Below are 57,671 nucleotides of genomic sequence, written 5' to 3' on the forward strand. Positions count from 1 at the left end.
TTGGACTGTATTTGTCTAAGAGGTAATTTATAGTATTAGAATTTTTATAACGCTCAGGAATGTTTCTTGAATCAAACTCATACAATGGTATTAAAAATTTAAGATTTCCATTTTCAAACAGTTCTACAGTAGTTGATTTATAAATTAGATTATTTTCTTTTAAAGGTCTTATAATTAAAGAACCTTCTGAACTATAGATACTATTAAAACCAAGATTTAATGGAATTACACTGTCTGCATTATCAATATTTAGATTAATATCTACATTTTGATAAAACCTAGTCGCAACATTTTTAAAGAAATCTGAGGAGTAGAATTTTTTAAATGTAAAATTATCAAATGGTGTTGGAAATAGATATAATTCTAAATATGTTTGATTCCAATCAGATTGCCCTTTTGTTTCTGGGAGATTGAAGTTAGAAAACCTTTCAATTGCTTCGTAATAGTCATTGGTTTTTTCATTTAATTTTTCAATGATGTACCTATCTTTAATTGGCTTACTTTCATTATTCTCTCTTTGGTAGATAACTCCTTGGCTTGTAATATATGGAGGAGTTGGACTTTCATCTACTTTTATTACTAGTATTATATTACCGTTTTCTAAATCTATTTTTTTAAAATGATAATATGGTTTTGGACTTATATTGGCATTAATTATCTGTGAAATCTGGTCTTCAAAATTTCTGTGTTCTGATATGTCAAAACCATTTAAAGATGTAGGTTTATTTTTATCATCACTATCAATCCCCCAAAATACCCAGCCACCTTTTGTATTTGCAAAAGATGATATTGATTTTGCAATTTTTATATTATCAAGTTTTTTTGATTTTAATTTGGGAACATCTCTTTTATATTCAATATACCATCCTTCACCTATCTCATTTTCTAAAAGGCTTTTTAAGTCTTCAATATTTAGTTCTGAAATATCCTTTTTATCAAATGGGTTGTAATTCATAGGCTTGTTTTCAAATGGTAGCTAACGGTAAATATAACAAACGTTGTTGTCCCAAAGGGCAACTATGTTTTGTTATATAGTGTTAGCACCTTTTATTTATCGTTAATATTTACAAATTTATCAACTGCAATTCCTTCCCCAAAATTTTCAAAACTCCCAATTAGAGGAAGCTCATTAAATAACTTCGAAATCTTATTGGCATTTTCAGGGTGAATTACCTTATAGTCTTTTTCGTCAACAAAAAACTGACCAAGTTTAGAAACTAATTCAGAGTATTTTATCAGTCCATCTTCCTTTTTAGTCCTGAATAATTTTTTGATTTTTTTCTGAACCAGAATATAATCTACTTTCGGTAAAGTATATGGAATGTGCTCTGGCCAAACGGCTAATGTATTAACAATATTACTATCTTTCTTTTTGACGTAATAAATACCAGGTACAAAGTAACTGTCTCCAAGTGAATTCTGTAATGAGTTTCTATTTTTACTGAATTCCCAAGAATAATTTGATTTATTTAGTTCAAGGTAACTCAATCCCCATTCTTCAAAATTAGATTTAGCAAATTTTAAATTGGATTCTCCCCATTCTTTTTCAAGCATCCCTTTTTCATATTTTTTTGGCTCAGCATCGCCTTGAGGGTTTAATATGTATAGGTTTAACTCTTTTACTAAATTGTCAACTAAGGGAAAACACTCTTTTCCAAAAAACTGAGGTCTTATAAAATTGATATTGAATGCAAATTTCGTGTCTTCAAAACCGTTGAAGTGTTCTTCCTCGACATCTTCGTCTTCCTCATCCAATTCGTAATATTCGAAAGTGCAATATGCACCTGTTTCTTTATTTTGATAAAACCATTGAGTTCCACTTTCATTTATCACATTAGGTAATCGGTTTAAATATCCTTCAATATCAGACTTTGAAATAGAATCAGTTGTTTTTTTATAAAAATTTAAGTCGTAACTCATATTTTTTCTCTAATTGGTGCTAACGGTTAATATATGTGTCGTAGCAGAGCAAATGTTACCCAATTTTTCGATTTTTCTGCGCATTGGTTGCTAACTTTTACTTTCTGCAAGCATTGCGCCTTACCAAAAATACAACAACCATTCGATTGATCACCTAGTTGCTATGAGCACATATATATTGTTGTAGCTAGTTATATCTTTACCCGTTTTATTTGATCTTCTTGTTGTATTTCTATGTTATCCATTCCATTTTGGTCTAGATTGTTGAAAATTGAAAAGAAGTTTTTTTCATCCGATTCATTCTCCTTTTCAAATACGAATTCAATTCCAGTAAGCATATTACCAGTTTCATGTCTTTTTCCACTTTCTACCAACTCACTAACAAAGTTGTACTCCAAAATATTTATTCCGATTATCGGCTTATTAAGGTTTTTAGTCAATTCGGATTTGCCGTTTTCTTTCCAGATTAAAGGCATTTCACTTCCCATTCCATACCAGTCCAACTTATCGGTCAATTCAAAAGAATTTATTGTCAAGCTAAACTCATCCAATTGATGAGCGGTAAATTCAAATCTTTTTCCGTCAATTTGGAGAACAACTGGTCCGTCCGTTAACCATTCATTTTCTTTTGTATTCCACATTATCCAAAATCGTTCAATTCTTTTTCCAATAAGTTGAGATAGAGTTTTGTTAAATTCATTATTAAAACTTTCCGCAGTAATGTGAAATTTTGGTTCGTATTTTGGAATTCCTAGCATTTATTTCTGATTAGCTACAACGGACTTGTGTATGAAACGTAGCGTGTAAAAAGACACTAACTTTTCGGATTAACACAGAGCCGAATTTTTATATTTTGTTTTTAACTTTTTCTCTATTTAAAAGCCAAATTAAAAATTTGGCGGACTTTCTAAATATACACCAACCTTTCGGTTTAGTACTTATTAGCTATGTTTTATACACCGTGTTAGGTGCAGTATTTTATTCTACCAAAATTTCCAAAACGGTTTTTTATTCCCTTTTTTCACTTCAGGTTTTTCAATCGTATTATACTTTTCCATTATCTCAAAAACTCGATTATAGTTGTAATCAACATTGTCAACTGCTTTTTTCCAGTTAATATTTAAAATCTTAATTCTAGTTTCCAATGAACCATTCCAATTGACATTAAATCCGTTCTTTTTTAGAATTTCGACTATTTTTTCAGCGACTTCTTTTGCGAGTTCATCTTCACGATTATAACTGTCAAATCCGATATATAGCATTTTTTCATCTCCAATAGCTCTTTCTAAATCTTGAGTATGATAGAAACAATATCCTTTTGCCGTTATTCCGATTGTCTTTAATTCGTCTATAATTTCAGAACAATCACTTTCGCCATCTTGCCTTGTATATCCAGCTCTGTGAAGTGATACAATTTTTTCTTTATTCAATTCGTCAAATGATTTTACTAACTTCTCGAAATCAGTTGGTTTTTCCCAATTAAGACTTTCAGCTTGGTGTTTTTTTAACCTTATTTCAATTTCGTTTTTCAGCCAATTTTCATCGAAGTCATCTTCATCATAAAACATTTCACTTATACTTTCAAGTAAATCGTCTCCATTCTCAAATCCAAAAAGAATATCTTTTTCGAGTTGTTCAATTGCTTCGTCTTTGATTTCTTGAGTCATATTTTATTAGCAGTTTATCGGTTCCGTGATATTGCACCTAACGTTTAATATATGTGTCGTAGCAGAGCAAAATGTTACCCTATTTTCGACTTTTCTTGCGCATTGGTTGCTAATTTTCACTTTTTGCAAGCATTGCGCCTTACCAAATATACAAGAACCTTTCGATTCATCACTTGGCTGCTATGATCACATATATGGTGTTGTGTGTAGTTTATTTTTTATCAATAATAATTTCTTCAACTTCTTCAATTTCGTATCGATCAAAATCTCTTTCGTCCCAATACTTATTTTTTTCAAACAATTCAGCAACGCGAATTACTTTTGGTGTTTTACTATAATCTCTAATAACAAAATCAAAATAGAAAAAACAATGACAAGAAGTCATTGGGTAATCTCCACTATCAGAATGAGGCCTGTCCAGCTCAACAATCAGAGTGTCATTTTGTTCAGTAATGTTTTTTAAGTAACCATTTTTCCAAGAACAGTTTACTATATAACCTAGCGTAATATTTAAACCGTCATTTTTATTTTTACTTGTCCGAACACCAATTAAGTCAATTCCACAGTCTGTTTTGCATTCAGAAACTTGGAATTTCTCAATTCTTTGATTTAATGCTAATTTTTCTTGTTTGGGACATCCAAATATTGAACATATAAATAATATTATAAATAGTTTTTTCATTCAAATATTCGTCATTTAAGCAAATTACACACAACGTTAAATATATGGCGCGTTTTAATGCGCTATATACATTGTTACCACATGTTTTTTATTTCAGTTTCTTTTAATTTCTTTTTCGTTCGAGTAATTCCAATTGTTTCATTGACTTTTGCTTTAAAGCCGTCAAGATTATTTAAATCAAATTTAAGTTGTTCTACTTTTTCTTTAAGTTCTTTCTGCCAATTGTATTCAAAATCGTTTTTTAATATCTCATTAAAATACTCGTCTGATTTTTTCGGTTCGTTGTTCAGTCCGCAGATAATTGCTCGATGATAATTTCCCCAAAGACTATCGCTTGAGAAATCGTGATTTATAATTGTTTTTTCAGATGTTATTAAATCCGATAATTTTTCTCGCAGTTCTAATGTTCTTTTCAAAGCTAATTCCACAAGAGAGTTCATTTCAGATTCAAATTGTTCCTCATTCGCAAAGTCAACGAATTCAGATTCCCTATTACCAATATCAAATGAGAAATATTCTTTTTCATACCAATGGAAATTCACACCAACATTTAAGCAAGTTCCTTGTCTATCTTTAAAAGGCTGAAATTCGATTATTGTTGTAAACCAATATTGGTCGTCAAGCCAAGTTCGAGACTGTCCTTTTCGCACAATTCCGTGTTCTTTTAAAACTTTCCGAGCAACCTTATTTATTATTTTACTGTGAATTGGTGTTGGCATTTCTCAAATGTTTGGTAACGTTTCTTGTATGTTGCGTTTGCATCCCGCAGGGTGCATATGCAATATGCAAATTGTTGTAGGTAGTTTATTTACAATGATTATTTAATAATTCCATTCCTCTTTTTTGCCCTAGTTGAGATAATGAAATCCAATCTTTACATGCCAATTCAGTTTTTCCCATTTCATAATAAACTGCAGCTCTATTGTATAATGCATCTATGTTTTTCGAATCTAATTCATAACTTTTTGAAAAACAAAATATTGAATTTTCGTATTCTTTGTTTTGGAATGCTTTAATAGCTTTCGCAAAGTATTCACCTGCTTTTTGATTTGTTTTTAAATCACCTCCGTGGACAGTGTCGAGATAATAAAAGGATGTTGTAAAAAATTTCATTGATATCCCCCATACAGTTTTAGTCTTTTTATCCTTTAAAACAAAAGGTAATGTTATGGTTTCAATTCCATCGAACCTTTCCAAATTCCACAATTTATAAGACTTTCCTATTATCTTTCTAACTCTTTTTATTTTTGAAGAATCAATTGTGTTAGAATATGTAATTTTTGTTTGCACCTTTTTATTAACTAAGTCTATTATAACTTTACCTTTTAGTTTAAAATTACTGTGTTTTTTCTTAAACGCTTTGTTCAGTTCAAGCATCAAACTTGACTTTAAAACTGGGGTATAAAATTCATTAGCAATTTGTTTTTTAATGCCTCCTTTTTGCTTTTTAATTTCATTAAATATCTTTTGCTCTCTAATGAAGTATAACCTCTTCAACTTATCATCTTCCATTCCGTTTATCCTTTCACTGAGGATTAGGGTATCGTTTTTTATTCTATCTATTGTGTATCCTGAGGTTGAAGATGTTTTAATGAAATCTTTTTTTATTGAAAATGGAAAGCAAGATTCATTCACTCGATGTGTTGGATTTCCGTTAGTACACATTCGATAATTTGTAAATCGATAGTTAACATATGAAGAGTCGGTCAAAAAACGATCAATTAATTTACTTCCATCTTTCATTTCAATTTTAAATTTAATCCAATCACCATTTAATTTGGAAATATAATTTTCTTGACAATATGATTTGATTGAAAAGAGTAGAAATATTAATAGTGTTTTTTTTATCATTTTTTTAATTACCTACAACGTTAAATATAACAAACGTTGCTGACCTAAAGGGCAGCTATGTTTTGTTATATCGTGTTGTGTACAGTTTTTCTTTTTATTATTTCGAATATTCCCAACATCAAAATTGCAATTATTACTCCTTGTAGAAGCAACATTCCAATTCCGAATGCAAAGGGATTTATAAATTCCGTATTTCCGTTATCGGTTGTTAAATAATCTCGATGATAACTGGTTACGATTATTACAAAACGCTCAAAATAAACTCCAATTTTCATGCAAAATGCGACTAACAGAACGTACCAAAATTTTGCAGCTAATTTTTTATTAATCAGCGTAAATGGTAAAATCAAAGCTGATAAAAACATAATCCAATATGTAATTGCGTAAGGTCCAACTGCACGATTGACAAATGCGGATTCCTCAGGATTAAGTATAATTCCAATTAAAGTTATTATCCAAGTAATAAATGAATAGACAATAATTACCCAACGTACTAAATTCAGTGCTTTTTTGATTTCAAATCGGTTTTTAAAGAAAACTTTGACTAGAAACAAAGTCAGAATTATTGGAATAAGGCATTGAATCAGATTTACATCTACTATTTTTATGATTCGATCGTATAATTCCATTTTCTGATTTTAGTATCTTCTTTCCTCTGTTATAACAGGGTTGTCGTTTTTGTCAGCGTGTATTTCTCCTGCATAAACTTCTCCACAGTTTAATTGTTCTTTAATTTTATAAGCTATTTCTGACTCGTCTAATTCCGTCCCATTATTCGATTCAACTTCTATCATAATAGGTTTGTCATATTCTCCTTTTTTCCAATCGTGAGGTCGACTAATATTTAGGTAGAGATTTGATTTTCGGTCACTTGATTCAATCCATTCCCAAACATTTTCATAATCTCTGTATAAATTGTCAACTTCAAAAATCTTTTCAAAGTCAGATTGCAAATCAGTTAACTCTTTTTTTATATAAATCCAAAATTTCATTTTCTTAAATTGTACACAACGTTTTATGTATGGTGCGTTTGCATCCCGTAGGGTGCATATGCAATATACATGTTGTTATATGCTTTATTTTCTTTTTTCTCTTAACATTCTGAATTTTTCAAGTCTTGGGTCGGTAAGTTTATATTTTTCCGAGAGTTCGATTGGGATTTGTTTGTAATGGTCTTCTGGCATTCTTCTTTTATCTAAGTCAACAATTCCAATTTTTGAAGACTCAATTCTCCTTCGATACTTTTCAATTAAACTTTCCTGAGTTTGGTCTATTATTAGTCTGCTGTGTGTTGAATAATTAGGAGTTCTATTACAAAGTTCTAAGATGTCTAGTTGCTTAAATTTCAATTCTTCATTTGCAAAAACGTGGAGTTCGGCAAGGTTTTTCATTAGGTTTAAGTCAAAATCAATTTCTTTCAGATTGTTATATGACAAATTTAGCTTCGTTAACTCCACAAGAGAATTCAATTCCGCTGGTAGAATTTTCAATGCGTTATCGAACAGGGAAAGTATTTTCAATTTTGTCAACTTGCCAATGGTTTTAGAAACCTTCTTAATTTCATTAAATCCAAGCTCTAAATATTCAAGTTTAGTTAATCGACTTAAATCGAAATCAAGGTTTTGTATTTGGTTGTTGAAAAAGTTTAAATGTGTTAGTTTTTCCAAATCCCCTACCTCTTTAGGTAAATTTACAATGCTGTTACCATGACCAAATAAGTGTTCAAGATTTAACAAATCACCTATTGATTCAGGTAATTCGGTCAAGTCATTCTTAGAAATGTGTAAACGTTTTAAGTTTCTGCAACTACCAATATTATTTGGTAGGAATTTCAAATTGTTCTTGTCAATGTTTAGTATTTCAAGATTTTCAAGTTCAAAAATCTCGGTTGGCAGCTCTTTGATATTGTTCCCGTCCAAATAAAGAACTTTGAGTTTTTTAAGTCTTGAAATTTCACTTGGAATACTCTGTATGTTATTATCTCTCAAATTGAGATTTGTCAAATGTTCCAACTCAAAAACTTCACTCGGTATATTGGTTAAATCTTCCTTTGTTAGACTTAGTAAAGCCGATTTTTCAGAATTCGCCCGTTCTATTTTAGAAATTATCTGGTTCATTTGCTCTTATTGCATATAACAACAGAATATAGGACATATGTCCTATATATTCTATATATTATATCCCCACTTTGGGGATATTTATGTTTTTTGATTTATAATCTACAAAAATAAAGCCTTTATTCCCTGTTTTGGTACTATCGCTATAAAATGTGATGAAATCAATTGTTTTTGTGACGGTTTTGTAGGATATATTTTTACTCATCTAATGGATTTTTGATGGCTTTAAATTTGTTTATAGCTACTTGAGTATAAATTTCTGTAGTTCTTGTGCTACTATGTCCTAATAAAGTTTGGATATATCTTAGATCGGTTCCACTTTCTAATAGATGGGTGGCAAACGAATGTCTGAGGATATGTGGGGTGACCTTTCTTTTGATAGATGCTTTTGTTGCTGCTCTGACTACAATGGCCCCTACACTTTTTCCTGAATATTTCATCCCATTTGGGGATTCAAATAAGTAGGCTTTGGGTTTCCATTGTCTATAATAGATTCTTAAATCTTTTACTACCTTTTCTGATAGTAAGGAATATCGATCTTTATTGTTTTTTGCATTCCTAATGTGAACCAGCATTCGTTTGCTATCTATATCAGTTAGTTTTAGATCTAATAATTCGCTTCTGCGTAATCCAGAAGAATATAATAGACTTACTATGCAACGATGTTTTATGTTATTGGTATTGGCAATTATAGAACGTATTTCTTCTTTTGATAACACTTGTGGGAGTTTCTGCTCTTTTCTGGGCCTTTCGATACTATAAAACCGATTCGGCATTCCCATGACCACCTCATAATAGAACTTAATACTATTAATGGCCTGGTTGATATAACTATTAGATTTGTTTTGCCTGATAAGGTGTTGCAAATACCCTCTTATTTCTTGTTCAGATAGTGTGATAATATCTTTATCGGGATAATGGTTAATAAACTTTTCGAATTGTGAAATATAGGTTTTACAGGTATTTAAAGCATATCGCTTTAGTTCTAATTTCACTAGATATGTTTCAGGAACATACCTGTAAGAAGTTGTTTTGCTACGGTTACGGTACCAGTTAATATCTACAGGTTCATTATCACGTATTACCTTTTCTTTAAAAAAAGAATTTCCATTTACCCAGGCTATCCCTCTAAACTTATTGAAAACAATATCGAGATTTTCTTTAGTATTTATAATATACACCATTGAAAACGCTGCGCTCCACTTAGGGTTTGGAAGTTCTTTTATTAATGCTTGTATCACCTTATCTGGATGAAATTGTAACCCGATCATTTTTTGTTTATCAATCAACAAATGTTTGAGGGTGATATGTTTATTGAGTTTCATCATACAAAGATGTGGTATTTATAAACTATAGTAGTATTTTAGTCGAATACTATTCGAATAGAGTTCGATTAACATTCAGTTAAACAAAAAATAATGAACACTTGTCTGTATTGCAAAGCAAAAATTACTGGAAGATCCGATAAGAAATACTGCTCTATCCATTGTAAATCTGCTCATCAATATCAAAAGCGCAAATCAGAAGAAGCATTATATTATGCTATTGATAAAAAATTGAAGACCAATCGAAAACTTTTAAAAGCCTATAACAAATCTGGTATGTCTACTATACGCAAAGAAAAACTGATTTCTGAAGGGTTTGATCCTAATTATTTTACGCATTACTGGAAAAACAAAAAAGGACAGGTCTATTTGTTTTGTTATGAGTATGGATTTCTGGATTTAAAAGAAAACCAAAAAGAAAAGTACCTTTTGGTGATCTGGCAGGATTATATGAACAGTTAGACTCTTTGATTTTAAAATACCTCCCAATGATTTGGCAACAACTCATATTATCGATTTGCTTTATACTCCTATATATTCTTTAATACCTGTTTAATTTTAAAATATTAATGTGAATAGATAGATAAGAATTTTTCATCAGTTTGAGTTTCTAATCTCTTATTTGGTGTATCGAAAACAAGAAAATTTATAGGCAAAAAGTACTTCTCGATACTAAATTCTTACAGAATTTCACTTGATGTGAAAAGAGGTTTTACATACTACCCCATATTGATACTACCTATGTTCAGATAATTATTTTACCTGTATTTATCATGTAACCCTATACCATCGAGTATCATTGGGCTTATTTTTTCTAATCTTGTTATACGGGTAGCTTCTCGTTTTGCTGTAGCTATATATTCTGAATATTCTCTTTGTTTAAAAGGAGTGAGTTGCTCAAAAGATCTTTTTAAATTATCATTAGCGTCGAGTGCCATTAATAATTCAGAAGGAATTTCAATTGTTTTTGATCTTTCTGGTTTGATTTCTTTGCCTTCTTTTTGGTTTTGGATAGCTTCCTTTACATAGTGAAGCACCAAATCTTTATCAATATCTTCTACGGCATTAAATCTCCATTGTCGTAAGCCTTTGGTTTTTCCTTCTTGAGCATTTAACAACTTCTTTGCCTTATCTTCTAAAAATACACCTTGATAAAACCAAATTCCTACATAGGATTTAAATGCTCCTATTCCTATCACATTTTTATCATTAACTGTATAAACCGGTACTCCCCATTTTATAGTTTCTTTCATTTCGGTAGTGAGTAGTATTGACCTTAAGATTTCCAGAGCTTCTTTCCACTCCTTATTCTTTGAAATAAATTCTTCGACTGATGTATTTTTTTGCATAGCTCGAGATATTAAATTTATACGTTTCAGAACACTACCAAATCATAGATATAACCCGTTGTGCATTTAGGAAGATTATTACAAAAAAGCGTCAATCCTAGTGTTTTGTCGTAATGAAATGGAGACAAAATGTATCGAAGGGCTCCTTCTCCAGCCTGTACTGAGCTATGTCGAAGTATCGAATCATTCGAATTGACAGATTATAGTTAAAAAAATATCTAAATGCACAACAAGTAGATATAGTATCCTTTTTCTTATACTCTTTCCAGTGTAAGATATGGTTTCTCTGGTAATACAATTTCGATTTCCTCACCAACAGATAGTTCTCCGCCCTCTACCACTACTCCCATAACACCTGCTTTTCTTATCAAATTTCCGTTTTCATCATAGTCTAAAACAGCTTTCATTAATCCCTCTTTTATCGAATTTAATTGATTACAGGGATTTCTTAACCCCGTTATTTTAATTTTTACTTTTTGACCAAGTTTCAAAATAGTATTCCTTGGAAGACTTAACAAATCTATCCCAACAGTAGTAATATTCTCTCCCATTTCTCCATTCTTAATATAAAATCCTTTCTCCTTTAATTCTTCAAACAATTCTGAATGAATTAAATGCACTTGCCTTAAATTGGGTTGAGTTGGGTCTTTTACTACTCTGGATCTATGTTTTACTGTTTTTCCCATATGGGCATCTCCTTTAACGCCCAATCCCTTGATAAGCGTTATATACTCGCAACTAAATTTAGTAAAAGTGTGAGATTGGCTCTTGCTTACACTTATTATTTTTGGCTTCTTCATTTAGTATATAATACACCAATATTCTTATTTTCTTTTCAACGTAGAAAAAGCTAAAACATCTTCTCCATCTATAATATAATAGCTAAAACTAATATGATTTTCATCCACTTTGGTTATAATTACCGTTCCTTCTTTTATACAGTTATTGGTGTTCTCTAAAATTAATTCATTAAAAATAGCGCGATCATCAGAATATTCGACCAATTCCCATCGGCCAGAACACTCTAAACTCGGGTATCGTATATCGAATGATTGTTGGTAGATATCAATCTCTAAATTAATAGACCAGGTATTATTGTCCTCTAAATCCAACTGACACCCCACTCCTTCCCATTGGCCATTGAGCCATATGATATCATCAGTTTTACATCCTGCTAAAATTAAGGCAATAAAAAAGAACAGTACACTCTTTGATTTCATTCTATTTCATATTAAAATTCTAAATATTTTATCAAATCTAAAGAAATTTTAATCATGATTGCCACACCAAACATCTTTGTATCTATACCTCTTTTTTGATTATATAAACCTTATAGATTTTAAGGGCTATAAGTTCTATATTTTAGAGCATTTTACAAAGAAATATTTATGTTTTTGGCTTCTTTAGAATCCCATTCAAAGCTTATTTTCAGCTTTTTACCTTCTTCATCCCAATCAAACGAAGGAGAGACACCACTTATTGTTACAGATTTTGGAGAAGCCTTAATATTATGAATTATCAACGTAATTTTTCTATCGTTAAACGCATATTTAGTTCCTTTTTCTACTGTTAGTGCTATTGATAGTTCTTTATCGCTTAGTGCACTATTAAATTTTAATATTTCGTATTTTCCTTTTTCAAAAGCATTTGGTGTTTTACCATCATCATCATATACCTTACCAGAACTATTTTTTATAGTATTATCATGATAGTAATGTAACATTATATCTTTGGTCGAATACATTTTGGTTGTTTGTACTGGCTGTACCATAGGAATAAATGCTCCTGCTTTTACAAATACAGGAATGTGATCTTCTACTATTTCAACCATTTTAAATGTTCCTCCTTCAAATTTCTGTCCCGTAAAGAAATCATACCAATTCGTTCCTTTTGGAAACGGAATATCCATAGATGCAATACCGGGTTGTATTACGGGAGATACGAGAAAATCATCACCCCACATGTAGGTAAAACTTATTTCGGATAATTCTGTATTATCTGTATTTTCAAAAAACAGAGGTCGCATTAAGGGTATACCAGTTTGATTATTATCAAAAGCAATGGTATAATTATAAGGTAATAGACTATATCTAAGTTCGATACTTTTCTTAGCTAAGGTTTTTGTTTTTGTATCGTGAAAAACGGGTTCTGGAGCAATATGCTCCTGGGCATGCGGCCTAAATATGGGTTGAAACACTCCATATTGTAACCAACGGGTATATAACTCGGGATCAAATGTCTCTCCACCAGCAAATCCTCCCAAATCAGAATGCATATATCCCAATCCCTGCATTCCCATTTGCAATGCTATTTCGGTTTGGGACTGCAATCCTCCCCAACTTCTGCTTACATCACCAGACCATGGGATCATTCCAAATCGTTGCGACCCAGAATATCCTGCTCGCATCAATATAAATGGACGTTGCTCTGGGAAGTCTTTTTGATACCCTTCCTGTACCAATCGTGCCCAATCATGACCATAAATATTATGAACCTCATCTGCACTTCCTGTAGTATGTTGCAAATCAGACGGGTGTACTTCGGGTTCGCCCAAATCACCCCACCAACCTGCTACTCCATACTCCCGGGTATATTTGGCATAAATATCCCAAAACCATTCTTTTCCTTTTGGGTTATAAATATCGATAATTCCGGTATTTCCAAAATAAAAATCGTACTTAAATGGATTTCCTTGCGTATCTTTTCCCAGGACTTCTCTCTTCACAGCTTCTTCCCACTTTTTTGAAGTCGTTAGTACAAAAGGTTCTGTAATCAATACTGTTTTGATTCCCTGATCTTTAAAATCATTGATCATCTGTTTTGGATTTGGAAATGAGTCTTTCAAAAACTCAAAGTTTCCCATATGTCCTTTGATCTCTTTTCCAAACCAATAAATATCCAGAATTACTGCATCTAATGGGATACTATCTGCTTTAAACCGGGCTATAGTTTCTTTGGTTTCTTTTTCAGAATGATACCCGAAACGGCTGGCAAAATTTCCAAACGCCCAACGCGGAGGTAATGGTTGTTTTCCTGTGAGGTTGGTATATTGATCTACCAGGTCTTTCCAATCATCTCCCGCAACCACCTGATATGTTTTTCTTCCACTAATCGTTTCATATTGCAATGTATTATCTTTTTTACTATCAATATCCAAAAATCCAATCGGAGCATTATCAAAATGAATGGCATATAGCTTGGAAGAAAGCACCAAGGGCATTGTAAAATTCATTAATTCAGAATAATTTTCATATCCATAATGCGCTCTGTTGTATAGTTGAAGCTTTTTACCTCTGCGATTCATCCCAACTACCCGGGAACCAGCCCCGTAAATCACTTCATTTTTATCCAGATTAAAATCTAAAATTTCTGTAGAGTCTGTCTTTATATATCCCTTCTTTTCAGAAATCAACTTTTTTCCTTTATAAGTATATGAAATATGAAAAGGCTCTTTGGTAATATGTACATCAATACCACTTGTATTGATAATCAACACATTATAATCGTCCTGTATCTGTACTTTTGTAGTAATAGGGTCTAAGATTACGGCATGAGACTGAGAATTAAATGTCTCTCCTGTTGGTATAAATGAGGTTTCTATAATTTTATCAGAATAGGGTTTAATTATATATTTTCCGTTATCCTTAAAAACCTCGATATGGGTATCTTTATTTTTGAAGCCTTGATATGGTCCTTCATATTTCTTTTTACAAGAAATTGTCGTGAGTATAAGGGTAACAAATACTAGAAAAAAGGTAAACTTAGAATTCATATTCAATATGTATTTTCATCAATAGATAGTACTCAAATATAACGGAATCCCCATAGAATAAAGGTATAACAGCACCTACATCAGAAGAATTATTGATTTTTTAGTAAAACTCGATTTACGCAATAAGAATCACAAAAAATCACTACAACGTTTTCGTAAAAGTTTCTGGTGCAAACCAGACGTCTAAATGAGTTCATCATAAAGTGCTTCATATGGGGTAACAAAACTTTGTTGAAGCTGATATAGAAGTAGAAATGCAAAAAGGAGGAACCGAAAATCCTAAAAAAAGAGTAGGAAAATCAAATACTCATTATTATGAAAATTAAAACCTGTAAAAATGTAAATTACTCAATTCTAATCTTGTTTATTGGAGCGTTCCTTTTCTCATCCTGTGAGAAAGAAGAAGTTGTATCTTCAGAAAAAGAAAATACAATCCTTAAAAATTCAGATAGCAAAAATCTGAAGCGAGAAACTATCGGAGTTTCTACCTGTGAATCTTATGACAGATCATCTTGTAGTGATGACCTGGTTTTGGATGTAGACGAATGTAATTTTATTTCGGGATCCGGAAGAGATATGCCCCATCAATATATCATTGATGATCTATTAAATAATTGTCGTACCGAAGAACTTCCATCTAATTGTACCTGGTGGAGAGGAAATATAACACAAACCCGTATCATAAAATTGTATTTAAACAATTGTTGTTATTCTGCAGATGTTTTTAATAGCAGATTAGACGGTTGGATGGATTTGGCTATTGCCAACAAACCAAATTCTTCATATCTGGTCACTAATTATGAGCGATTACCCGGTGGGATTATGCATAATTCACCTTTTGGTCCGTACGAAATTAGAATTAGAGTTACATATCGTAAGAAAATATGTAGTTTGACTGGGCTACCAGATGGTATTAGACAATAAGTATCAATATATAGAACAGGCCATTTACTAGCATAGGTGGCCTTGTTTACTTCTATAAAGCTCTTAACTTATTAATAGAACTAACGTGTTTAATACAGTAAATTTTATAGATAAAGGGTACATAAAATTAACAATAGATATAATCATTTATTTAAGAATCATAAACAATCAGGTAATATACATGGTGTAATTTTAGGGTGTCATTAACCAAGCTAATCTTAAATGTACAATACACTATGAAACGTCATTACCAAATCATTTCTAAAATGAAACATAATATACTTTTAGGTATATTATGTATGGGACTATTTACATTACAAGCCCAAAAATTGACTTCAAAAGATGAATCTTTAGAGACATCTAAATTCGATCTTCCTATCGATAACCATTTTAATAGAAAAACATACCTAAAAGGAACTGGTAAGTCCTTCATTAACTTTGGAGATATTTTAGTATCCAGAGCAGTTTTACCAGCTGCTAGTTTCTCCAATGGGCCCACCTCAGGACAGTACATCAACCAGGGATTAATCAATCAACAGCCAGTTCCTTTTTATAATAAACAGCCTATACAAGGGTTTTCTGCAATTTTAAATAATTACGATAGAACGTTCACCGTATTATCTGATAATGGTTTTGGAAGTATCGAAAACTCATCAGATTATAACCTTCGCCTTTATAGGATTAGACCAAATTTTAAGAGTATTATTGGTTGGGGGAATGGATTTATCGATATACTAAGTTATATCGAATTGCGAGATCCTAATGGTTTGATTCCTTTTGCCATTACAAATCATTTTAGTGATTCGAGAGTTCTTACCGGAGCAGATTTTGATATAGAATCCATACAAAGAACTTCTAATGGGGAGTATTGGATTGGTGATGAATTTGGACCTTTTCTATTACATTTTGATAAAAATGGTGTTTTATTAGACCCTCCAATCTCATTACCAGATTTTGATACTCCAGGAAAAGAACTTCGTGCACCGCAAAATCCATATAGTGAAGAATATAGTGCCCTGCGGATAATGAACGCTATGCGATCACATGCAAAGGCGTATGGAAGCAAACCTCCTGTAATGTCTCCATGGTATGTAATGCTTGATGATCAAAACACCAATACAGTGGTAGGAAGCAGAAAAAGCCCTCCTTCTACTCTTTCCAGTGCATCGAGCGAATTATTTAATGTCTCTTCTTTAAATCGTGCAGGTCATCAAGTCGTTGTATATACAGTAAATGATCTAGAGAACATCAACCAACTTTTGGATCTTGGTGTACAGGGAATCATTTCTGATCGCCCTGATGTATTATTAGAAGCTCTTCAAAACTTTGATAACAATAAAGATGGTCAACCCGATTTTATGACTTCTGAAGGATTGATTGATATCAATTTATTCGATGCGCAAGGTCATAGAGGTGCACGAAACTTACGTCCAGAGAATACATTACCTGCTATAGAAGCTGCATTAGATTTCCTGATGCCAACCATAGAAACTGATTGCGGTATTACTCTCGATGGTATTCCTGTGTTAGATCATGATCCTCATATCGAAGCTGCAAAAACACGTAAAGCAGATGGTACTCCTTATGATTATAAAGATGAAGTTCTTGTTAAAGACCTTTCTTTAGATCAAATTCAAAATACGTTTATTGCCGATAAAATCTTAGAAGGAAGGCCTTTTCAAACCAATGATTTGTCTTTATCACCTGTTGCTATAGCTTTTGCAAACCAGAACAAGTTTATCGATCCCTATATTATGCCTTCTTTACAGCAGGCATTCGATTTTGTAAAATTTTATGTTTCATATTACCAAAACGGACCTGGGGCTTCAGATCCCGAGGCAGTGAAACGTTGGAAGAATGCATCCAAGGTTCGTTTTAATATTGAAACCAAAATTAATCCAAGGACAGATGTCGATGATCGTGGAGATATCTTTGCTAACAGAACAGTAGATCCAAAAACTTTTACAACAGCAATAGCCAATGTAATTGTTGCAAATAATCTTACAGATCGGGCAGATATTCAAAGTTTTGATTTCAGAACACTTCTTATTGCTCATAAACAATATCCAGAGATAAGAACGGTATGTTTATTTGGTGATTTTCCCAAAGTTGGTAATGTGGGAGACGGAACTAATTTACAAGATCAAAATGGTCAAAATACACCATGGTTAGCAGGGCTATATTGGCCCTATAGAAATACAAAATTAGACACTCCTTTTCGAGTAAAAAGTAGTGGAGGTTTTGAAGGGATGGCACTAAGTACTAATAAAAAGACGCTATTACCTTTATTAGAAAAACCCCTTGAAGGCTCTGAAAACAATAATTTGTTGATTCACGAATTTGATTTAGAAAGTAAATCATATACAGGTAAGAAATTCGAATATCCTCTTGATAAAAAAGCCCGTGCCATAGGTGATTTTATTATGTTTAGCTCAAAAAGAGGATTAATCATAGAACGAGATAATTCTCAGGGAGATATACATGGTTATAAGGCAATTTATGAGGTTGAATTAGATAAAAACGAAACCTTGATAGAAAAACGACTAAATGTTGATCTTCTTAAAATCAATGATATTCGTAGAATATCTGAGCCGGGATTAGAAGGCGATATAGGAATAGGAAAAGATTTTGCATTTCCATTTGTAACCATAGAAAGTGTAGTTGTATTTAATCCTTTTTTAATCGGGGTCCTCAATGATAACAACTACCCTTTTAGTGTAGGTCGCCATATAGGCATGGGACTCCCCGATGATAACGAGTTTATCCTTTTATGGTTAGATCAACCATTAGGAAAACAATGGGATGAGATAAAACCCGACAAAAAAAATATAGCTGCCAATACCATAAAAGTATATCCAAATACATTTAGAAACGAGGTTACTTTTTTTAATACGCTAAAAAAAGAAAATACCGTATCTATTGATATTTATGATGTACATGGTAACCTTGTTAGAAAACTAGTCGATCAACAACAAAATGAAGAAGGCTTTACATATATCTGGAATGGTACATCAAAAAATGGGTATGAGGTTTCTAAAGGAATCTATATTGCTGTAATCGAGGTTAATGGCGAGTTTATCAAAAAGAAACTCTTAAAAAAATAATATAACATAACTAACTTCATTTCACTCAATAAATCAACTAAACAGAAAAACCACCTGTACAGGTGGTTTTTTTATAGCATAATAGCCGTAGTGCATTCTCTTATCTACATAATGAACACCTTTAGATATCCAAATATTCGCAAAACATAGTAGCTAGAGTACTCTCTATTATCACTGAAAACCGGGTAGTATATGTGAAAACAATTATAAATATTTGCATTCTAATTGGAATACTATTTGGAATTCAAACCATACCCCTATTAAAAAAGTAAGCTCATGAAAAATGTAAAGGTATTTGCTACCATAATCTTAGCTGTTATTAGTATTGCATGTACTAGTGATGACGACACTCCTGTCATAGAAACTACTATTACTGTAAAAGATTTTGAAACTACCATAGACGAAAATCCAACCATCGGACAAGAATTAGGAACTATTGATGTAACTACCAACCAGGGTACGTTAATCTATTCTTTTAAAAGTGAAGAGCCTGCCAGTGCTTTTGCAATAGATTCAAAAACTGGAAAACTCACTGTAAAAGAGAACTTTCTGTTTGATTATGAAACCAGAGTAATACTTACAGCAATAGTGCTTATAAAAAATGGAGATCTAACTAAAGAAGCGAAGGTAACCATACATCTAAACGATATAGAGGATTCGAACATTACTATAAAAGATTTTGAAACTACTATAGACGAAAACCCAACCGCAGGACAAGAACTAGGAACTATTGAAGCCACAACAGATCAGGGAGAATTAACCTATAGTTTAAAAAACGAAACTCCTGAAGGTGCTTTTGAGATAGATACCAAAACAGGAAAATTTACTGTAAAAGATGCTACCCTGTTTGATTATGAAACCAGAACAACGCTCACTACAACAGTAGTGGTAAATAACAAAGAAATTGGTAAAGAAGCTAAGGTTATCATAAACCTAAATGATATAGAAGATGCTACTATTATCGTAAAAGATTTTCAAACTACTATAGACGAAAATCCAACTGCTGGACAAGAACTTGGTACAATCGAAGCTACAACAGATCAAGGAGAATTAACCTATAGTTTAAAAAATGAATCTCCTGAAGGTGCCTTTACCATAGATTCAAAAACAGGAAAACTTACTGTAAAAGATGCAACTTTATTTAATTATGAAACTAGAAAGACACTCACTGCAATTGCAGTAGTAAATAATAAAGAAGCTGTGATAACAGTAACGTTAAACAACGTTATAGAAAATGAAATTATTACATTTACAGATCCTAACTTTAAACAAGCATTACTAGAACATACTGACCCTGTAATAGATACTAATGGTAATGGAGAAATCTCTATAGAAGAAGCTCAAGTAGTTAAAAAAATAAATGTAAATCAGAAAAACATTTCAGATCTTTCTGAAATAAAACACTTTACCTCTCTAACTCGTTTAGAATGCTCACTTCTAAATCTTAGTAATGATAGATTTAGACACCTTAATGTAAGTAAAAATACTGCTCTAGAATATCTAAACTGTAGTGGTAATGTACTAACCTCCCTAGATTTAAGTAAAAACACTGCCTTGACTACTTTAATGTGTAGTAGTAATTCCCTAACAACATTGGATATAAGTAAAAACACCAACTTAACTACACTACAAGGTCATGTCAATAAATTTACTTCAATAAACTTAAAGAATGGAAACAATAATGCTTTAGGGCAAGTATTTTTACAAAACAATCCTTCTCTCACCTGTATTGAAGTAGATGATCCCAGTGCTTCATACCTAACGAATTGGCAAAAAGATGCAACTGCCAGTTATTCTAGTGATTGTACCCCATAAAAATGATAATCAAATAATTGAATACAACACCCTCTTACATTACCGTAATGAGGGTTTTTTCTGCTCAATAATTTCGGTAAAAACAAAGCTTTAACGGTTTATATGTAAAGTGAAAATTAAATATTTGGTTATCCATGCAACCCTTTGTTTTCTCAATTGTCTATGAAATACAAAATCATTAGAACTACAATTATTTTTAAAAAAATCAGTCAAATCAAAAGTTATAAACAAGTTCAATATGCATCGACATTTTAAATTTAGAAATCTAAAGAAAAGGACGCAGCAATTAATACTATGCTGCTTAACTATATTTTTTATAAGTACCAGCGCAGTAGCCCAAGACAACTACACAATAAGTGGTACGATTAAAGATAACAATAATGGGGAAACACTTTTTGGTGCTTCTGTTTTTTTGAAAGGCACTTCTATTGGTGTAATCACCAATGAGTATGGTTTTTATTCTATTACCGCCCCAAAAGGAAACTATACTCTTGTTGCCTCCTATGTAGGATATGCAGATATTAATAAAGAAGTAATCCTCGACAAAAATCAAAAAATAGATTTTGATATTATAGAATCTTCTACAGAATTAGATGAGGTAATTATTAAAAGTGAGGAAACAGAACGTGTAAGTCTTAGAAAGCCAGAAATGAGTGTCTCTAAGCTAAACATCAAAACTGTAAAACAAATGCCGGTAGTATTAGGAGAAGTAGATATCATAAAATCTATTCAAATGCTACCAGGAGTGACTAAAAATGGTGAAGGCTCTAGTGGGTTTCATGTAAGAGGTGGTGCAGCAGATCAAAATTTGGTCTTACTTGATGAAGCAATAATATACAATACTTCTCATTTATTAGGCTTCTTTTCTGTTTTCAATGCAGATGCTATTAAAGATATTAAGCTATACAAAGGTGGGATTCCTGCTCGTTTTGGTGGTAGAACTTCTTCTGTACTAGATGTTCGTCAAAAGGATGGAAATAATAAGAAGTTTAGCCTTACCGGAGGTATTGGTGTAATTTCTAGCCGACTAGCCGCCGAGGGTCCTCTATTTAGCGATAAAGGTTCTTTTTTGGTTGCAGGTAGAGGCTCTTATGTAAATCTTATATTAAAAGCGGCTGGTGAAAAAAACACAGCAGGTTTTTATGATCTAAATCTTAAAACTAATTATACGCTTAGCAAAAAGAATAAACTCTATCTCTCTGGGTATTTTGGTAGAGACACGTTCAAATTTGGTGAGAATTTTGGCGTAGGTTATGGAAACTTATCAGGGAATTTAAGATGGAATCATATTTTTAACGATAAATTATTCTCCAACGCATCCTTCATATATAGTAAATATGATTACGACATAGATATTACTATGGAAGAATTCGAGTGGATTTCGTCTATTAATAACTATAATCTAAAATATGATCTTAAATATTATGCCAGCAATAAGTTTAAATTAGATTTTGGAGTTAGCGGTATCTACTATGATTTTGATCCTGGACAAGTACAGCCCACATCAGCAAGTTCTGCAGTAAATCCTTTATCTCTGGATCGAAAAAAAGCTTTTGAAAGTGGTATATATGTAAATGCAGAACATAAACTTACTGATAAACTAACTGTACAATATGGTGTTAGATATAGTGCTTTTAGTCGATTAGGCGGACAGGCATTGAAAAATTATGCTAATGATCAACCGGTAGTATATAATAGTACATTAGGTTTTTATGAAAGAGGTATAGAAATTGGTGAAACCGATTATAAAAAAAGTGAAACGATTAAGAGCTATGGTAATTTCGAACCCAGAGCATCCCTGGCATATCAGCTAAATGATGTTTCCTCTATTAAAATGGGATATTCAAGAGCTGCGCAATATATTCATTTATTGTCCAATACTACCTCTGTAACACCATTAGATGTATGGACACCAAGTGGAAAATATATAAAACCACAATTATCAGATCAATATGCACTAGGGTATTTTAGAAACTTTAAAGATAAAATGTACTCCTTAGAAGTAGAAGCCTACTATAAAACCACTGATAATCGAATAGATTATATCGATGGATCTGATTTAATAGGAAACAATACTATTGAAACCGAAATATTAAATGGAGAATCCAGAGCATACGGATTAGAGTTTTTGGCACGTAAAAATGAAGGGAAATTAACAGGATGGATTTCTTATACGTTATCAAAAGCAGAACAAAGAAGTCTTGGTGGTAATGCAGGAGGGCCAGGTATCAATAATGGAGATTGGTATAACACTGCATATGACAGAACGCATGATTTTTCGGTAACGGGAGCCTATAAACTAAATGATAAGTGGAGTTTTGGAGCAAATCTGGTTTTTCAGACCGGAAGACCTGTAACGTATCCTAATGGTCAATATGAATATGAAGGATTGTCTGTAGCTAGTTATGCCGCTAGAAATTCTGATAGACTACCATCGTATCACAGGCTTGATATCTCTGCAACATACAGACCTAATAGAAAACCAAACAGGAGATGGAAAGGAGAATGGATTTTCGGAATATACAATGTATATAATCAGAAAAACGCAGCTTCAATATCTTTTGGTCAAAATGTAGAGACAGGAGCAAACGAAGCTACAAGAACAGCAATTTTTGGTATAGTACCATCGGTAATCTATAACTTCAAATTTTAAAAAAATATAAACAGATGAAAACTTATTTTAAAATAATAATATTCCTTTTTACTATAATCTTTACTTCTTGTGAAGATGTAATAGACGTGGATGTGCAAACCGCTCCTGCCCGACTAACTATTGAAGCCTCATTAGATTGGGAAAAAGGTACAACCGGAAATAATCAAACTATAAAATTAAGTACCTCTACTGCATACTTTGATACAACTTCTAATACGAGTGTTACTGGTGCTTCAGTTAAAGTTACTAATAATTCTAACGGAGTCGAGTTTATTTTTACAGATCAAAATAATGGAGAATATATAACTACAGAATTTGTACCAGTACTTAATCAATCCTATACGCTAGAGGTTATTTATAATGGTGAAAATTATTCAGCTACAGAAACCCTAATGCCTGTTGTTGATATTAAAGAAGTTAACCAATCTACCGAAAATGGTTTTGATGATGAAGTTTTAGAAGTTAACCTTATATTCGATGATCCCGTAGATGAAGACAACTATTATCTTTTCAGATTTAAAGAAGAAGGAGATCTTTTATCAGAATTTGAAGATCTTGATGATGAATTTGTAAACGGAAATGAAATTAACTGGTATTATGAAAAAGAAGAAGATACCAATACCAATACTCAGGAATTTACTTCTGGAGATGTTGTAAATATTGACTTATATGGTATTTCTGAAGGGTATTATAACTACATAAGGATACTTATCGAGCAATCTGAAGGTGTCGGTCTTTTTAGCGCAACTCCGGTAGCTTTAAAAGGAAATTGTATTAATCTGGATAATGCCGATAATTATGCTCACGGCTATTTTAGATTAACACAAGTATCACGAAGAACGTATACTTTTAATTAATAGTAAATTTAATAAAGGCCAGATGATATACATCTGGCCTTTATTAAATTTAGGTATTCTTCTAGTCTTTTGGGTACAAAAATGATTTTTCTACTTCAAAATCTATAACACCATCTTCTCTTACTTCATATAGTATAAAAAGCTCTCCCCAATAAACACCATCGGTAAAATCAGCTATAATCCATTTATGGTTTAGTAATCTTACTTTATTAATACTCATATTACCCTCCATCCCAACAAACGGAATTATTGGGTTATCTTCTCCCGCCTTATTTTGCCCTATAATCTGATCACTTATCGTTAGCGCAAGTTTATTAGCATTATAGCCCATCTCTTCAAAATAACTTACTGCATCCTCATTACTTTCTAAAGTAAAATAAGTGATATCCATATTGGCATTAATAAGTGAATCAATGGTTGCTTCTTTTGTTGTTATTTTGGTCTTTAAGTTGTCTATTTTTGTATCATAGGATTCTTTTGCTTTTTTGGCATTCATAAATTGAAAAAGAATAAATAATGCTGCAAAAATGAATAGATATAAAAAGATCTTATTTTTCATATTCTAGATGGTTATTTTTAAATTATCGTAAGCTATATATACATTTTTTGGTAACAATTTCTCAACTTCGGCATGAAAACCTAGCATATGACTAATATGAGTGAGATATGCCTTTTCGGGTTGTATTTCTTTTATAAACTCGAGGGCTTCTTCTAAATTAAAATGCGAATGATGGGGTTCTATTCTTAACGCATTAACTACCAAAACCTTAACTCCTTTTAATTTTAATCTTTCCTCCTCTTCAACTGTTTTCACATCGGTTAGATATGCAAAATCTCTAAATCGAAATCCATACACCTGTAAACGATTATGAAACGTATTTATAGGAATCACATCCAGATTACCCAATTGAAAAGGTTGATTCGTAAGTTCATTTTCAATAACACTTGGCGCTCCGGGATATTTGTTTTCCGAAGAAAAAATATACTCAAACCTAGTTCTTAGTGCTTGCAAAACCCTCTTATGTGCATAGATAGGGATATCGCCTTGTCTGAAAAAAAATGGTCTTATATCATCTAATCCCATAGTATGATCTGCATGCTCATGAGTAAAGACTACCCCATCGATTCTAGATATCTGATTCGAGAGCATTTGCTGTCTAAAATCCGGACCACAATCCACAACATATTGGTAATCATCCCAAGATACAAGTATAGAAACACGAAGTCGCTTATCTCTGGAGTCATCACTTAAACAAACAGGATGGGTACTTCCTATAATCGGAATCCCTTGTGATGTACCTGTACCAAGAAAAATTACTTCCATATTTTAATAAACTAAGGCAAATGTACTTATATTTTTTTGGTCAAAAATCACATATTTCCCTTAAATAATACTTAAAATATTAGGGAACATAGAAATTTGCATTCAAACCTTTTTTAATACTCATTGTATTATTACCTTTACGGTAAACAAAAAAAGCCCTTTTTACTATGCCTATTAAGATAATGGGAGATAAAGAATTTGAATCTGTCCCTTCAATAAAGAGTAAAGCTTTGCGTATTAACCTGAACCAGAACATCTATGGTACTTTTGCCGAGATAGGTGCTGGTCAGGAGACTGTTCGAAACTTTTTTAGAGCAGGCGGAGCTTCTGGTACCATTGCAAAAGCAATGAGTGCGTATGATAAAGATTTTAGTGATGCTATTTATGGTATTGAAAATGACAAACGTTATGTTACCGAAGCAAGATTAAAAAAAATGCTTAGACATGAGGTTGGTCTTATTGAAGAAAGAATTACCAGAGAAAAACACCCTAATAAGTTGTTTTTTAGTTATGCAAATACTGTTGCAACAATTGATTTTGCTAAAAAATATAAAGGTCATGGTTGGGTTGGCATTAGATATCAGACAACACCAAATGAAGATTATAATGAAATTTTGCTTCATATTAGGTTTCATGAAAATGATGCCCGATTGCAGCAAATGACTTTAGGAATATTAGGTGTTAACCTTATTTACGGAGCATATTATAAATACGATAATCCCAAAAAATTACTCAGATATCTATATGATCACCTGGATAAGGATCAAATAGAAATTGACACGATTAATTTTTCTGGACCACGATTTACCAAAGTAGATAATCGACTAATGAGTCTACAATTGGTTAAGAATGGAATGACCGAAGCAGTAATGTTTGGTCCTGATGGGCATAATATTTTACCTGCTGCAATATTATATAAGAAAAATATATTAGCACTGCGTGGAAGTTTTAGACCTGTGACCAAGGTTAATATGGACATATACAAAAAGTCACTAAATATGTTCCTGAGTGAAAATAAAGTAAATGAAGATAAAACCGTAGTCATTTTTGAAGTAACACTATCGAACTTAAGGGCCGAAGGTGAAATTGATGAAGAAGATTTTATGGCTAGAGCCAGATTACTTTGTTCTTTAGGACAAACCGTAATGATCTCTAATTTTAAAGAGTATTATAAAGTAGTTGAGTATTTCTCTAATTATACCAAAGAACGTATGGCACTTTCTATGGGAGTTAATAATTTGGTAGATATTTTTGATGAAAAATACTATAGACATCTTAGTGGAGGTATTCTGGAAGCTTTTGGTAAATTATTCTTTAAAGATTTAAAAGTATACTTATACCCATTAAAGAATCATAAAACAGGAGAGATAACTACTAGTGATACTCTTAAAGTACACCCAAGAATGAAAGAACTATACAAGTTCTTTAAATACAATGGTAAACTGCAGGATATTACGGATTATGATCCTTCTATTATGAATATTTTCTCGAGAGAAGTCCTACAAAAAATTCAAGAAGGAGAATCTGGATGGGAAGATCAATTACCAGATCTTATACCAGAAATGATAAAAGCTAATAACTTTTTTGGATACAAATCTATAGAAGCGGTAAAATAAGTTACCTATACAAAACATATTAAAAAAGCAGTATAGTAAATAACTATACTGCTTTTTTAATTATAATAATCTTGCGCTTATAAAATTTGAGCTGCGTGATCTTTGGTCTTTACCTTTGTAATTACTTCAGAAATTATTCCTTTTTCATCAATAACAAAAGTAGTGCGATGAATCCCATCATATTCTCTACCCATAAATTTCTTTGGTCCCCACACTCCAAAAGCTTCAATTACCGTTTTATCTTCATCTGCCAATAATGGGTAAGGTAATTCAAATTTATTTTTGAAATTTTGTTGTCGTTTGGCACTATCGGCACTTACTCCAATAATTTCATACCCCTGGGCCAGAAAAGTCTGGTAATGATCTCTTAGATTACAGGCTTCTGTGGTACAACCAGGAGTACTAGCTTTAGGATAGAAAAAAACGACTAGTTTTTTTCCTTGATAGTCCCCCAAGGTAACTGTATTTCCATCCTGATCTAGTGCCGAAAAATTAGGAGCCTTATCCCCTGCTTTTAATGTTGTCATTGTATATAAATTGAATATTTTAAAGTACAGCAAGTTATGAAATTTATAAAAGATGATCACTAAAATTAGTATGATGTACACAAAATTCACTTTTTTAGGGTTTTCTTTTGCCCATCACTAAAGAGTGAAGAAAATAGCTAAAATCAATGTCATACATCATACACATATAATCATACATCTGTAACAAGTGAAATTTGTCGTGCACTCAAATCAGTAGTACTACTTGATTCGACACACAGTAGCTTTTGTAAAGAATTAAAAACAAGATATTACCATAGCGTTATCCCAAACCAGAGTTCTATATAATATTTCTCAAAGCACTATAAGCCAAATAGTAAATAGATATAAATTGATACAAAATCAAAAGCATTTCAATCCATTGTTTTAAATAAAAAAAACAATGGATTGAAGTTAAATAGTATCTTTTTTCAGGGGATTCGACTATACAAAAATACTATGCGCGCATTATATTTGCACCCATTATAAAAATCATTTTTCTTTTGAATTGTTTATTAACTTCTAAATCGAATACAGTATGAATTATTTTACTTTTAAGCCCAAAGGATTAGTCTACCTATCTCTGATAGTGGGCTTTTTGTTTATCAACCTTACTAGCTATGCACAAAAGCTTAATGGTGAGAAAACTATTGATCCTAACAAACCTGAATCATCGACAAATTTCAACTCTTTTACATCTGCAATCAATGCTTTGAATAGATATGGTATAAATGGTCCCGTAACCTTTAATGTTGCTACCGGATCTTATTCCGAACAGCTCAATATCACTAAGGTACAGGGGACATATTTCAAAAATACAATTACGTTTCAATCGGCAACAGGCCGAAACGAAGATGTGGTTTTGGAATATACTCCTACTCTTGACAAAGAATCTTATGTAGTCATGTTTGATTCTGATGTTGAGTTTTTTAATTTTAGAAATATGACTTTTGTAAACTCATCAGAACATTCTGATGGAGTTTTTCTTTTTTATCCAAATGCTCATGATATTACTCTATATGGTAATAAAATAATATCCAAAAACACCTCCTATGATGATGCCTTTTTAGAGGATTCATCTTCGTTAATCTTATGTTTAAGGAAAACTAATAATATAACTGTTTCGAATAACTATTTGGCTAATGCAAGATATGGAATAAAGACAATTAATAATTATAATAATTTTTATAGTTTTTTGATCTCTGATAATGTTATGGAGTATTTTGAGAGATATGCTATTGACATTAGTGGTGAGAGTCATATTATCGATGATAATGAGATTAGATTCTCATCTACCGGTATTAGTTGCAAGGTAGACCAAAACGACCTTAGCGGTGTTGTTAATCACATTAGAGGTAATTACATTCATGACATAACTAACTACGGTATTATTTGTGATGCTGGTAAAATAATAAATAACGTAATTGATAATCCAAGTAGTCAATATGGTACCTGCTTGTATTCAAGATATGCCAAAGCCGACATAAAGATAGAGCATAATACAATGAAATCTGTTGGTGACTATGCAAGAGTATTACATTTCGAAGCTAAATCTTCAGAAGTTCATATATCGGTAATGAATAATAATTTTTATCATGATGGAACCCATAATCCTCTAATGGAATATGGTTTTGAAAATAAATATTATATACATTCTAGTTATAACAATCTTTATACAAAAGAAAAATGTGGTAAAATTTTAAAAGGAATCGGCTCTAATGGATGGTCAGTGTATGCCTATACGCGTAAAGAGTTGCGTACTTTAGGTTTTGGACTCGGCTCTAGGCAAATAAAACCTTTGTTTTACGATGGAGTACTACATGCTGCCAATAGTTCTTTACAATTTGGTACTGATCTTAGGTTTTCTGTTCCTACAGACAGAGAAGGAAATCTACATTCAGCGACCCCCTATGTTGGAGCTAGTATACATATACCAAATCCTGATCCTGATGCATTAAGTGGTATCTTGAACGTCCCAGGGGATTACCCAACCATCGAAGAGGCAGTTACAGATCTTACAACAAAAGGAATCTCGTCATCAGTAACCATAAAAATTGCTGCAGGAACATATCCCGGTATCAAAATACCTTTTATTCCCGGAGTTTCTGATGATTATACTGTTACTTTTACTGGGCCAGAAGATACCAGAGATCAGGTTATTATTGATGGGGGTAACAAACCGGCACTAACCTTGCTACAATCAGCAAAGCATATTTCCTTTAATAACACAACAATAACCAGTACTATTAATGCTGTACATATTGTAGATAATGTCTCTAAGGTTACGCTTTCCAATAATATGATCCAATCAACCACAAACCAGGGAAATGTTATTCAGATTGATCCTTTTCATAATGATAGGATATTGATAGATAACAATACTATTTCTGGCGGAAATAATTCGATTTATAGTAATAACGAATATTGTGGTAACACATATAATGAGAATTACGGTATAACTGTTGCAAGAAATACTATTGAGAATTTTAATACTACTGGAGTTGCACTTAATGAGATAGGTAGATTTACTATCGTCGATAATGAGATTAGTTCTAATACAAATATGCCCTCTACTGGAATTAATATCACTTATAGTTTCCGTGGGAAAATTTCTGGGAACACAATACAGAATATAGAAAAAAGAGGAATTAATATTTATTACACAAGAGGAGGCATAGAAAATCTTATTGAAGTAAGTAACAACCGTGTTTTTGTAAATAATGATGTGTATACTAATACTTCTGCAAAAGGAATTACTTTAACCCTAAGCTCTCGTATCAATTTGTATAATAATGTAATTAGTGTAGAAGACCACTTGAATGAGGCTGTACATGGAGCTTCTCTTGAAAGAGTAAATCTTACTTTTATGTATCACAATAGTATTCGGGTACATTCGAATAGGGATAATGCGGCGGTAATATTTTACGACAGAAAAACAGATCGTAGTCGCTATAATGAATTTTTCAACAATATATTTTCTCAGACCGGTACAGGCGAAGGATACATTTATAATATAAAAAGATCAGAACAATCAATGGGCAAACTAAACAATAACGTATTGCACCATACAGGTACACACATTGCCTTTTTTGAAGAAAACCTGGAAACTATTACTAATTGGCGATATAAAACTGGTCAGGATGCAAACTCAGAAGCATTAAATCCTGAGTTTGTAAGTAATACAGATTTACATGCCACAAATGATGCTATATTGGGGGTGGCAAAAGAGCTTACAACACATATTATAACATCGGATATTGATGGTAAATTACGTAAAACTCCTCCAACAGTAGGTGCTTATGAAAATGGAGATGCAGGCACTCCTCCTGTTGAAGATCCAATTGTTCTTATCAATGAGGTCGATGTAGATAGTGAAGGCCAAGATGAACTTGAGTTTATAGAATTGTATGATGGCGGTGTAGGAAATACTCCCTTAGATGGTTATGTATTGGTGTTTTATAACGGGTCTTACGATAAAAGTTATAATAGTTATGACCTGGATGGATATGTTACAGATGATAATGGATACTTTGTTATTGGTAATCAAAATGTAGCTAATGTATCCTATACTTTTGCTAATAATAAATTACAAAACGGGGCAGATGCAGTAGCTTTATATAAAAGAGAAGAAGTTCTTTCTAATAGTTCTATAATCACAACAGAAGATCTTATAGATGCTGTAGTGTATGACACCAATGATGATGATGATGCCGAATTATTGGTCTTACTAAATTCTGATGAACCTCAAATAAATGAAGGTGAAAAAGGAGATAAGGATTTCCATTCTATTCAACGTTTCCCTAATGGATCAGGAGGGTTGCGAAACACCAATACGTATACTCAAGCCATTCCTACTCCAGGGGCAGCTAATACAGATGCTGTAACAGTTGATGATAACAAAGCAGAAACTATAGCTACAGGATTTTCGATATACCCTAATCCAACAGCCAGCAGTGTCAACATTAATTTACCACCAGCTACAAAAAGTGTCAAAGTAATGTTATTTGACCTAAATGGAAGATTGTTTGTAGAACGTACTATTGATAATAGTACATCAATTGATATGAGTCACCTCACAAGTGGATTATATATTATACATTTATTAGATGACAATGGTGATCATACAAAAGTAATGAAACTACAAAAATTATAATCATCAATGTGAACTACCCTATCAGCTTACTGATGATAGGGTAGTTATTCATCTATCCAGCACAGGTTTTTGTCACTTTTTTTTCAAATTTTGTAAGTTAAAGCATTACTCAAGATAAATTCTATTACTTACTTCTTAAAGTAAGGTAAGTTATAAAATTTTTAAAAGTTGTAATCAAAAACTACGAGTCTAAATCACAAACATTTCAATCAACTGTTTATGCTAAAAAATACAATGAATTAAAGTGATCATAATTCATTTTTCGGGTTATTCAAATTTTTCAAAACACTAACATTATCTAAATTTGCGGCTCGTTTACCCCCCCATATTTTGTAATGTTGACGAACATTACATTTTTTGATATTCATAATGTAAACACTTTATGCTCATAATCTAACATTTTTATTTAAATCTTTTAAATTAAACACATTTATGAATCATTACATTCTTAAACCTAAACAGTTACTATACCTATCTATGATAGTAAGCTTTTTATTTATGAACTTTACTGTTCATGCCCAACTTAGTGGTATATATACCATTGATGGTAACAAACCAGCATCACAGACAAATTTCATCTCTTTTAAAAGTGCAATCGACGCACTTAATGCACAAGGTATAGATGCAGCCGTAACTTTTGATATTGCTTCTGGATTTTATTACGAACAACTCTACATCGATGGGGTACAGGGAGCATCCGAGACCAATACAATTACGTTTCAATCGGCGACTGGCCAAAACGAAGATGTGGTTTTGGTATATCCCGCCGTTCTTGATGAAGATCCTCATGTAGTTCGTTTTCAAAATGAGGCTGCGTTTTTTGCTTTTAGAAATATGAGATTTGTAAACTCATCAGAACATTATGATTTAGTTTTTCACTTTAACAATACTCATAATGTTACTTTAGAGGGTAATAAAATAGAATCCAGAAATACCTCTAATGATACCAATAATAGCTTCTTAACATCTGCGTTAATTGGTTGTAACAATAATAATAATATTACGATTTCGAATAACTATTTGACTAATGCAAAATTTGGAATAAGGACGACATATAATAATTCCAATTTTTTGATCTCTGGTAATATTATGGAGGCTTTTGAGGAATATGCTATTTCCATTTATGGTTCTCATTATAATATCGAAAATAATAAGATTAACAATTCAGGGAATGCAATTTATAGTGACGGAGAAGATGTAACCATAGAAGGCAATTACATTCATGACATAAATCGCTATGGTATTAATTGTAATTCTGGATTAATAATAAATAACGTAATTGATGATCCAATTAGTGAACAAGGTGTTTGTATGTTTTCAAGTAATATGAAGTCCGACATGACAATAATGCATAACACAATGATTTCTACTGGCCTCTATGGAAGGGTATTATTTTTAGAATATAGATCAAGAGGTAAATTAAAAATACAGAATAATAATTTTTATTATGAGGGAACCTATTATTCTTTAATGAGTTTTGATGGTAGTGTCTATTCTGATTACAACAATCTTTTTGTAGAAAGTGAATGTGGTAAAATTTATGAAGGATATAGATTTTCGAAGACTGCATCTCGGCTTAAAGAGTGGCAAGCTTTAGAGCATGGATTACACTCTAAGCAAATAGATCCTAATTTTTTTGATGGAGTGGTGCATGCTGCCAATAGTTTTTTACAGTTTGGAGATGATCTTAGGAGTATTGTTCCTAAAGACAGGGAAGGAAATCCACATTCAGCAACCCCATATGTTGGGGCTAGTACATATATCCCACATCCGGATGCGCTAAGTGGCCCCTTAAATATTCCAGGGGATTACCCAACCATCGAAAAGGCAATCGAAGGTTTGGCAACAAAAGGAATTAAGTCCTCGGTAACTGTAAATATTGCTGCAGGAACATATCCCGGAATTAAAATACCTTTTATTCCCGGAGTTACTGATAATCGTACCGTTACTTTTACTGGGCCAGAGGGTACCACAGATCAGGTTATTTTTGATGGGGCTGATGAACCTGCACTAACCTTTCACAAATCTGCAAGTCATATTGTTTTTGAAAACACAAAACTAATAAGTACCGGAGTTGTGGTATACTATCATGATAATATATTGGATGTCACTTTGGAAAACAATACAATACAGTCAGAGACAACCCAAAACAGCCTTGTGCATATTGACCAGTATAATACTAAAGATATCTTTATAAATAACAATATTTTCGATGGCGGAAAAAATTCGATCATTAATACAAGACGATATTGTCATTCAAGTCACATCGGTAATAGAGAAGCCATCAATAGAAACATAGCCATTGCAGGAAATACTTTTAAGAATTTTAACACTACTGGAATTGTACTTAATAATCTGGAAAAATTTACTATCGTCAATAATGTGTTTAGTTCTAATACAAATAAGTTCTCTACCGGGATTAATATCTCCAACTCTAGTGGGGAAGGAAAAATTTCTGGGAACACATTACAGAAGATAGAAAAAATAGGAATTACTATTTCTAAAACAAAAGGAAACGCAGAAAATCCTATTGCAATAAGTAACAACCGTATTTTTGTAAGTAATAAAGTTTCTATTGATGCTCCTGCAAAAGGAATGACTTTAATCCAAAGCAGTTATATCAATGTGTATAATAATGTAATTAGAGTAGTAGAGAATTTTGTAGGAGGTGCACATGGAGTTTCTTTTCAAAGCGTAAGCTATACGAATACACATCACAACAGTATCTGGGTACATTCATATAGGGATAATGCGGCGGTTATAGCTTACAACAAAAAAGAAGTTGGTAAACCTTATGGAGAATTTAATGATTTTTTCAATAATATATTTTCTCAGACTGGTACAGGCGATGGATTTGTTTATGATATACAAGAACCAGAATCAATGGGTCATCTAAATAATAACGTATTACACCATACGGGTACATATCTTGGATTTTGGAAAGAAAACTGGGAAACTATTAATGATTGGCGATTTTTTACGGCAGAAGATGTAAAATCAAAAGTATTAAATCCTGAGTTTGTAAGCAATACAGATCTACATGCTACAAATGATGCTATATTGGGGGTGGCAAAAGACCTTACAGCAATTATCCCATCTGATATTGATAATAAATTACGTAAAACCTCCCCTACGGCAGGTGCTTATGAAAATGGAGATGCAGGGACTCCTCCCGTTGAAGATGTAATTGTACTCATCAACGAAGTTGATGCAGATAGCAAAGGGACAGATACACTCGAGTTTGTTGAATTGTATGATGGCGGTGTAGGGAATACTGCCTTAGACGGATATGTATTGGTATTTTATAATGGTTCTAATAATAAAAGTTATAGTAGTTATGATCTGGATGGATATGCTACAGATGCCAGTGGATATTTTGTTATTGGTAGTGAAAGTGTAGCCAATGTATCGTATACTTTTGCTAATAATAAGTTACAAAATGGCGCAGATGCAGTAGCTTTATATAAAAGAGAAGAAATTCTTGCTAATAGTTCTGTAATCACAACAGAGGGTCTTATAGATGCTGTAGTGTATGACACCAATGATGCTGATAATACCGAATTATTGGTCTTACTAAATTCTGGCGAACCTCAAATAAATGAAGGTGAAAAAGGAAATAAGGATTTCCATTCTATACAACGTTTCCCTAATGGATCAGGAGGGTTACGAAACACCAATAGTTATACACAAGCTATTCCTACACCAGGAACAGCTAATACAGATACTGTAACTGTTGATGATAATAAAGCAGGAACTATAGCTGCAGGATTTTCGATATACCCTAATCCAATAGCCAGCAGTGTCAACATTAATTTACCACCAGCTACAAAGAGTGCCAAAGTAATGTTGTTTGACCTAAATGGAAGACTACTTGTAGAACGCAATATTGATAATAGTACATCTACAATTGATATGAGTCATCTCACAAGTGGATTATATATTATACATTTAATAGATGACAATCATTCAGAAGTAATGAAATTAAAGAAATTATAAGCATCAATGAACTACCCTATCAGCTTTGCTAATAGGGTAGTTATTATCTATCATTGTCACTTATAAGGTTGATTCTTATTTTACCTTAAATCCACAACCACAATAAGCTTTTTATTTTTAGTGTAAAAAATCAATATTCAATAGTTTTTCATGCTAAACAGGATAATCGGTCTTTAAAAATATCTTGTCATGTTTGATATTATTTCTACATGATAATCAACCTTAGGGGAAGAAAAGTTAAAACAATTATCACAATTACAAGTACAGTATAAAACTAAGAGAAAAGAACAAGAAATAAAGAGTTTAGCATAACAAGCCAGTATGCATCTTGTAAAATTCTTGAAGCTCATTCGAGAAGTACTAGATAACTCAAGAAGTGAATTCATTAGTATAGATCAAGAAATTAATATATTCGATAATTACTTGAGTATTCAAAACCTAAAATGCGATCATCCTTTTACTTTTAAAATTAAAGTGAAAGATGGTATAATAACCGATTAAATTGCCATCATAACCCTTTTGTTGCGTTCAGATATTTATGTATTCTTGCATATAAATAAATTAAGGTTATTTTAGATATATGTCGTTGTCTGTGTTGCTAAATACTAATAAAAAAATACTCTTATCTGCTGTTTTTGTCTACATAAGTGTATGTAGCGCTCTTGCACAAAATCCGGTTAAAATAGATTCTCTATTACAACTACTTACTACTAAAATCACCGATAAAGAAAAAGTAGATATTTATAACAATATAGCTTTGCAATATTCTTCTACAGATTCTACTAAAACCATTGACTATGCAAATCGAGCGATTCATCTTTCTAAGCAATTAAATTATATTGAAGGTATTTCTAATGCTCACAATAGTATAAGTCAAGCTACGGTAAAATTAGCGCATTCGGATAAAGCATCTGATTTATTTCAAAAAATAAAATATGCAAAAGGCAAAGCCATAGCATCTAATGATTTAGCACTTACCTACAAAAAAAAGGGTGAGTATGCTATGGCACTAAAGCACTTCACAAAAGTTTTAAAAATAAGAGATTCTTTAGGAAACAAAAAAGATGTAGCTTTCTGTTATAGTAATATTGGACAAGTACATGTTAGATTGGGAAATTACACCCAAGCATTAGATTATAATTCTAAAGCTTTGGAGTTGTTTAAAGAATTGAATAATAAGAACGGTATCTTTTCTGGATACAACAATATAGGAATGATCAATGTGTATCAAAGTAATTATTCCTCTGCATTAGAATATTTTATAAAAGCTTCTAAAATTAATGATGAAATAGGCAGTAAAAAAAAAGCTATTGTTTCGCTTAGCAATATTGGATTTATTTATGAAACTTTAGGGGATTATGACTTAGCATTAGAATATTATTTTAAATGCTTAACGATTAGCAAAAGCACTAGAAATCAAGCAAGTATATCTGAGGATTATTTAAACATTGGAAATATTTATTTTGAACAAGAGGATGACACCAAAGCTTTAACGTATTCTTTTAAGTCTCTAAAAATTGCCAAAGAGCTCAACATTAAAGGTATCATGATATCTAACTACTGTCTAATTGGTGAAATATACCTTAATGAAAAAAATTATAAAGAAGCCCTGAAATACCTAAAAAATGGATTAGCATTAAGCCGGGAAATTGGAGAACTGTCTTCGTCTACCACTGTAATGAATACTTTAGGTGAAATTGAATTTGAATTAAAGAATTATCTGCAGGCCAAAGAATATCTCATCAAGAGCATTACTATTGGTCAGGAGATTGGTTTTCCTTCTGCTGTAAAAAGTGCTTCGTATGGCTTAGTAAAAATAGAGAAAGCATTAGGTAATCATAAAGCAGCTTTAGAATCTTATGAACGATATCATGCTATTTATGACTCAATCTTAGGTGAAGAAAAATCAAAACAATTATCGCAATTACAAGTACAATACGAAACCGAGAAAAAAGAACAGGAAATAAAGAGTTTAGCTCAACAAGCCTCGATCCAGTCTTTAGAATTAAAACAAGCTAATTTTAATAAAACTATTTTTGGTATTGCAAGTGTAGTTTTATTACTTCTGGGGTTAGTATTGTATTTGGTAAATCGACAAAAAAGGTTAGCGTTACAACAAAGAGCACAGGATATAGAACAAAATCTATTGCGTGTACAGATGAATCCGCATTTTATTTTTAATGCCATGACTTCTATACAGGATTATATGAATCAGGGAGATGCTAAACAAGCCAGTATGTATCTTGTAAAGTTCTCAAAACTGATCAGACAAGTACTAGATAACTCAAGAAGTGAGTTTATTAGCCTGGATCAGGAAATTAATATGCTCGATAATTACTTGAGCATTCAAAACTTAAAACGTGATCATCCCTTTACTTTTAAAATTGAAGTGGAAGACGGTTTAATTACTGATGAAATCGCTATCCCTCCTATGTTTGCACAACCCTTTGTAGAAAATGCCATAGAGCATGGTGTTACTACTATAAAAGAAGGAGCAACTATTTCTATTCATTTTTCAATAGAAGGAAATCATTTGGTCTTAAAAATATTAGATAATGGATCAGGGATAGAAGAAACTATGAAGGTAAAACGTAAAGATCATGTGTCTCATGCTATAAAAATAACAGAAGAACGTATCGATCTTTATCGTAAAATGCGAAAGAAAAAAATTGCATTTGATATACAAAATCTTTCTCAAGGAACACAAGTAACGTTTAATTTACCTTTTCAATATCTATAAAAAATAATTCCTATTCAAAATACTTATACAGCAAGAAGAAGTTTTATAAATTTGCCTCCAATAACATCGGAAAAGAAATAATAGCAATTAAAAAGCAATCAAATTTTATATCTAGAGATACATCTGAATTTATACTATGAAAAAAAATACCCTAACCATCTTTTCTTTTTTAATTGTTTTCAATATTATCAATGTTTTTGCACAAAATCAGATTAAAGTTGATTCGCTTTTACAGGCACTTGAAACCAATATTTCTGAGAAAGAAAAAGTTGATACCTATAATCTTTTGGCTCGGCAATATTCTGACAGCGATTCTGTTCAAACTTCATTTTATGCTAATCAGGCTATAAAAATTGCAAAAAAGATAAATTACAATAAAGGGATTATAACATCATATGATGAGATTGCCTGGATATCTATGTTATTAGGAAATTCTGAAAAAGCAATCGATTTATATCAAAAAAGTATTGCTATTGCAAAAAAGATGAAATACCTAAAAGAAGAAGCAGGAGCGTATAATGGATTAGGTACAGTAAATAACTATTTAGGAAATAGTACAAAAGCTTTAGAATACTATTTTAAGGCATTGAAAATATATGAAAGATTAAACGAAAAATTGAATATATCTAAATCTTATTATAATATTGCCCTCACCTACAGAAATCAAAGCGATCATGATAAATCCTTAGAATACCATTTAAAGGGTTTAGAAATTGATAAAAATCTTGGTGACAGTAGTCGAATATCTACAGATCACAGTGATATTGGTTTTGTATATACCGAAAAAGGTAATTATACCAAAGCAATGGAACATCAATTAATAGCATTAAAAATTCAAGAAAGAATAAAGAATGAAAAATTACTTACCTATACTTTTCACAATGTTGCTATGCTATATCACAGACAAAAAAAAAATATACAAGCACTAGAATATTCTTTTAAGTCTTTAAAAATTGCAAAAAAACTAGGCTGGAAAGGTCATGTAGGAAATCTATACAATACTATTGCAACTATATATATAGAACAAGAAAATCTTGATCAAGCTTTAGAATATAATTTCAAATCTTTAGAAATTCAAAAAGAAATAGGAGAAAAACATATTATTAATGCAAATTATGTCAATATTGGGCAGGTATATCTTCTCAAAAAAGAATATGAAAAAGCATTAGAATATCTACAAAAAGGATTATTATTTCAGCAACAAATTGAAGATCAATCTTCTCATGCTGTACTTTTAAATACAATTGGTGAGGTTCAATGGAGATTGGGTAATTTACAAAAAGCAAAGAAATACCTTACTCAAGGTGTTAATATTGCTCGAGAAATTAACTTTCCCACTGCCATTAAAGATGGTTCGAAAGTATTGTCTGAAATTCAAAAAGCATTAGGTAATCATAAAGCAGCATTAGCTTCCTATGAATTGTATCACGTTACTTATGATTCTCTGCTCGGTGAAGAAAAATCAAAACAATTATCGCAATTACAAGTACAATACGAAACCGAGAAAAAAGAACAGGAAATCAAGAGCTTAGCACAACAAGCCTCGATCCAGTCTTTAGAATTAAAACAAGCCAATTTTAATAAAACCATTTTTGGTATTGTAAGTGTAGTTTTATTACTTCTGGGGTTAGTATTGTATTTGGTAAACCGACAAAAAAGATTAGCATTACAACAAAAATCACAGGATATAGAACAAAACCTATTGCGTGTACAGATGAATCCGCACTTTATTTTTAATGCCATGACTTCTATACAGGATTATATGAATCAGGGAGATGCTAAACAAGCCAGTATGTATCTTGTAAAATTCTCTAAGCTCATTCGACAAGTGTTAGATAACTCAAGAAGTGAATTTATTAGTCTGGATCAGGAAATTAATATGCTGGATAATTATTTAAGCATTCAAAACTTAAAACGCGATCATCCTTTTACTTTTAAAATTGAAGTGGAAGACGGTTTAATTAGTGAAGAAATCGCCATCCCTCCTATGTTTGCACAACCTTTTGTAGAAAATGCCATAGAGCATGGTGTCACTGCTATAAAAGAAGGGGCAACAATTCATATCCATTTCTCGATGAAAGGAGATCATTTGGTCTTAAAAATATTAGATAATGGATCAGGAATAGAAGAAGCTATAAAGGTAAAACGCAAAGATCATGTATCTCATGCTATAAAAATAACAGAAGAACGTATCGATCTCTACCGTAAAATGCGAAAGAAAAAAATTGCATTTAACATCCAAGACCTTTCTCAAGGAACACAAGTAACGTTTAATTTACCATTTCAATACATATAAATGAAAGTAGTCCTTATAGAAGATAATCCGGCAGCAAGAAGAAATTTTTTAGAGTTACTTAATGAGTATTGTCCTAATGTAGATTTTATAGGAGAAGCGACAAATGTAGCAGAAGGAGTTGCACTAATTACAGCTAGTAAGCCAGATCTTGTATTCCTGGATATCGAGATGCCAGATGGTACCGGGTTTGATGTATTACGAAAATTACCAGAAATCAATTTCCAGGTAATATTTGCTTCTTCTCATGAGAAATATGCGCTAAGAGCAATAAAATTTAGCGCCCTGGATTATCTGCTAAAGCCTATTGACCCAGAAGAATTAGTAGAAGCTATCAAAAAAGCGAAGTCTGAGTTGGAGCATCATAAGACACCACAGAGAGTACAAACACTTATAGATAATATAAATGAACAATCAAAAGAACCTACTCGTTTGGTTCTAAAAGATAAATATGGTATCCAGATTGTATTTGTTAAAGATATCATGCATTTGGAAGCAAACGGTAGTTACACTAAGTTTTTTATCCATAAACAGGATAGCCTGTTAGTATCTAAAGGACTTAAGGAATATGAAAATATACTTTCTTCGCAACAATTTTTTAGATGCCATCAATCTCATTTAGTAAATCTGGATTATTTATTAAGATATGATAAACGAGATGGAGATTATCTTGTATTAAAAGATAAAAACAAAATTCCATTGGCTACCAGAAAAAAAGAAATATTGTTAAAGCTAATAAATGACCTCAATTAATGTTTTAGTAACTATTAAACATTAGGCTACTAATTTTATTTTAACTTTAGCTCAAATTAATTTTGTAACATGACCAAACAGGAAAAGGTAGATTTTACTATTAAGACACTTCAGGAATTATATCCCAAAATACCAATCCCATTAGATCATAAAGATCCTTATACTTTACTCATTGCAGTATTAATGAGTGCACAAAGTACAGATGTAAGGGTGAACAAAATCACTCCACTCCTATTTGACAGAGCAGATAATCCACATGCAATGATTCGGTTATCTGTAGAAGAGATTCGAGACATTATAAAACCAGTTGGGTTAAGTCCTATGAAAGCCAAAGGTATTTATGGACTATCACATATATTGATAGAAAAGCATAACGGAGAGGTCCCTCAAAGTTTTGAGGCTCTTGAAGCTTTGCCTGCTGTTGGTCATAAAACCGCTAGTGTAGTAATGTCACAAGCATTTGGTGTACCTGCATTTCCTGTAGATACACATATTCATAGATTAATGTACAGATGGGGGTTTACTAATGGTAAAAACGTTACGCAAACCGAAAAAGATGCCAAGAGGTTATTCCCAAAAGAATTATGGAACGACCTGCATCTTCAAATCATATGGTACGGTAGAGAATATTCTCCTGCTAGAGGCTGGGATCTTGACAAAGATATTATTACCAAAACTATAGGCAGAAAAACTGTTTTAGACGAGTACCAAAAAGCAAAAAGGCCTATTAAAAAATAGGCCTTTATAAGTTTAATTTAAAATCGTTTCAAACTTAAGATTGTTATACTCTACAACCTGTAACGATTTTGAATAGTTTAGAAGAAAATCTATTGTTCTTCTGCTTGGTACTAAATGTTTTTCTTCTTTTTTAGAAGACTTAAAGTAAAATTTTGCCATATTATATAATCTTAAATTTAAAGGGTTATATAAGGATAACGGCACTAATTCTGCTTTATTGTATAAAAAAGCTATTAATTTGTTAAAACAATATTATTTTTTTCTATTACTTTTCTTAAATTAATTAAAGCATATCGCATTCTACCAAGAGCAGTATTTATACTAACCCCTGTTTTATCAGATATTTCTTTAAAACTCATGTCTCTATACATACGCATTATTAAGACTTCTTTCTGGTCATCTGGTAATTCCTGAATCAAATTACGCAAATCTTCTTCTACCTGATCTTTTATTAATCTCTTTTCGGCATTTAGATTTCCATCACTAATTACAGAAAAAATACTAAACTCTCCATTATCTTCGAATTTTGGCATACGATTTCCTTTTCTAAAGTGATCAATTACCAAATTATGGGCAATACGCATTACCCAAGGAAGAAATTTCCCTTCTTCGTTATATTTTCCGTTTTTTAATGTTCGGATTACTTTAATAAAAGTATCCTGAAAAATATCTTCAGAGACATCTCTATCAAAAACTTTTGAATAAATAAAACTGTAAATACGTTGCTTATGACGTTCGATAAGGACAGAAAGAGCACATTCGTCTCCTTTGATGTAGTTATTAACCAGAACTGCGTCTGTTAGGGTGTAATTTTTCATACCTTGACTATTATTTAGTACAAACAAGCGTGGGGCTCGTGCTATGTTAAACTTTTAAAGTAAAGGTATGCTATAGGCAGTTTTGTTTAAATTTTGGTTCCTTAATTAGGGGCTAATATAATAACATTCATTGAATTTCAAACAATTTCTTGTTAATTTTTTTAACTAAACTTTCAATCTATATAGGTTATAATACTTGTTTAGTAATCCTTATCTTTGCGCTCTTACCGCATATTTACTATGATTCAAGACATTACAACCTTAGATCCAAAAGAGAATATAATTATTAAAGGAGCTAAACTTCACAACCTGAAAGATTTAGACGCCGTTATTCCTAGAAACAAACTAGTAGTCATTACAGGATTATCCGGTTCTGGTAAATCTAGTTTAGCTTTTGATACTTTATATGCCGAAGGACAACGCAGATATGTAGAAAGCCTTTCGTCCTATGCCAGACAGTTTTTAGGACGTCTTAATAAGCCAAAAGTAGATTATATAAAAGGTATAGCTCCAGCAATTGCAATAGAGCAAAAAGTAAACTCTACCAATCCAAGATCTACTGTCGGTACTACCACAGAAATATATGATTATTTGAAATTACTTTTTGCCAGAATAGGTAAAACCTATTCCCCTATCACGGGTAACCAGGTAAAAAAAGATAGCGTAACCGATGTTATCGAATACGTAAAATCTTTTGAAGATGGCGAAAAACTATTACTCCTCTCTCCTATTCATATCGAAGAAGGTCGTACACTAGAAGGAAAATTAAAAGTATTACAACAACAAGGATATGCACGTATAAAAAACAATGGTACTGTAACCAGGATAGAAGATGCTTCTATACAAGAAAAAGATGATTTTTATCTGGTTGTCGATCGTATTGTAAAAAGAGATGAAGAAGATTTTTATAATCGCTTGGCAGATGCTATTGGTTCTGCATTTTTTGAAGGTAAAGGCACTTGTTTTATCGAAACATTAAAAGAAGGTAACCTAAGACAATTTAGTAATAAATTCGAATTAGACGGACTCTCTTTCCTCGAACCTAATATACATTTATTTAGTTTTAATAACCCATATGGTGCCTGTCCAGAATGCGAAGGTTATGGTGATGTAATTGGTATCGATGAAGATCTTGTTATCCCAAATACGGCATTAAGTGTATTTGAAGGAGCTGTTTTTCCCTGGAAAGGCGATAGTATGGGGTGGTATAAAGAGCAATTGGTAAATAGTGCCTATAAATTTGATTTCCCTATTCATAAACCATATTTCGAATTATCAGATCAGGATAGAGAACTACTATGGAAAGGAAATGAATATTTCGAAGGGATCACCAGCTTCTTTAAAGAACTAGAAGTCAAAGCGTATAAAATTCAGAATCGGGTAATGCTTTCTCGCTATCGCGGAAAAACGAAATGTAACACCTGCAAAGGAAAGCGTTTACGTACAGAAGCAAACTATGTAAAAATTGATGGAGCTACAGTAACAGATTTGGTAGAGAAACCTTTAAACGAATTAGCAGATTTCTTTAAAAACATTACGCTTAATGAATATGATGCGAAAATTGCTAAGCGCCTTCTTAAAGAAATTAATAGTCGATTAGAGTTTTTACAAAATGTAGGATTAGAATACTTAACGCTTAATCGTAAATCGAATACATTATCCGGAGGAGAATCGCAACGTATTAACCTGGCAACCTCACTAGGAAGTAGCCTGGTTGGTTCTATGTATATCCTTGACGAACCTAGTATAGGGCTACATCCAAAAGATACCGAAAAGTTGATTAAAGTACTGCAATCTCTTCGTGATTTAGGAAATACCGTAATTGTCGTAGAGCACGATGAGGATATTATGAAAGCTGCAGATGAAATTATCGATATAGGCCCCGAAGCAGGTACATATGGAGGTCATGTCGTTGCAACAGGCCCTTTTGATCAAATCCTGAAAGCAGATTCTCTTACCGCAAAATACCTTAATGGAGCCCTAGAAATCGAAGTTCCCAAAACCCGAAGAACTTCAAAATACTATGTCGAAATCATAGGTGCACGTGAGAATAACTTAAAAAATATTGATGTAAAAGTTCCTCTTGGAGTCTTTACAGCTATTACAGGAGTATCTGGTAGTGGTAAGAGTACACTTGTCAAAAAAATCATTTACCCTTCTTTGCTCAAACAATTAGGAGGGTACGGAGAAAAAGCCGGGCAGTTTACAGAACTTAAAGGCAATTATAGTAATATAAAACATGTAGAGTTTGTAGATCAAAACCCAATCGGTAGATCCTCGCGCTCTAATCCTGTTACTTACATTAAAGCCTATGATGATATCCGTAATTTATTTGCTTCCCAAAAATTATCCGGCATTCGTAATTATAAAGCAAAACACTTTTCTTTTAATGTAGATGGTGGTCGATGCGAAACCTGTAAAGGAGAAGGAGAAGTTACCATAGAGATGCAGTTTATGGCTGATGTACATCTGGAATGTGAAACCTGCGCCGGAAAACGCTTCAAAAAAGATGTTCTCGAAGTAACATTTCATGATAAAAATATTCATGATATACTCTCGATGACCATAGATAATGCTATTGATTTCTTTTCTGATCATAATCAAACCAAAATACAGAGGAAACTCCAACCTCTACAAGATGTAGGCTTGGGATATGTACAATTAGGACAGAGTTCTTCTACTCTTTCTGGTGGTGAAGCTCAACGAATTAAACTTGCTTCCTTTTTGGTAAAAGGAAATACCAAAGACAAAGCATTATTTATCTTTGATGAGCCCACCACAGGGCTTCATTTTCATGATATCAAAAAATTGCTCAAATCTTTTAATGAATTGATTGCAAAAGGGCATTCTATCTTAGTGATAGAACACAATTTGGATCTTGTAAAGTGTGCCGATTATATAATTGATCTTGGGCTAGAAGGTGGTAAAAATGGAGGCAATATCGTTGCAGAAGGCACGCCCGAAGAAATTGTAAAAATCAAAGGATCGTATACAGGAGAATATTTGAAGGAGAAGTTATAATTTTAGCGATATTTTTTTATCAAAAGTAATGCCACTCTAACCTGTTGTATGTTCTAATACTTCTTGATTCGTAATTATATAGTATACAATAGGTGAATTTGTTACACATTTCACTAACCCGAAATCAATACAACCTACCAGAACATGCAAATTCAAAGTATTTTGAATACTATTTTATAAAATAGTGTTCACTTAAAAATCCAACCAAAATTTATATAAATTTTTATAACTCCAATCTCTACAACCAATCAAGATAGAATTATCAACTACCATTTCTTTACTCAAGATCATAGAGAACGAAAATACTTTTTCAAAAAATAACATCCTAAAAAACAATTAATTACAATCAACTTTCAATTTCTTTCCAATTTTTGGCACGCCATTTGAAACACTACTTATCAAATAGCGGAAGCCGAAAAGCTAATGAGTAGGCATAAACCCAAAACATGTAAGTTATGAAAAAAATGATACTTTTTATTGCAGTATTATTACTAGTAGGAACAACTGCACAAGCGACCGACCAAAAACACTCGGATCACCAGGATAGGGTTACAAAACGCTATCACCATGCACAACCCATTGTATTTGTAGAGGGCGGAGTACAATTTTTTGTCTATCCAGAAGGAGACATCGATTACAGAATCATTAAAAGAAGAGGTAGATACCATCATAGAAACTGGAACCGTAATGTATATAATACACCCGGTTCGTATGCACATCGAAGACACTATAATAACTTCATTAGGTATGATTATTATGGTAGACTAAAAAAGGTAGGACGTAATTATATTACATATGACCGATACAATAGAGTACGTAGAATAGGCTCGGTATCTATGCGATATAACAGAAGAGGATTAGTATATCAAATAGGAGGACTTCATATCTACTATAAAAAATATGGACGAATAAAGTATGTAGAAGGTAATGTTCATCATGATGGTTGTGGGTATTGTGGAATAGACGGATGTTCGATCACGCATTCCCCATACTATAACCGAAATTGGAAAAATAAACATTATAAACACAATGACGATGATGATGACCATTATTATAAAAATAGAAAAAGAAAAAAAAGATATAGTAATGACGACGATGATTAGAAAATAGAACGTATAAAGATTGGTTAGTTGTTTAAACCCCGTTGCCAGGAGTATTTGGTAGCGGGGTTTTTTATTTAGGGCGTTCGGGCGGGCTATCCATTGCAATTCCTCGCGCGCTATTACCCGCTGCGGGATTTACACTACTATCCCTAACGCAAAACCACATACAATTGACAAATCTCATTTCTGACTTAAATTTAAAGTGTTGTTAACCTTTTTTCAAGACAGTATGAATATTATATATTTATACCTTATACCAGTAGTCATTTCAATAAATATCAAATCAAAAAAATATGAATTTCTGCAAAACTTTTCTATTATTTTTTATAATCGTTAGTGCATCAATACATGCTCAAAAAATGCAATTCGAAGACTACGACCCGCCCTCTACTCTAGTCGTTCCCGAGACAGAAATTAAAAAAGCAAAATTCCCTTTTATCGATGTTCATAACCATCAATTTAGAATGCCAACCCAAAACCTGCAGGATGTTGTTACCGAAATGGATAAACTAAACATGGGGGTTATGGTAAATCTATCAGGAAGAGGTCGAGGGTCTGATGAACATCTTATCAAATCACTAGAAAATGTTAAAACTAATTTCCCAAATAGATTTATCGTATTTACAAATATTGATCTTAAAGGAATTGATGAACCTGGTTGGACAGAAAAAACAGTTGCTCAAATAGAAAAAGATGTAGCCATGGGAGCCAACGGATTAAAAATCTATAAAAGTCAAGGGATGGATAATAAGGATAGTAAAGGTAATCGCATTAAGATCGATGATCCTAGAATAGGGCCTGTATGGGAAAAATGTGGTGAGCTAGGTATCCCGGTTTTGATACATTCTGCAGATCCAAAATCATTTTGGGATGCACATGATAATAAGAATGAGCGTTGGCTAGAACTTAAACTACGATCAAGAAGAAAAAGAGATTCCAAAGTAACCGGTTCCTGGGAAACCATTATACAAGAACAACACAATATTTTTAAAAAACATAAAAACACCAAATTTATCAATGCACATTTAGGTTGGTACGGAAACAACCTGGCAAAACTTGCAAAACTTATGGATGAAATACCTAATATGTATAGCGAAATTGGAGCAGTTATAGCAGAATTAGGTAGGCAGCCTCGTAACGCAAAAGCTTTCCTTACCAAATACCAGGATAGAGTAATGTTTGGAAAAGACTCTTGGAACCCCGAAGAGTATTATACCTACTTTAGGGTTTTAGAATCAGACGATGAGTATTTTCCTTACTACAAAAGATATCATGCTTTCTGGAAAATGTATGGATTAGATCTTGATGACGAAGTATTAAAAAAGCTATATTATAAGAATGCTCTAAAGATAATTCCAAATATCGATAAGAGCCTATTTCCAAAATAGAAAATAAGCGACTTGTTAGATTTCCATATTATGAAACAATTGATATACCAAATATCGTATATACAATATTTGGTATATCAATCTAAACCATAAACCAATTATACTACTAATCTAATAATGCCAGGACATCCAAAATTTCTTGTGTTGTTTTAGGCTCAAAGGTAAATGAAAGCTCTTCTTCTTCAGAAATAACTACATTTTTAATCGCCAAATACTGTTGATTATTCTCTATAGTAATTACCACATAAGTAACTGCCAGCCCAACCGGTAAAGAATCTGTATAGCTTTGTATGATTGGAGTCCCGGCATTAAAGATTTTAACAACAGCAGGCAAGTTATTTTCTTTAAAGACTAAATACACAGCAGTTTCTGCAGCGTTAGGGCTATTCGTTAAATTAATATAATTTGTAGTTTTTGCCCCCGGATATGCATAAAACTTATCGCAATTTGACCATCCGGTATCAAATACATCATAGATATAAGAGGATGGAGCTGCATTATACATAATACCACTTGTACCATTACCAATTCCTACATCTCGTGTAGCATTCCAAACAATGGCACCATCATTTGTTGCAGTACCAGTAAAAGGAAGCATATCATCATCAGCACCTCCCGTAGATGGAACCTGAACCTGATAAAATGTACCTGGTGCCATATCCAGAGAATTTCCGTTTTGAGTAACCACAACCTCGGTCTCTCCTTCAGAAAGAAGAAAGGTATTTTCATCAGAAAAATTAACTGCATTAGTAGGTTTATTTGACAAAATCATTTGACTGGCCGTAAATATCTCTCTAATAGAAACATCTACTGTACCATTAATTAAATTTCCATCACTATCAACTAATGAATTTGGAGGAAAAATCACTTTAGTCCCATCTTCTCCGGTAATAGTACCTCCAATCGTTGCATCAACTGTAAAATCTTGTTTTTGCACACCATTTGCCTCATAAAATCCCAGGATATCTTGATAACCAAGAATTTCTTGCTGTGGTATCAGTTCATCATCATTTTTTGAACAACTGCTTATCAAAAAAGCAGTTAATAATACCATTACCATTCCGAATATATTCTTTAACGTATTCATCATCTTAATTTTTAAAGTTTTACATCTTCATATCAATACATAAAGATTATTGTTACCCCTATTATGAATATATTTTTATAATCTTTTTTCTAGATAGTGTACAATTTCGATAACAACTTTAAATATTCCAAAAAACACAAAGCACTATTTTTCAGACATTTAACTTTTTGGCACACTGCTTGATACTATAAAACTGAGAATGAAAAATTAATTTCTGTTCTCATTTTAAAACCACAGATTATGAAAAATTTTGTTTTACTTTTTACAGGCTTATTGTTAGCATCATTTACTGCTAGCGCTTCAGAAACGAATACAGAATCATCTGCCAGATATTCCAATTATGGGAAATCATTTATTTTCTCTGAAGGAGGAATCGATTTTTCGGTATATGCAGATGGTCAATTTGATTTTTATATCAATGGGCAAAGAAGCGGTGTAAGTATTGGAGTTAATGCGCCGGGAGTAAATATAAGTTTTAATTCTGGGTATGACTATGACGCTTATGTACAATATGATGATTATGGAGCTGTAGTGCAAGTAGAAGATGTACCTATCTTTTATGACTATTATGGTAGAATTGTACAAGCAGGAGATATTTACATTAATTATAACAATTATGGTCGTATTTCTAGAGTTGGTGGATTATATGTTCATTATAATAGCTACGGAAATTTCTTAAACTGTACAGGTTATATTAACCGTTATAACAGGTATTACGAATACAGACCGTTTCACGCTTATTTTACAGTACCGGTAGTAAGTAGATGTATTGTATATCAAAGACCATACAGAAGATATTATACTCCGTATAGATGTTCATATACCGTATACAGAACTAATTATTATAATGGATATTATAGCAGACCCTATAGAAGTCGTAATTATTACAGGCCTAATAGTAGAGTATCGAGTTATAATAGAGGATATAGAGGTTCTCGTGCCAGAAGCACCAATTATAGAACAAGAGATCATAGAACAGCAATGTACAAAAGAAATGATCGTAACTATAGTAGTAGAGTAGTTCGCAGCAGATCTAATTATAATAAAAGTAATGTGACTCGTAGCAGATCAAACAATTATAGTACAAGAAATAGTGCTAGAAGTAGATCTAATAATTATGGAACCAGAACTACTACCAGAAGTAGATCAAATAACAATAAGGTTGGAAACATAAACAGAACACGTTCTGTAACACCAAATACAAGAACGCGTACAACGAGTAGAAATACACAGACCAGACAGCGAGTACAATCAAATAATAGAAGTACGCCATCTAGACAAAGAGTTCAGTCAACTCAACAAAGAACCAGAAATGCTGTAACTAACAGACCTAAGTACGACAGAAGCAGTAGATCTCGTAGTACCGTAGCAAAGACAAATCAGGTTCGAAAACAAAGAAGTTCTGGTAGAAATTACTCTGGTAATGTAACAAAACGTTCTAATAACAGTCAATATAGTAGTAAGAGAACAAATAGATCCAGAACAACAACAAATAGACAAAGAAGCAATACTTCTAGCAGAGCATCGAGATCAAACAATTCTCGTTCTCGTAGCAGCAGAAGTAGAAGCTAAGAAGACATATAAAACATTAAATTTTTTGGTTGGTTAGTTGGAAAATCCCTCAGAGTAGTATGCTTTAAGCATCTCGAGGGATTTTCTGTATTAAATTGTTAATATCTACAGATACTTTCAGGAAATAAAAAACAATAGTATATCCAAGACCAATCATAATACTCTTAAGAGCGATATTAAGAATCGGATGAAACGGTAATTCCCAAAAATAAAAACCAAAAACAAAAGCTATAACGAGCACTAATGCCAAAGCTGTTTTTTTCGAAAATGGATGCATCCCAAATTTAGCATAGACAATCCATAACTTAGCAAAATTATAACAAAATACAGCAATACACGTAGCAATAGCTGCACCGGTAACTCCAAAAGCAGGAATCCAAAGCATATTGAGTATCACAGTAAGAATTGCCATCCCTACTCCTATGTATAGTACCATTCTGTAATAATCTGAACTATATAGAATTGCATTATTATTTCCTAAAAGGTTATCGAATAGCTTAGCACTCCCTATCAAAATTACAACCCAGATAAACAGTTCATACTCATCAGGAATAATTTCAAAAAGCTGATGTACATTACAAATAATTAGCACAAAAAGTAATCCACTGGTTACTAAAAGGTTAAGAGAGCTTTTTTTATACAAATCTCGCAATTGACCTTTTGCTTTTTCGTTAATTAACTTAGCGGTTAAAGGGTATGTAATCTGATGCATGGCTCTAGAAGGAATAATAATCACACTAGCGATATAAGCACATATACCATATTTAGCCACATTTTCTATAAGAAGATAACGTTCTATCATTGTCTTATCTAAATCAATTAACAAAGTAGCCACAGAACCTGCAATCAATATCAATCCAGAATATTTAAATACAGAAATATAATTATCGGGTAATGAGAATTGTGGCTTAAAACGGTGAAGCTTCAATGCATATGCTTGCATAATCCCAGTACGTAATACATATGCACTCATGAGTGCGTATACGAATTGCTGAATTGTAAGAACTTCAAAATATACCAAAAACAAAAGAACACTTGTACATAGCCTTAAAAACAACTCTTTCATGATGTTTCCGAACACACTCTTCAGCTTTACTTTAGACCATGCAAAAAACACTTCAAAATAAGACACTGCAAAAGCCAGAATAAAAATAGTCCAGACATAAGGTTGCACTATTGTATTCTTATCACTAAATAAGCCCAGAATTGTAGTATAGAAAAACGAACCTATTACTCCAAGAATTAGAGCTATCAATAATGGTAAGATCAACATCATGGTTAGAAACCTATCTTGTTGTTCTCGATCAGAGTACGATGAAAAAAATTTCACCAGGGTATTATGTACACCAAATGCCATTAGAGGCCATATTAGATTTGAAGCCGTAATCAGGTAAGAGACCAATCCATAATGTTCTTCGTCCATAAAATTGGTAAATAAGAACAATGTATTTATGGCTCCAATACCAAACCCCATACAAGTAATAATAATATTTCGTATGGTTTGATTAACAACTACTCCCATTATTATTTTTTGATCGTTTTAATTTTAAAGCCTAAAAGTACAAAATACGAGATTAGTGGTAACATGATATTTTTTTATAAACTGAAGAAAAACATTTTTATCAATTTATAACACAAAAAGAGGTTGTTATTTCTAACAACCTCTTTTAATGACGTTATATTCATATTTTATCTAGGGCAAATCTTAGCTATATCTCCTGTAATAGTCCAGTTTTTTGCAACTATTAAAGTATTTCTTTCTACATTACCATTGCAATACTCCAGACCTTTTGCTCCTAAAGTTACATCAGATTGTAGGTTTGGTAATTTGGACCATTCGATTAATAGCGTATCATAATTATGATTAGAAAGCATAGAATCGTCTAACATTCCAAACATATTCACTACTTTGCTCACATCCCATGTACTAAGATCTTGATTAAAAGACGTAGCATTTTTAAACATAAATGACATACCCACCACCTTACTCACATTCCATGAACTAAGATCTGCATTAAAAGATGTAGCATAAGAAAACATAGAATCCATATTACTAACCTTGCTTACATCCCAGTTACTAAGATCTCCTGTAAAAGATTGAGCATGAGTAAACATCCCTTTGGTACTAATTACATTACTAACATTCCAAGTATCGATATTCCCATTAAAAGCAATAGCTCCATTAAACATATCCGCCATATCGGTTACCTTGCTTACATTCCATTTATCAAGGTTTTTGTTAAAAGCTTTAGCTATAGAAAACATAAACCTCATGTTTGTCACATTACTTACATCCCAGTTACCAAGATCTTGATTAAAAGAAGTAGCTTCACTAAACATAGATCCCATACTGACTACACTAGTAACGTTCCATTTGCTTATATCTCCATTAAAAACTGTAGCATCGCTAAACATACTACTCATATTCGTTACCTTACCTACATTCCAGGTACTTATATCTCCATTAAAAGAAGTAGCTTTAAAAAACATAGAACCCATTTTTTCTACCTTACCTACATTCCATGTACTTATATTTCCATTAAACAAAGTAGCATTAGAAAACATCCCTGTCATATTAGTTACATTACTAACATCCCATTGATCGAGATCTTTGTTAAAAGAGCTGGTGTTAGAGAACATTCTTCTCATAGTAGTTATGGTACTCACATCCCAATTATTAATATCCCCATTAAACTTAGCACAACCATAGAACATAGAATGCAATTCTGTTACCTTTGATAAGTTTGGTATATCCTTGGCATTATAAGTCATGTTTTCACAAAAGATAAAAGCTTCGGCAAAAGACTCCCAAACATTATCTCCCCATTGCTCTATTGTTTGTAATTTTGCAGCATTTGAAACAGCACCATCTCCTTCAACTTCACCAGGTTTATCTTTAAATTGAACTGCTGGTAATACTCCAGAAACAGACACAGTATACACTCCTGATTCTACATAGGTATGCTTCGGAGTAGTTGTTACATTAGTTTCTATGGTTCCATCACCCCAATCGATAGTAAAATTATAGGTTAGCTCATCATTAAGTTGAAAAATAATTTCTTCATTAGCCGCTGTAGTTTTCCAGGTTGTAATAAAAGCCTCTGCTACATTTTCTAAAGAAATAGTAATCGCTGCACTCGCTTTATGTGTACCATCTGATACTTCTACAGTAATTGTATAGGTAGCATTTGCTTCAAAGTCAAGTTTTTTACCCGCTACGAGACTTAATTCTCCTACATCGGTTAACTCAAAAAGATCATTACTATTTTGGGTAAGTTCGAAAGTAATCGAAGCTTGTTCTGGATCTGTTGCTGTTACAGTACCAATAACTACATCATCAGCAATATTTTCGGCAACAGTAAATGTTTGAGCGTTAATCACTGGTGCTTTATTAACCACAGGTTGCGGTTGCGCGTCATCATCTTTACTACATCCAATAGATAGTACGGCCATCATTAGCATAGCCAATACACTTACTTTAATTTGTTTTCGTTTCTTCATTTGTACATTTTTTTTTGAGGCGCATGCTCAGGTTTCAAAAGAAGAAAACCTGAGGAGCTTACGTAATTTTGTTTCTAATACTTGATATTTTTATGCAAACCTAGAAAGACGTTTATTACAAAAAGAAGTTGTTTTGTATTCGCTATACACTGTTGGATATTCGCTACGGTTTATTTGATATTTGATTATACGTACTTATTAATATTATAAAAACTGATACTATAGTAAAACACTATTTAAATAAAGGTTGCCAAATAATGGCAACCTTTCCAGAAAAACATTTTTTTGAAGTATAAAATGACTCAAAAAAATAACTATTCATCAAATTTTATCACAGTAGTTTTATTTTCATTTACAGAATCCGAATATGCAACGTATGGTACGTTATTATCGACTACCAAACTTACAGATCTTGCTTCTGATACAGTATATCCAGCAGCAGTTCCTATTTTTTGCCATTTATTTTCTTCAAATTTTACAACAGTAACCTCAGTACCTCCATCTATATATGCCACATAAGGGACATTATTATGAACCACTAAACTTTGATATCTTGCAGAACGTGTAGAAAAACCAGGATTTCCTATTGTACTCCAAGCATTATTTTCATATTTCATCACTGTTGTTTTTCCGCCATTCGCATAATCTTTATACGCAATATATAGTATTCCATTATCAATTACCATACTTTGGTATTCTGCTCGCCCTGCTGATACTCCAGGGGTATTACCAACATTACTCCACTTCCCATCTTTAAAATGCATTACAGTAGTTTTATTGTCATTATTCTGATCGGTATATGCTACATAAGGAATATTATTATCAACCACTAAACTTTGATAACTGGCAGAACCTGCAGAAAACCTTTCTTCACCTACATTTATCCATTTATCAGCTTCAAACTTCATTACTGTAGTTTTTCCATCATTCCCATTCTGACTATAAGCTACGTAAGGCACTCCATTATTAATAGCCAGACTTTGATCAGATGCTCCAACAGCAGAAAAACCGGCAACACCAACATTTTTCCATACTCCTCCTTCAAACTTTACCAAGCTAGTTTTTCTTTCACTATTATGATCACTATAAGCCATATAAGGGATTCCATTATAGAATTTTAAACTTGGATAACCTGCTTTTCCATCAGAAACCCCAGCTTCTGATCCAACATGTTTCCAACTACCATTTTCATACTTCATTACCATAGCCTTAAATTGATTACCAATATCGCCATATGCAACATAAGGTATTCCATTAGAAATAGCCAGGCTATGTTCATAGGTTCTTCCTACCGAAAATCCTGCATTACCTACTATTTTCCAGCTTGCAGCTATATCTTTTAGTGTTATGTTTACAGTAGCGTTTTTTGATACTTCTCCACTCATTACTTTTACCACTGCTGTAACAGTAGTACGAGTTTCAAAATCAAATAAAGATGGATTTTTTACGTTTAATTCTCCTGTAGCACTATTAATACTTAAAGCGTCTGCGGGCTCTTGAGAAGTGATGCTGAAAGTGACGTCTCCTTCGCTCGCCGTCCCGGATACTGTACCAATACTCTGTCCTTCTTCTGGGTTCTCATTTATTTCTGTTTTGAAATCGGTTGTGGTTACAATAACTGCTGGTGGATCAGTTTCATCAACATCTGTAATTGCTATCGTAATTTTAGCGTCCTTTGAAATTGTACCACTTTTTACGGTAACCACCCCAATAATTGAAGTACGGGTTTCAAAATCAAACAGTGACACTTCTTTCACTTTTAATTCTCCTGTCTTAGCATCAATAGACATCGCATTTTTAGGATCCTGACTAGTCAGAGTAAAAGACACCTCTCCTTGGCTAGCTTTGCCAGTTACTTTTCCTATACTTTGCCCTACTGTCGGGTTTTCATCTATTGCTATAGTAAAATCAGCAGTTGTCACCGTGATCGGTGCAATATTTTCGTCATCGCTTTTACATCCTGTTACTATTATGGCCATTATAAATAAAGCCAATGCGCTTACTTTAATTTGTTTTTGTTTCTTCATTTGTATATTAATTTATCAGGATTACGCTCTGATCAAAAAACCAGAGGAGTATCCCTAATTCTGTTTTTAATAATTGATATTTTGATGCAACCATTTCTAGGTTAATTTAATATCCTTTTTATTAGAAGGATCAAGAATAGCTGCTTTTACATCTACATTAGCCTCTACCATATATTTTGATTTTTCATTAGAAGCAAATTTGCTCATCTTTCCGATTGCGCCAAGAGTTCCTCCTTTTTCTGCTAATGAATCTGCTTTAGACTTTAACAACTTAAACGGCAAAACAAAAGGGATTTCTTTTACTCCCCCTGGTTTAATAGTATAAGTCTCAGTAAACTTAACCACACCCAAATCAAAAGATTCTGTACTCGCATTATCTCCTCGTCCTCTTGTAAACTCCTCTACAAATTTGATTTCGACTTCGATAATCTCTTGTTCGCTTTTGGTGGTTAACACCACCTTACCCTCTACTTGTTCACTTTCTTTAGCAACATGTCCCGGAATTTGTAGAGTTACTTTTACTCCTCCAATACCTAGCTTATTCTTTACTTTATCAAAAAATCCCATTTTTATTAGTTTTATTTAATTATTGAATACCATTTACTTTTAAATTTCATCATCTTTTTGTTGAATTTTATAGAGCACCAGCAGTTCTTGCAGTTCATATATTTTGCTTTCTACATCTTCGATACTTGTATCTTTTTCTCCAGATTGTAATTGATTTTCGAGTAGCATTTCATTTTTAGCATCGTCCATACCATTCATAATAACCCCTATAAATAAGTTTAAGAAAATCATGGTCCCGATAAGCACAAATGACACGAAGTAAGTAACCGAGAGTACTAAAGCGCTTTTTGAATTTATACAAAGGTTCATATTACCATCATACCCATAATTCTCGCATCCAAACATATTTATGTACATAATATCTGTCCAATCTTCTAAGGTTACTATCCTAAATAGGGATAACATTGATCTTTG

44 protein-coding genes (2 of these 44 running past the window's edge) are annotated in these 57,671 nt (G+C 32.4%); 18 read left to right on the forward strand and 26 right to left on the reverse strand.

All coding sequences use genetic code 11. The features are described from left to right. From DK441_RS25965 to xerA, 12 genes are all read right to left on the reverse strand, one after another. Positions 1 to 955 carry the 5' portion of a helix-turn-helix domain-containing protein gene (locus tag DK441_RS25965; RefSeq protein WP_109853443.1) on the reverse strand. Its footprint begins 509 nt before the window's first position, so only the first 955 of its 1,464 coding nucleotides appear in the window; the start codon lies at positions 953 to 955; its stop codon lies beyond the left edge, outside the window. A 92-nt stretch (positions 956 to 1,047) separates the two neighbouring features. Then, on the reverse strand, positions 1,048 to 1,920 hold the full coding sequence (locus tag DK441_RS25970) for a hypothetical protein (protein ID WP_109853444.1): 873 nt from the start codon (positions 1,918 to 1,920) through the stop codon (positions 1,048 to 1,050). A gap of 191 nt (positions 1,921 to 2,111) precedes the next feature. Continuing rightward, complete coding sequence (locus tag DK441_RS25975) at positions 2,112 to 2,678, reverse strand: hypothetical protein (protein WP_109853445.1); 567 nt, start codon at positions 2,676 to 2,678, stop codon at positions 2,112 to 2,114. 225 nt (positions 2,679 to 2,903) lie between these two features. Then, a complete protein-coding gene (locus DK441_RS25980) occupies positions 2,904 to 3,587 on the reverse strand; it encodes a hypothetical protein (protein WP_109853446.1) in 684 nt (227 codons plus the stop codon). Between the two features lie 211 nt (positions 3,588 to 3,798). Beyond that, positions 3,799 to 4,269: a hypothetical protein gene (locus tag DK441_RS25985; RefSeq protein WP_109853447.1), complete on the reverse strand. Its 471-nt coding sequence runs from the start codon at positions 4,267 to 4,269 to the stop codon at positions 3,799 to 3,801. Between the two features lie 74 nt (positions 4,270 to 4,343). Then, positions 4,344 to 4,988 carry a hypothetical protein gene (locus DK441_RS25990; protein ID WP_109853448.1) on the reverse strand — a complete coding sequence of 215 codons (645 nt, stop codon included), beginning with the start codon at positions 4,986 to 4,988 and terminating at the stop codon, positions 4,344 to 4,346. An 85-nt stretch (positions 4,989 to 5,073) separates the two neighbouring features. Continuing rightward, positions 5,074 to 5,934: a tetratricopeptide repeat protein gene (locus tag DK441_RS25995; protein ID WP_160112291.1), complete on the reverse strand. Its 861-nt coding sequence runs from the start codon at positions 5,932 to 5,934 to the stop codon at positions 5,074 to 5,076. A 251-nt stretch (positions 5,935 to 6,185) separates the two neighbouring features. Next, the gene (locus tag DK441_RS26000) at positions 6,186 to 6,749 is read right to left on the reverse strand and encodes a hypothetical protein (protein WP_025665511.1); all 564 of its coding nucleotides are present in this window, start codon (positions 6,747 to 6,749) and stop codon (positions 6,186 to 6,188) included. 9 nt (positions 6,750 to 6,758) lie between these two features. Next, a complete protein-coding gene (locus DK441_RS26005) occupies positions 6,759 to 7,112 on the reverse strand; it encodes a hypothetical protein (protein WP_109853450.1) in 354 nt (117 codons plus the stop codon). Between the two features lie 84 nt (positions 7,113 to 7,196). Continuing rightward, on the reverse strand, positions 7,197 to 8,237 hold the full coding sequence (locus tag DK441_RS26010) for a leucine-rich repeat domain-containing protein (RefSeq protein ID WP_109853451.1): 1,041 nt from the start codon (positions 8,235 to 8,237) through the stop codon (positions 7,197 to 7,199). 58 nt (positions 8,238 to 8,295) lie between these two features. Then, complete coding sequence (locus tag DK441_RS26845) at positions 8,296 to 8,442, reverse strand: hypothetical protein (protein ID WP_160112292.1); 147 nt, start codon at positions 8,440 to 8,442, stop codon at positions 8,296 to 8,298. Next, positions 8,435 to 9,508, reverse strand: coding sequence for a site-specific tyrosine recombinase/integron integrase (xerA, locus tag DK441_RS26015; protein ID WP_109853634.1), 1,074 nt, complete (start codon positions 9,506 to 9,508; stop codon positions 8,435 to 8,437). Before xerA ends, DK441_RS26845 begins: the two co-directional genes overlap by 8 nt. Positions 9,509 to 9,655: 147 nt before the next feature. Here xerA and DK441_RS26020 point away from each other — a divergent pair, with 147 nt between their 5' ends. Beyond that, positions 9,656 to 10,024: a hypothetical protein gene (locus DK441_RS26020; protein WP_109853452.1), complete on the forward strand. Its 369-nt coding sequence runs from the start codon at positions 9,656 to 9,658 to the stop codon at positions 10,022 to 10,024. A gap of 296 nt (positions 10,025 to 10,320) precedes the next feature. Here DK441_RS26020 and DK441_RS26025 read toward each other — a convergent pair whose 3' ends face one another. The 4 genes from DK441_RS26025 to DK441_RS26040 form a co-directional block, all read right to left on the reverse strand. Further along, a complete protein-coding gene (locus tag DK441_RS26025; RefSeq protein ID WP_109853453.1) occupies positions 10,321 to 10,911 on the reverse strand; it encodes a YdeI family protein in 591 nt (196 codons plus the stop codon). Between the two features lie 254 nt (positions 10,912 to 11,165). Next, entirely contained in the window at positions 11,166 to 11,711 is a 546-nt protein-coding gene (locus DK441_RS26030; protein WP_109853454.1) for an MOSC domain-containing protein, read from the reverse strand. Positions 11,712 to 11,735: 24 nt separating this feature from the next. After that, positions 11,736 to 12,131, reverse strand: coding sequence for a hypothetical protein (locus DK441_RS26035; RefSeq protein WP_109853455.1), 396 nt, complete (start codon positions 12,129 to 12,131; stop codon positions 11,736 to 11,738). A gap of 152 nt (positions 12,132 to 12,283) precedes the next feature. Beyond that, on the reverse strand, positions 12,284 to 14,683 hold the full coding sequence (locus tag DK441_RS26040; protein ID WP_109853456.1) for a TIM-barrel domain-containing protein: 2,400 nt from the start codon (positions 14,681 to 14,683) through the stop codon (positions 12,284 to 12,286). Between the two features lie 315 nt (positions 14,684 to 14,998). Between DK441_RS26040 and DK441_RS26045 the strand changes: the two genes are divergently transcribed. From DK441_RS26045 to DK441_RS26065, 5 genes are all read left to right on the forward strand, one after another. Further along, positions 14,999 to 15,607, forward strand: coding sequence for a hypothetical protein (locus DK441_RS26045; RefSeq protein ID WP_109853457.1), 609 nt, complete (start codon positions 14,999 to 15,001; stop codon positions 15,605 to 15,607). A gap of 266 nt (positions 15,608 to 15,873) precedes the next feature. Then, complete coding sequence (locus DK441_RS26050) at positions 15,874 to 18,711, forward strand: esterase-like activity of phytase family protein (protein WP_160112293.1); 2,838 nt, start codon at positions 15,874 to 15,876, stop codon at positions 18,709 to 18,711. A 276-nt stretch (positions 18,712 to 18,987) separates the two neighbouring features. Further along, the gene (locus tag DK441_RS26055; protein WP_109853459.1) at positions 18,988 to 20,526 is read left to right on the forward strand and encodes a cadherin repeat domain-containing protein; all 1,539 of its coding nucleotides are present in this window, start codon (positions 18,988 to 18,990) and stop codon (positions 20,524 to 20,526) included. Positions 20,527 to 20,764: 238 nt separating this feature from the next. Beyond that, positions 20,765 to 23,179 (forward strand): TonB-dependent receptor, encoded by a 2,415-nt coding sequence (locus DK441_RS26060; RefSeq protein WP_109853460.1) that lies wholly within the window; start codon positions 20,765 to 20,767, stop codon positions 23,177 to 23,179. A 14-nt stretch (positions 23,180 to 23,193) separates the two neighbouring features. After that, entirely contained in the window at positions 23,194 to 24,036 is an 843-nt protein-coding gene (locus DK441_RS26065; protein ID WP_109853461.1) for a DUF4249 family protein, read from the forward strand. Between the two features lie 61 nt (positions 24,037 to 24,097). On the opposite strand, the gene DK441_RS26070 is transcribed toward DK441_RS26065, so the two are convergent. Together DK441_RS26070 and DK441_RS26075 are read right to left on the reverse strand one after the other, a co-directional pair. Further along, a complete protein-coding gene (locus DK441_RS26070; protein ID WP_109853462.1) occupies positions 24,098 to 24,595 on the reverse strand; it encodes a hypothetical protein in 498 nt (165 codons plus the stop codon). Between the two features lie 3 nt (positions 24,596 to 24,598). Then, complete coding sequence (locus DK441_RS26075; protein WP_109853463.1) at positions 24,599 to 25,360, reverse strand: MBL fold metallo-hydrolase; 762 nt, start codon at positions 25,358 to 25,360, stop codon at positions 24,599 to 24,601. 167 nt (positions 25,361 to 25,527) lie between these two features. Here DK441_RS26075 and DK441_RS26080 point away from each other — a divergent pair, with 167 nt between their 5' ends. Beyond that, complete coding sequence (locus DK441_RS26080; protein WP_025665492.1) at positions 25,528 to 26,976, forward strand: TonB-dependent receptor; 1,449 nt, start codon at positions 25,528 to 25,530, stop codon at positions 26,974 to 26,976. Between the two features lie 77 nt (positions 26,977 to 27,053). On the opposite strand, the gene bcp is transcribed toward DK441_RS26080, so the two are convergent. After that, positions 27,054 to 27,503, reverse strand: coding sequence for a thioredoxin-dependent thiol peroxidase (gene bcp, locus DK441_RS26085; RefSeq protein ID WP_109853464.1), 450 nt, complete (start codon positions 27,501 to 27,503; stop codon positions 27,054 to 27,056). A gap of 535 nt (positions 27,504 to 28,038) precedes the next feature. On the opposite strand from bcp, the gene DK441_RS26090 reads away from it, so the two are divergent. The 7 genes from DK441_RS26090 to nth all read left to right on the forward strand — a co-directional run bounded on the left by DK441_RS26090 (position 28,039) and on the right by nth (position 42,173). Next, a complete protein-coding gene (locus DK441_RS26090) occupies positions 28,039 to 31,653 on the forward strand; it encodes a T9SS type A sorting domain-containing protein (RefSeq protein ID WP_109853465.1) in 3,615 nt (1,204 codons plus the stop codon). 498 nt (positions 31,654 to 32,151) lie between these two features. Continuing rightward, on the forward strand, positions 32,152 to 35,649 hold the full coding sequence (locus tag DK441_RS26095; protein ID WP_160112294.1) for a T9SS type A sorting domain-containing protein: 3,498 nt from the start codon (positions 32,152 to 32,154) through the stop codon (positions 35,647 to 35,649). Positions 35,650 to 35,970: 321 nt separating this feature from the next. Beyond that, complete coding sequence (locus DK441_RS27310; RefSeq protein WP_109853467.1) at positions 35,971 to 36,150, forward strand: histidine kinase; 180 nt, start codon at positions 35,971 to 35,973, stop codon at positions 36,148 to 36,150. A 79-nt stretch (positions 36,151 to 36,229) separates the two neighbouring features. Further along, complete coding sequence (locus tag DK441_RS26105; protein ID WP_109853468.1) at positions 36,230 to 38,389, forward strand: tetratricopeptide repeat protein; 2,160 nt, start codon at positions 36,230 to 36,232, stop codon at positions 38,387 to 38,389. Between the two features lie 136 nt (positions 38,390 to 38,525). Continuing rightward, the gene (locus tag DK441_RS26110) at positions 38,526 to 40,685 is read left to right on the forward strand and encodes a tetratricopeptide repeat protein (RefSeq protein ID WP_109853469.1); all 2,160 of its coding nucleotides are present in this window, start codon (positions 38,526 to 38,528) and stop codon (positions 40,683 to 40,685) included. Further along, on the forward strand, positions 40,686 to 41,435 hold the full coding sequence (locus tag DK441_RS26115) for a LytTR family DNA-binding domain-containing protein (RefSeq protein ID WP_109853470.1): 750 nt from the start codon (positions 40,686 to 40,688) through the stop codon (positions 41,433 to 41,435). A 69-nt stretch (positions 41,436 to 41,504) separates the two neighbouring features. Then, positions 41,505 to 42,173 (forward strand): endonuclease III, encoded by a 669-nt coding sequence (gene nth, locus DK441_RS26120; RefSeq protein ID WP_025665486.1) that lies wholly within the window; start codon positions 41,505 to 41,507, stop codon positions 42,171 to 42,173. Positions 42,174 to 42,406: 233 nt separating this feature from the next. On the opposite strand, the gene DK441_RS26125 is transcribed toward nth, so the two are convergent. After that, positions 42,407 to 42,991 (reverse strand): RNA polymerase sigma factor, encoded by a 585-nt coding sequence (locus tag DK441_RS26125; protein WP_024769545.1) that lies wholly within the window; start codon positions 42,989 to 42,991, stop codon positions 42,407 to 42,409. Positions 42,992 to 43,231: 240 nt separating this feature from the next. Here DK441_RS26125 and uvrA point away from each other — a divergent pair, with 240 nt between their 5' ends. The 3 genes from uvrA (at position 43,232) to DK441_RS26140 (ending at position 48,503) form a co-directional block, all read left to right on the forward strand. Then, positions 43,232 to 46,012, forward strand: a complete 2,781-nt coding sequence (gene uvrA, locus DK441_RS26130; protein ID WP_109853471.1) for an excinuclease ABC subunit UvrA — start codon at positions 43,232 to 43,234, stop codon at positions 46,010 to 46,012. Positions 46,013 to 46,467: 455 nt separating this feature from the next. Further along, positions 46,468 to 47,115, forward strand: coding sequence for a hypothetical protein (locus tag DK441_RS26135; RefSeq protein WP_109853472.1), 648 nt, complete (start codon positions 46,468 to 46,470; stop codon positions 47,113 to 47,115). A 359-nt stretch (positions 47,116 to 47,474) separates the two neighbouring features. Then, positions 47,475 to 48,503, forward strand: coding sequence for an amidohydrolase family protein (locus tag DK441_RS26140; RefSeq protein ID WP_235015841.1), 1,029 nt, complete (start codon positions 47,475 to 47,477; stop codon positions 48,501 to 48,503). Between the two features lie 106 nt (positions 48,504 to 48,609). Here DK441_RS26140 and DK441_RS26145 read toward each other — a convergent pair whose 3' ends face one another. Further along, on the reverse strand, positions 48,610 to 49,590 hold the full coding sequence (locus DK441_RS26145; protein ID WP_109853474.1) for a hypothetical protein: 981 nt from the start codon (positions 49,588 to 49,590) through the stop codon (positions 48,610 to 48,612). Between the two features lie 240 nt (positions 49,591 to 49,830). Between DK441_RS26145 and DK441_RS26150 the strand changes: the two genes are divergently transcribed. Next, positions 49,831 to 51,162 (forward strand): hypothetical protein, encoded by a 1,332-nt coding sequence (locus tag DK441_RS26150; RefSeq protein ID WP_109853475.1) that lies wholly within the window; start codon positions 49,831 to 49,833, stop codon positions 51,160 to 51,162. A gap of 64 nt (positions 51,163 to 51,226) precedes the next feature. On the opposite strand, the gene DK441_RS26155 is transcribed toward DK441_RS26150, so the two are convergent. The 5 genes from DK441_RS26155 to DK441_RS26175 form a co-directional block, all read right to left on the reverse strand. Next, on the reverse strand, positions 51,227 to 52,684 hold the full coding sequence (locus DK441_RS26155; protein WP_109853476.1) for a polysaccharide biosynthesis C-terminal domain-containing protein: 1,458 nt from the start codon (positions 52,682 to 52,684) through the stop codon (positions 51,227 to 51,229). 167 nt (positions 52,685 to 52,851) lie between these two features. After that, positions 52,852 to 54,663 carry a BspA family leucine-rich repeat surface protein gene (locus DK441_RS26160; RefSeq protein ID WP_109853477.1) on the reverse strand — a complete coding sequence of 604 codons (1,812 nt, stop codon included), beginning with the start codon at positions 54,661 to 54,663 and terminating at the stop codon, positions 52,852 to 52,854. A 314-nt stretch (positions 54,664 to 54,977) separates the two neighbouring features. Further along, positions 54,978 to 56,690 carry a cadherin repeat domain-containing protein gene (locus DK441_RS26165; RefSeq protein WP_109853478.1) on the reverse strand — a complete coding sequence of 571 codons (1,713 nt, stop codon included), beginning with the start codon at positions 56,688 to 56,690 and terminating at the stop codon, positions 54,978 to 54,980. Positions 56,691 to 56,786: 96 nt separating this feature from the next. Next, positions 56,787 to 57,257: a sporulation protein gene (locus DK441_RS26170; RefSeq protein WP_109853479.1), complete on the reverse strand. Its 471-nt coding sequence runs from the start codon at positions 57,255 to 57,257 to the stop codon at positions 56,787 to 56,789. Between the two features lie 39 nt (positions 57,258 to 57,296). Continuing rightward, a protein-coding gene (locus tag DK441_RS26175; RefSeq protein WP_109853480.1) for an ion transporter crosses the window boundary here: on the reverse strand, positions 57,297 to 57,671 show its final stretch. Its footprint extends 501 nt past the window's final position; the window shows 375 of its 876 coding nt (coding positions 502-876); its start codon lies off the right edge, out of view — the gene reads right to left on this strand; it ends in the stop codon at positions 57,297 to 57,299.

The sequence above is a fragment of the Aquimarina sp. AU58 genome (assembly GCF_900312745.1).
GTDB lineage: Bacteria > Bacteroidota > Bacteroidia > Flavobacteriales > Flavobacteriaceae > Aquimarina > Aquimarina spinulae.

What these genes read in the sequence shown, in the direction of transcription:
- DK441_RS25970 (WP_109853444.1), bottom strand. Translation starts at nt 1,920, where the DNA reads ATGAGTTACGACTTAAATTTTTATAAAAAAACAACTGATTCTATTTCA.
- DK441_RS25975 (WP_109853445.1), bottom strand. Translation starts at nt 2,678, where the DNA reads ATGCTAGGAATTCCAAAATACGAACCAAAATTTCACATTACTGCGGAA.
- DK441_RS25980 (WP_109853446.1), bottom strand. Translation starts at nt 3,587, where the DNA reads ATGACTCAAGAAATCAAAGACGAAGCAATTGAACAACTCGAAAAAGAT.
- DK441_RS25985 (WP_109853447.1), bottom strand. Translation starts at nt 4,269, where the DNA reads ATGAAAAAACTATTTATAATATTATTTATATGTTCAATATTTGGATGT.
- DK441_RS25990 (WP_109853448.1), bottom strand. Translation starts at nt 4,988, where the DNA reads ATGCCAACACCAATTCACAGTAAAATAATAAATAAGGTTGCTCGGAAA.
- DK441_RS25995 (WP_160112291.1), bottom strand. Translation starts at nt 5,934, where the DNA reads ATGTGTACTAACGGAAATCCAACACATCGAGTGAATGAATCTTGCTTT.
- DK441_RS26000 (WP_025665511.1), bottom strand. Translation starts at nt 6,749, where the DNA reads ATGGAATTATACGATCGAATCATAAAAATAGTAGATGTAAATCTGATT.
- DK441_RS26005 (WP_109853450.1), bottom strand. Translation starts at nt 7,112, where the DNA reads ATGAAATTTTGGATTTATATAAAAAAAGAGTTAACTGATTTGCAATCT.
- DK441_RS26010 (WP_109853451.1), bottom strand. Translation starts at nt 8,237, where the DNA reads ATGAACCAGATAATTTCTAAAATAGAACGGGCGAATTCTGAAAAATCG.
- DK441_RS26845 (WP_160112292.1), bottom strand. Translation starts at nt 8,442, where the DNA reads ATGAGTAAAAATATATCCTACAAAACCGTCACAAAAACAATTGATTTC.
- xerA (WP_109853634.1), bottom strand. Translation starts at nt 9,508, where the DNA reads ATGATCGGGTTACAATTTCATCCAGATAAGGTGATACAAGCATTAATA.
- DK441_RS26020 (WP_109853452.1), top strand. Translation starts at nt 9,656, where the DNA reads ATGAACACTTGTCTGTATTGCAAAGCAAAAATTACTGGAAGATCCGAT.
- DK441_RS26025 (WP_109853453.1), bottom strand. Translation starts at nt 10,911, where the DNA reads ATGCAAAAAAATACATCAGTCGAAGAATTTATTTCAAAGAATAAGGAG.
- DK441_RS26030 (WP_109853454.1), bottom strand. Translation starts at nt 11,711, where the DNA reads ATGAAGAAGCCAAAAATAATAAGTGTAAGCAAGAGCCAATCTCACACT.
- DK441_RS26035 (WP_109853455.1), bottom strand. Translation starts at nt 12,131, where the DNA reads ATGAAATCAAAGAGTGTACTGTTCTTTTTTATTGCCTTAATTTTAGCA.
- DK441_RS26040 (WP_109853456.1), bottom strand. Translation starts at nt 14,683, where the DNA reads ATGAATTCTAAGTTTACCTTTTTTCTAGTATTTGTTACCCTTATACTC.
- DK441_RS26045 (WP_109853457.1), top strand. Translation starts at nt 14,999, where the DNA reads ATGAAAATTAAAACCTGTAAAAATGTAAATTACTCAATTCTAATCTTG.
- DK441_RS26050 (WP_160112293.1), top strand. Translation starts at nt 15,874, where the DNA reads ATGAAACATAATATACTTTTAGGTATATTATGTATGGGACTATTTACA.
- DK441_RS26055 (WP_109853459.1), top strand. Translation starts at nt 18,988, where the DNA reads ATGAAAAATGTAAAGGTATTTGCTACCATAATCTTAGCTGTTATTAGT.
- DK441_RS26060 (WP_109853460.1), top strand. Translation starts at nt 20,765, where the DNA reads ATGCATCGACATTTTAAATTTAGAAATCTAAAGAAAAGGACGCAGCAA.
- DK441_RS26065 (WP_109853461.1), top strand. Translation starts at nt 23,194, where the DNA reads ATGAAAACTTATTTTAAAATAATAATATTCCTTTTTACTATAATCTTT.
- DK441_RS26070 (WP_109853462.1), bottom strand. Translation starts at nt 24,595, where the DNA reads ATGAAAAATAAGATCTTTTTATATCTATTCATTTTTGCAGCATTATTT.
- DK441_RS26075 (WP_109853463.1), bottom strand. Translation starts at nt 25,360, where the DNA reads ATGGAAGTAATTTTTCTTGGTACAGGTACATCACAAGGGATTCCGATT.
- DK441_RS26080 (WP_025665492.1), top strand. Translation starts at nt 25,528, where the DNA reads ATGCCTATTAAGATAATGGGAGATAAAGAATTTGAATCTGTCCCTTCA.
- bcp (WP_109853464.1), bottom strand. Translation starts at nt 27,503, where the DNA reads ATGACAACATTAAAAGCAGGGGATAAGGCTCCTAATTTTTCGGCACTA.
- DK441_RS26090 (WP_109853465.1), top strand. Translation starts at nt 28,039, where the DNA reads ATGAATTATTTTACTTTTAAGCCCAAAGGATTAGTCTACCTATCTCTG.
- DK441_RS26095 (WP_160112294.1), top strand. Translation starts at nt 32,152, where the DNA reads ATGAACTTTACTGTTCATGCCCAACTTAGTGGTATATATACCATTGAT.
- DK441_RS27310 (WP_109853467.1), top strand. Translation starts at nt 35,971, where the DNA reads ATGCATCTTGTAAAATTCTTGAAGCTCATTCGAGAAGTACTAGATAAC.
- DK441_RS26105 (WP_109853468.1), top strand. Translation starts at nt 36,230, where the DNA reads ATGTCGTTGTCTGTGTTGCTAAATACTAATAAAAAAATACTCTTATCT.
- DK441_RS26110 (WP_109853469.1), top strand. Translation starts at nt 38,526, where the DNA reads ATGAAAAAAAATACCCTAACCATCTTTTCTTTTTTAATTGTTTTCAAT.
- DK441_RS26115 (WP_109853470.1), top strand. Translation starts at nt 40,686, where the DNA reads ATGAAAGTAGTCCTTATAGAAGATAATCCGGCAGCAAGAAGAAATTTT.
- nth (WP_025665486.1), top strand. Translation starts at nt 41,505, where the DNA reads ATGACCAAACAGGAAAAGGTAGATTTTACTATTAAGACACTTCAGGAA.
- DK441_RS26125 (WP_024769545.1), bottom strand. Translation starts at nt 42,991, where the DNA reads ATGAAAAATTACACCCTAACAGACGCAGTTCTGGTTAATAACTACATC.
- uvrA (WP_109853471.1), top strand. Translation starts at nt 43,232, where the DNA reads ATGATTCAAGACATTACAACCTTAGATCCAAAAGAGAATATAATTATT.
- DK441_RS26135 (WP_109853472.1), top strand. Translation starts at nt 46,468, where the DNA reads ATGAAAAAAATGATACTTTTTATTGCAGTATTATTACTAGTAGGAACA.
- DK441_RS26140 (WP_235015841.1), top strand. Translation starts at nt 47,475, where the DNA reads ATGCAATTCGAAGACTACGACCCGCCCTCTACTCTAGTCGTTCCCGAG.
- DK441_RS26145 (WP_109853474.1), bottom strand. Translation starts at nt 49,590, where the DNA reads ATGAATACGTTAAAGAATATATTCGGAATGGTAATGGTATTATTAACT.
- DK441_RS26150 (WP_109853475.1), top strand. Translation starts at nt 49,831, where the DNA reads ATGAAAAATTTTGTTTTACTTTTTACAGGCTTATTGTTAGCATCATTT.
- DK441_RS26155 (WP_109853476.1), bottom strand. Translation starts at nt 52,684, where the DNA reads ATGGGAGTAGTTGTTAATCAAACCATACGAAATATTATTATTACTTGT.
- DK441_RS26160 (WP_109853477.1), bottom strand. Translation starts at nt 54,663, where the DNA reads ATGAAGAAACGAAAACAAATTAAAGTAAGTGTATTGGCTATGCTAATG.
- DK441_RS26165 (WP_109853478.1), bottom strand. Translation starts at nt 56,690, where the DNA reads ATGAAGAAACAAAAACAAATTAAAGTAAGCGCATTGGCTTTATTTATA.
- DK441_RS26170 (WP_109853479.1), bottom strand. Translation starts at nt 57,257, where the DNA reads ATGGGATTTTTTGATAAAGTAAAGAATAAGCTAGGTATTGGAGGAGTA.